This window comes from Colwellia sp. KS18-150, from assembly GCF_057551365.1.
In genome coordinates this window covers 1-57,671 of the sequence record NZ_BAAJMC010000022.1, presented here as the reverse complement: position 1 = coordinate 57,671, position 57,671 = coordinate 1, and the positions used below count along the sequence as shown (strand labels likewise).

The window sequence follows — 57,671 nt, the reverse complement described above, 5'->3', positions numbered from 1 at the left end:
TACCAAAAGAATCTAAAAATAATAATTCAATGTTTTAGGTATAATTTACAAAAAACATAGATAAGAGTCCGTTATCTCAGATTAAATAACCATTGTCTCTTGTCCTATCGTTGCTTATGCTAACTAACATATTATTACCTCTTATGAGACAATCACTGTTCAAAGGTCAACATGCATAAACCTATATCATTAGCTAAATATGTTAAAAAGCGAAATGGTTTGCCGTTAGGGGCGAAAGGCTCTTTACAAGCGATGCTTAAACGCGCGTTTGGAGCAGGATCTTTTTATGTATTCTGGCAATACTGGAACCCAATTTGGGGTTTCTATTTATCTCGCTATGTAATGAAGCCTTTAAATAAGATTTTCCCCGTTGGGCTCTCTATTGTATTAACGTTTGCCGTTAGTGGTGCACTTCATGATTTAGCAGTAACTGTCATTAAGTGGCAAGTAACTTTTTTCTTTACTCCATGGTTCGCTTTGATGGGGATTATAGTGATAATTTCAAAACGTTATAACATTTCATATCAAGGTGATTCATGGATCATCTGTATGATATTTAATTTGTTTTATATTGTATCTAGTTTTTATCTGGCAATATTTCTTAAAGGATTATAGATATAATTCTTCAAATAGGATCTATCATGAAAAAAAGAAGGCCAGTATTTACTGAAAGTGAGTTATTAGCAAAATACCCGATAAGAAGTAATATTGACGGTTGGTATTTTTCCATTGAACAAGTAGCCGTTCTCACCTGGTACATAAAAGCTAAGAGCGTTTATGGATTTGAAATAAGCACCTCTGGTACTGATGAGCCGGAAACATTAGTTGAGCAATGTGAGTCAGCAATAAGAAAAGAGTCACTAACAAATGGAATGTATTTCATTAGCTAAAATAGCGTGATTATAAGTCCCCATAAGTTATGTTTAGACTTCAAATATTATTAAATATACCTAAAGTGCTCTCATACTATGCGTAAAAAAATGGATTTAAACGTTCAACAAAAGTTTAGCACCTATCCAGCAAATATCGCTGTATTACAGAATAAGATGCGAGACCTTATTCTACGTGTTGCAGAGGATGACGGCATCTGCGATTTAATAGAAACCTTGAAATGGGGAGAGCCCAGTTATGTTTCTAACATTGGCAGCACGATTAGAATCGATTGGAAAGCAAAACACCCAGATCAATACTGTATCTATTTTAACTGCAATACTTCCCTTATTGAAACATTCAAAGAAATCTATGGTGATATTTTTATCTATGAAGGCAATCGTGCCATTGTATTTAAAGTACAGCAAACTATTCCTCGTAAGGAGCTAGCGCATTGTATTTCTCTGTCCTTGCGTTATAAAAAAATAAAACATCTACCATTACTTGGCGCATAAATAACCCAAATTTAAGTAGGGTCATAACAAAGGGAAATAATAATTTATTAGCAATAATGGGCTTGCATTTAAATATCATTTAAGTGAAAGTAAATCTAACAGGCTAATTAATAAGGATAAAAATAATTGTTTTTTCTTCATCTTATCGCATTAAGGAACATCTAATTGTTCGTTGAAAAGACATTGGTCAAGACAGTACATTTATTCATAAAATACAATCGGAGTGTAAAATGCAATATTGGGTTGATAAAGAATCAGAAAGTAATAATGTTATTGTTGCCAATGAGAGTTCTATATTTATAGGCTCTTGTGATAAAGAATCTTACGATGATGTTAGTAATCAACTAGAGGATAAGAAAAGCCCAATAGAAGTATTAGGCAGTGATGATTTAACGGTAATACCGTATAGCCAGATTCAAAATATCGTTAGTAGAAGTACTGATACCGATGTTGATATCAGTTATAAAGCCAAAAAGGATGTTGAAGAAAAAACGCTTTATTTTTTTAATCTTGATGAAAAAAATCAATTTGTATCTCACCTTGAAGATTTCATGCCAGATCACTTACAAAAAAGTGAATCTGAACAATCAGCTATAGGAGCTGCTATTAGTCCTTTCATTAGCTTAGTACTAGCTCTGTCGTCTGCTTACCTGTTTTTTGATAAATTCCGGTGGCTTTCTATTATTATCGGTGGTCTTTGGGTTGCGGCCAGCGTTTATACTCTTTTATCTCGAATTAAAGAGCCACCAACAATTACACGATGGTCTATTAATGGACGTTATTTTCGTAAAATGTGGTCGGGCATAAAGACTGGCTTTTCGTATGCTTTTCTTGCGTTAATTATTGCTAGCGTTTACGGGAAGTTTCCTGACAGCTATGGTGAAAAAAGCATTTATCAGCAAATTAATGATGAAAGTTTAACGGTATCTGACATTGAATTATTAATTGATAGGGGTGCCGATATAGATTATACCGACGAAGATGGCATGAATTCATTATCAATTGCGTTAAATTGGGGGCAAGACAACCTCGCTATTGCATTAATTGAAGCGGGTGCTAATCTCAATGCGAAGGATGGCGAAAGCTCACCACTTGAATATGCAATATATAATGAGTCTAATATCAACGTTATTCAGTCAATGCTGGATAAAGGTGCTTCTTTGGCGTTTGAAATTGATGGCGTAACGCCACTTGAATACTCTAAACAATATGAAAATATTGAATTGGTGAAGTTATTATCAATGTATCAAAGCAAAAGCTAACGGATTTTATAAAGACATTGCTCAACAAGAGTTTTGGCGTATATATAATTTAATGTTTTGTAATAAGTTGGAGGGGCGATGTTAATTTCAATTGTTCTGATTTCAATCTGGGCTTTGCTGATGCTACGTTCAGCTATCGCTGAATATCAATATTATCAAGCAGTAAAAATTCATGAACCTGAAATTTGGCAAAAACTTGGTGCGCCTAAATGCTTTAAAATTCCCATAGTGTTTGTATCATCCACAGCAGAAAAACTACTTTCTGGTAGTGCAAATGAAACAGTCTGTGAGCATGCAATTAAGCACAGGCAGGCTGGTATTCAATTTGTTATGTATATAGTTCTAGTGCTGGTGGTCAGTATTATTTACTTTAAAATAGCTTAATTAATGGCTTACTAATCATTATTCGCAAATGGAATTCACATGAAATATATCTACCTTTTTACTCTATTTCTTATTGCTAGTTGCTCTTCTAGAAATCTTGAAGAGCAACTAACGGATAGTGCTTTTAAAACAATAACAGGTAAGGAATATTCTCGAGACCCTTCCCATTGTCCAAGAATAGCCCGTCAATGTGGTAGAGGTGACTATCAAGAATGGACTCAAGAAGATGGCCAGTTAGCTTGTGCTTGTAATAAGTAATCTCCTTAGGTAAATAAGTACATTTAATCTAATCAAACATAACCGCTAGAGAGTATCTAGCTTTACTCATCCAATCATGACAAGCTACTGTATAAAAATCACACAAGTGGTTTAGGTCTGCATTAACATTAAAAAGGATTTAATCATGAAATCAAAAATGAAGGTGAAAGGGTTTAGTACTGTATTTTCTGGTTTGTGTATTATTGCAACCATTTCTTCTACGGCAATGGCTGCAGACGACAAAGGTTGTTGGGCCGGTGGTCATGCTACTGGCTCTTGTTTAGAGTACAACACTTATCAAAAAGATAATAAAACATATATTGAGCTAACCAATATTTGTAACGAGCGCCTATACATGCGTTGGTGTGCTGATAATAAGTGCGGTGCTGATGGCTTGCGTGGTGGGCAAACTAAAAAGAAATATGAATACGTTACCAATGCTAAAGTACAAGCTTGGGCTGTTGGCTCAAACAATCCTAGAAGTGATTGGGTTTGTAAGGACAGAATGGGAGGTTGGTGATAGCTATCAAAAGCAACTAGACATCTATTTATATCAACCGCAGCGCAATTTAGCAGTAACCGCTACTATTTTTAAGGATTAACTATGAAAATGTTCAAAACTACAGTACTGCTTTTAGTGCTTATGACCTCAACACTCACGTTAGCTAAAGGTACACATGAGGTTTTGTTGGGCATAAACATTCATGCAAACTCTATTGAGCTTCATGTTGCTTCAGGTGGTTGTACCGCCGCAGAAGATTTTAATATTGAAGTTAACAAGGGCGTTACTGGTAAACCACCATATATGGTTACCGTGTATAGGATTAAGCCTGATAATTGTAAAGCTGCACTATTAGATGGCGTGAAGGTAACATTTGATAGGAAAACTCTAGGACTAGATGGCTTAGTTGATTTTACTATCGCTAATAAAATTGGTAATACCTCTATTCATCAATAGTCATGCTATTAAAAGGGTAGTTAATGAAACTAGTTTGTGAAACCGAGCGATTAATTATTCGATTTTTTAATCTTGATGACGCCGAATTCATTCTGCAACAATTAAATGAGAAATCCTTTATTGACTATATTGGCGATAAAAATGTACGTTCTATAACTGATGCTAAAAACTATTTAATCAATGGACCTATTGCTAGCTATAAAGCTTTAGGTTTTGGACTCAGCCTAATTGTATTAAAAAGCACAGGAACTCCAATAGGTATGTGTGGATTGTTAAAAAGAGCTGAGCTTGACTCTCCTGATCTTGGTTATGCTTTTTTGCCTGAATTTTGTAAAAAGGGTTATGCACTTGAAGCGGCTAGCGCTATTTTGACAGATGGCATTAAAAATCACACTTTGAAAAAAATATTAGCGGTTACCTTGGCTAACAATAAAAACTCTATCTCGTTATTAAATAAACTTGGCTTTAATTACACTAAACAAATACAGTTATATGGCTCACAAAACAAAGTTTATGAATATGTAACATAAAATGATTAACCACATATAACTAAAGAGTGATTTTACATGAGACAAAATAAAGAAAACAAAGGTAAGTCTACATCGAATAAAATCGGAGCTGGTATAGCACTTGGCATTGGTGTTGGTATTGCTATTGGCACTTCTATTGGAAATGTTGGCGCAGGTCTAGCTGTTGGTATTGCCATCGGCATTGCTTGGGGAGTTAGTATGCAAAAGAAAGAAGATGCCATGAATGATACTAAGAAAGATGATAAACAATAGTAATACATTTTTTAAGGGCTACTCTGTGGATTTTAGTAAAGTACTTGTTTTAATGCTCAGTGCATTTTCTTTTAACCTTGTTGCTTCAACGCAAGATGAAATAAATCACCTGTTATCCCTTGTTGCAACTACCGATTGCAAATACATTAGAAACGGAACCAAGCATAATGGTGAAGCCGCATTCGAGCACATAAACAAAAAGTATCGTTATTACTCTGATAAAATCAAAACAGCAGAAGACTTTATTATGTATTCAGCCACTAAAAGCTCAATTTCAGGTAAATATTATAAAATTCAATGTGAGAATAAAGCCACTATCAATAGCCAAGATTGGCTGTTGCGTGAATTAACCTTATTTAGAGAAAGTAAATAAATAGAAACTCTTAGTAATTGTTAAAAATGAAGCACACAACATTATATAAAAAGGAAGTGAGATGGCTTATCAACGAATAATGGCCTTAGAAGTTTTTGATGATGAAATATATCAGCAATACCGTGACAACATGATGCCGATACTCCACAAATTTGGTGGGCAATTTGGTTTTGATTTCACAATTAATCAGGTATTAAAGTCTAAAACAGATAACCCCATCAATCGGGTTTTCACCATAGATTTCCCCAGCAAAGCAGTGATGGACAATTTTTTTAGTGATGCTAGCTATCTCGCTGTTAAAGCAAAATATTTTAATCGTTCGGTTAGCTCTGTAACAACAATTTCTATGCATGAGACACCATCAGAAAGTGTGTAAAATAAAGAAAATATTCGGTTCACTTTTGGCTATTGAAATGGCACTATCTTTATGGAAAACTTGAAGTATTTCTACTTCCAAGTTAGTTAAGCTTACCCACTCCTAAAGCTTATCTAGTATTAACCAGGAGTGATAATAATTAAAAAAGGATTTAACGTGAAAGATATATTTTTCTTTGATTCAATGCTGACCCCGAAAATAATCACCTTTGTTTACTGGTTAATGTTAATTGGCGCTTTGGTTTCAGGTATTGGTACTATGTTTAATGAATATGGTGGGGGCTTCTTAGCCGGTTTAGGTATAATTATTGTTGGCTCAATAGGTGCTCGAATTTGGTGTGAATTACTTATCGTCTTATTTAAGATCCATGAAAACTTACAAAACATCGCCAACAAATCTGAGTAAATTTCATTTTTATCAGCATGTATAAATACCAAGTTTGTTATATTAAACCTAGCTTGCTTGGTGTTTATAGAAAGACTATTCATGATTGAGGAGATCACAATGTCTGAGCATAACAAATTAAATTATGTAGAGTTTCCTGCGAGTAACATACCTGCCACCAAGTTGTTTTTTCAACAAGCTTTTAATTGGACATTTGTTGATTACGGGCCAGATTACACATCGTTTAGTAATCAAGGTCTTGATGGGGGATTTTTTAAGTCTGAGTTAACTGCTAAAACAGCTACAGGCTCAGCACTTTTAGTACTGCTAAGTGATGATCTCGAAGCATCTCAAAAGAATGTTGAATCAGCGGGTGGGGTTATTTCTCAACAAATATTTTCATTTCCGGGTGGTCGACGTTTTCATTTTGTTGAGCCTAGTGGAAATGAATTAGCCGTTTGGTCGTTAACCGATTAAGCCATGGTATTAATAAAAACATGAATCGTAGAAGTTTTATAAAAAGCTCACTCATAACTGTTGGCGGTCTCGCCGGTATTGGTAGTGGCGCTTACTTGCTTGTTAAAAAAACAGATGAGTCTAAGCTCACGGTAGCTGAAGCCTTAAAAAAATTAGACACGCTTTCAAAGCAACACCTTAAACATACAGGGCAATGGGATTTATACACCATATTTACTCATTGCGCTCAAAGTATCGAATATTCAATGTCAGGCTTTCCAAGCCATAACTCAGATTTATTCAAAGCAACTATCGGCAAAATAGCCTTTTCTCTTTTCTCCTCTAAAGGAAAAATGACGCACGGATTAAGTGAGGCCATTCCTGGCGCAGAAACGATTATTTCAAATGGCAATACTGTTTCGGCGATAAACCAACTTAAACAAACCTTTATTAAGTTTGATAATTATCAGGGGAAATTAGCTCCACACTTCGCCTACGGCGAATTAACCAAACGAGAGTATGAAATGGCTCATGTCATGCATTTATATAATCATTTTGATGAAGTCTTAATTGCAAGCTTGTAAACTTCTTCTAAATGCTATTAAAACGGTTGTAAGGAATTTTGATGATCGAGACACTATTTGTTTATGGCACTTTAGGGCCTGGCCGTCCTAATGAACATATTCTCTCAAAGGTGGGGGGGACATGGCAAAATGGTTCTGTTAAAGGCACATTACGTGAAGCAGGTTGGGGCGCTGAACTTGGTTATCCTGGTATCACACTAGCAGACGATGGTGATGAAATTAATGGTTTTGTTTTTAGCTCTGATAATTTAGTAGAACACTGGCATAACCTCGATGAATTTGAAGGAGAAGGCTATAAAAGGGTTATTTGTAACGTGACTTTAGAAAATGGTAATACCATTGAGGCTAATATTTACACATTAACTTAAAACTCACTGGTATAAATATAGTCTTTACCTTACATTGAATACTTCTCAGACTAGCTTTAGCCACTTCATACTTATTGACCTAAAAAGGGACGTCTAATGGATTACATGCAAATTTTTGCGTTTACTTTAATAGCACTGTTACTTGTTGTGTCTCCAGGACCAAATGGCTTACTTATAGCCAAAACAGTACCTAGTACCGGTAAAAAGTCTGGTTTTTTTAATGTGTTTGGTTTTGTCGCGGCATTTTACTTACATGGCATATTATCTATTTTAGGGATATCTGTTCTGCTGTCTAAATCAGCTGAAGCTTTCTATATTGTTAAGTTACTTGGTGCAATGTATTTATGTTGGCTTGGAGTAAAGTCACTCATTGGGGCTTATAAGTATAAACATCAGCAGCCAACAAATAATAATGCATCGAATAATCAAAAAATAAGCTTAACTAAATCATTTATTGAAGGGTTTATTACTAACGCATTAAACCCTAAAGTGTCAATGTTCTACTTGGCGGCTTTTCCTCAGTTTATCCCAGCAAATGAGCAAGCCGTATTATTTGCTTTTGTATTGATCAGCATACATTCACTCATTAATTTATTATGGTTTTCATCGATGATAATGTTAATTTCACGATTATCTTTGAAGGTAAAAAGTGAATCCTTTCAACGAATATTAAAATCGGTAACCGGTTTTATATTTATTGGTTTTGGCGTAAAACTCTTGTCTTTAGAAAATAAATAACGATGGATAAACATAAAAAATTAACCAAGGATGTTTACCTGTTTGATTGGGGGGATACCTTAATGGTGGATTTCCCTGATGTTAAAGGAAAAATGTGTGATTGGGATCACGTGGCAGCTGTTTGTGGTGCAAAAGAAACGTTAGCTAATTTATCTACACAAGCAAATGTATATATCGCTACCGGTGCGGCTGACTCGACAGAAGATGAGATAAAATTAGCCTTTAAACGCGTCGGTTTAAGTGATTATATTTCCGGTTACTTTTGTAAAGAAAATATTGGAATATCAAAAGGAAGCGTGCAGTTTCTTGAGAAGATAGTTGAGCAATTGGGTGCTTCAACAGATAAAGTTGCTGTGGTTGGTGATAATTTCGATAAAGATATTAAACCAGCAATTGCTTTGGGTATTGATGCTTACTGGTTTACAAATGATGAAAAAAAACTTCCCCATGAGCTTATACATGTGATTAATAAGTTAACCGCTATTTATGAGTAATAAATCACAGCTAACTATTCAGTAAAGGTGTAATCATTTATGGGTTTCTCCATTGCCAGCATAATTTTATGGTTATTTTCATTAGTCGGTGCAATTATGCTGGAGGCTGAGGATTTCCAAACAAACTCCCAGATGACAGCTTTTATATCCCTTTATATTTTTATTCCCATCTATGGCGCATTAGGGATCAGAGCTAAGAATAAGTTAGCACTATTGATATCAATCGCTTTTTTCGTGTCGCAAAGTATAAGGCATGTAAACCTTACCAGTTTGTTTCCTCACAAAGCACCAATTTCATTATCAGTTCCCGTAGGGGATTTTAATCTAGGTAATGGATATTTGGTTGATTTATTTGCTATTTTTATGGCAGTATTTTTAGTATGGTTATTGAAGGTTTTGCTTTCAGAAAAGAGAGAAACTTAAAACCACTTTTTATTGCGAGCTTTATTTACTATGGATGATAAATACAAATTTTCAGGATGGGCGATGACATTATTGGCTTCAGTCCAGATAATAACTTTCTTATTTATATTCATCTATTTTGATATTCCATTATCAACTTTTACTGAGCTTACTCTACTTGAAAGCAGTTACCTGCTATTTGCATTAATTATGCTGGTATTACTATTTTATTGTGGAATTGAACTGATTAAACAAAATGACAAAATTCATCACTTGGCATTGGTTGTATCGCTAATAATATTATTTGCCCCGCCTGTAGGTACTATAGTTGGTGGCTGTTACTTATTAGAGCGACGACAAAACTTAAAAATGTCTAAGTTAGTGAAATAGACAGCTATTTAATGACACATTATCTTCAACGTGTATAAGAAATTAATTTAAGGAAAAATTATGAAAAGAAATATTATGACAGCGCTATTTATTACCTCGATGTTAAGTGCTTGCGCTGGGCAACTATCAGAAGCTACTCATATATCAAATGAAGAGACCTTTCCACCAACAGAAGTGTCATCTGTTTCAGTGCTTTTCGAAGCACCAGAAAAACCATTCACTGTCATAGGGTTAGTTGAATCTCATGGTGTAGGTCTACTACTAAATAAAGAAGAAGAACGGTCTCTAGAAGCACTCAAAGCAGAAGCGGCAAGTATGGGGGCTAACGCTGTGATTGTCACTTCTTCTAAACATGAAGTTATTACCGGGATAGATGGTGATCCAGGGGGCAGAGAAAATATCATTTCCGCCAAAGCAATCCGTTATAAATAATATTGTTCAAATTGACTAGTGCTGAACCGAAAAGATGACAATGAAAAAATACTTATTATTGTTCAGGGGAATCAATGTAGGAGGTAATAATTTACTTCCGATGAAAGCGTTTGTGAGCTTACTGGCTAAAGCCGGATATCAAGGCGTCTCCTCGTATATTCAAAGCGGTAATATTGTGCTAGAAAGTACGGATTATCCTTTAAAGTCGATACAGTCTTTGGTGCTGGAGTATTATCAGTTTTCTCCAAATATATTTATTATGCAGCAACAAGAGTTTGATACTGCTTACCAAAATAATCCTTATCGTGAGTATGAAGGTAAATTTGTGCATATATATTTTTGCCAAGAGAATATCGAATTAAATAACGATAAAGTTAATCAATATAGAACACCATCAGAAGAGTTTACTGTTAAGGGTAATATTTTCTATTTACATGCACCAGATGGAATAGGGCGCTCAAAACTAGTAACTAATATAGAGCGGTGTTTGGGCCAATCCGCTACCGGACGTAATTTGAATACAGTTAATAAAATTTACGGTATGCTAAAAGGCAGCTAAATAAAAGTTATAGAGTAATTAAAGTATGGAAAATCAATTTACCGGCCAGTGTTTATGTGGAGCAGTAAAGTTTTCGCTAGCCGATAATTTTAAGGCTTTTTATCAATGTCACTGTAAACAATGCCAACAACTAACCGGGTCGGCATTCGCATCAAATATAATTAGTGAGCCTACTAATATTAATTGGTTTGATGGTCATGACAAAGTCAGTCATTATGAGCATCCAACGAGAGAATTTTCTAAGGCATTTTGCCAAGACTGTGGTTCAGCATTACCTTTTGTTAATAAAAGTAAAACCTCCCTTGTTATCCCCGCAGGATCACTCGATGATTTACCTAAAATTGAAGTGCAAGCGAATATATTTACCAAAGAGCAAGCCTGTTGGTTAACTAAAGGCTTCTCTGCTGAACATTTTGATGGCTTTGAGAGCTAGTAACTAGAATGTATTAAGGAGAGCGTTATTAAATTACATGAATTGTCATTTGCCAAAATAATTATTCTCAGTGACTCTATAGCCGAGGTAATTATCAATGAGGATGTTGAAATGAACTTATCTATGGTAAAACAATATCATGAATTTTTACTTTCACATCTTGTTAGTCCTTTTTCATTGCTCATAAATAAGGTAAATACCTACACTTATGATTTTGATGCCCAGTTAACTATTGCCAATTTAGCTGAAATTAATGCAATGGCGGTTGTGGCGTATTCACGTGCTTCAAAAATTAGTACTGAATATTTAAAAACAACCATTCCTCATGAAACGGATTGGAATTTAAAAATATTTTCTGACCGAAACGAAGCACTTAACTGGCTACAGCTACAATAATAATGATGTGAAATAAACATCAAAGCAATAAACGAAACTAGCGGTTAATATATTGTCAATTAACTAATTAAGGAAAAGTACAATATGGACTATCCAATTACAGGCTCCTGTCAGTGTGGCCAACTAAGCTATAAATTATATGAAAAACCTAAAATGGTTCTTGCTTGTCATTGTAAAGAGTGCCAAAAACTCTCCACTAGCCCATTTAGTGTGACGGCAATTATTGCTTCATCAGCGATTGAGTTTTTTGGCGAGCTGAAGCAATGGAGCAGAAACTCTGATAGTGGCAATAAAAATAATGCCGCTTTTTGTCCAAACTGTGGTAACAGAATTTATCATTATAACCCTGATGATACATCAACAATAAAGTTGAAATTAAAGCCAGTAAACATGCTTGAGCCTGAAATATTTAAACCAACAGCCCATGTTTGGGTAAGTGAAAAATTATCCTGGTTTCAAATTCCAAACGATGTAAAAACATTTGAAAAACAACCTCAGTAAACTGTATAGTAGGGCGCTTGTATCCATGGTTGTATTCGTGATTAATCCTCCAAATTAGGGGATTATTGCGGGTAAGAACATAAAAATCACATGACAAATAGTAGTAATAATAGAAAAAGCATACCGAGCCCCTGTATAGGTAAATGTTGTTTAGACAATAATGATACTTGCCTTGGCTGTTATCGTATGTTGCCAGAGATCACAGGCTGGCTTAATAAATCTCAAGCTGAAAAGCATGATATTATTTCTCGTTGCACACAGCGGAAATTAAATGCCGATAATAGTGTTTAACGCTTTATAAAATTGATTCACTACGTCAAAGGCATCCAGAACCCAAGTGTATATTGAAAGTAAAAATAAATTAAAAGCGCTTTATGCCGCTCCTAAATTAACGGCTATTGAAAAAGAAATCTCACTTCTTGATAAGGCCGCCATTGGTTTTATCAATGCTTCGCCATTTGTTGTCGTTTCAACATTTGATAGCGAAGGGAAAATAAATATTTCTCCACGTGGTGGTATAGATGGCTTCGTTAATGTTATTGATAAGAATACAATAATCATTCCAGACGCCAAGGGAAATAATAGACTAGATAGTCTTTATAATATTATCGATACTGGAAAAATAGGCTGCTTGTTTATCCGGCCTAATGTTAATGAAACTTTAAGAATTAACGGTATTGCTAAGATTTCAGTGAGTCCACAACATTTAAGCTTAAATTTTGGCTTGTCAAAACCACCTCAAACCTGTCTGGAAATTAAAATTACCGACGTGTTTTTACATTGCTCAAAGTCATTGGTTAGATCAAAACTCTGGTAAAAGGTAAGGGTGTACATCAAGCTTCAACTTATAAAAGGTATAGTGTTTTATGAAAAAAATGGTTTTATTTTGTGCTTTAATTTCGCTGTTTAGCATGGCTCATGAGCAAGATAAGTCACTTAAGATCAAGCGTTTAACTGATAATGTTTATCAACATATCTCACATAAATTTGTTGAGCCGTGGGGAAATGTTGCTGCTTCTGGATTAATCGTTATCGATGGCGAATTTGCACATATCATCGATACACCGTGGTCTATAGCAGAAACTGAGCAACTTATTACTTGGGCTGAATCGAAAGGTTTAACGGTAAAATCGGCTATAGTGTCGCATTTTCATGAAGATGCTAGCATCGGTTTATCACTAGTAAACGATCGAGAAATTAACACCTATGCGACAACACTAACCAATGACTTACTGGCAAAGAAAAACGCATCAATTGCAAATAATGAAATAACGAATGATAGTTTTAAAGTTGTTAATAACACTATTGAAGTTTTTTATCCCGGTGCTGGCCACAGCCCAGATAATATTGTTGTTTGGTTACCGAAAGATAAAATATTATTTGGTGGCTGTTTTGTTAAAAGCTTAAACAGTAAAACCTTAGGTAATTTATCTGATGCCTCGATAACTCAATGGCCAGATTCAATTGAGCGCGTGTTAAGTAAATACCCAAATATTGAAATGGTTGTTCCTGGACATGGGAAAATTGGCGATATCAGTTTACTCAAACATACCGCGCAACTTGCCATCAATAAAACTATCAATCTATAAACTCATCAGGTAACGCTACGTGAATTTTACCGGTAAATACTCACAAAAATTAATTTCACGCACGTAGCGTCACGTTAATAATCATCATATTTAACTTATCAAAGCAGAAACAGTTAAAACCAGCATGTTTAACTATGGTGCGAGTATTGAGCATGCTTTGCCATGCAGGCTTATCCAATACACAAGAATATACTTACGTAACCATTAGTGGACTTAAAGAAGAGCATCAGAAAACGCACCCGTTTGCTCAAAACGATTAAGGTGATTTAAACACATCAAGTTTATAAATCAAAATAACAAGCAATACGATTTATAAAATATAGACTCTTAAATCATAATACGTTATAAAGTGTTTTATAACGAGTAAGGATTTAAATCATATGTATCACTGGCAACTGAAAAACTGGCCTCAATTTGATTATGATGCGGCACGCTTTGAGTCGAATGTCAGCGTGTATTCGAAAAAGGCCTACAGCATTGAAGGGGCATTATCGCAAATTCCCACAAATGATCATAACGATGCCTTTGTTCATTTACTAGTAGAAGAAGCATTAAGCACTAGCGCTATTGAAGGTGAGAACCTTAACCGTGAAGAAGTACGCTCATCAGTTGCACGTTTTCTTGGATTAAAAGAACCGGAGCGAGGGGGCTACTTTCCTAAAGAAAAAGGCATTGCTGCCATGTTGGTTGATGTGCGTAAGAGCATTAAAAGCGCCATGTCTAAAACCTTATTGTGTCATTGGCACACGCTGCTACTGCACGGCAGTGAAGATTACTATGTAACCCCCATAACTAAAGGCGATTATCGTGACTCGTCCATAGATGTCATAAGAGAAGATTTATACGGTGACAGTGAAATCATATACAAAGCACCAGGTAATAATCGCATTGAGGTTGAACGGGAAATGGAGGCGTTTATACAATGGTATAACAGCGCCAATTGTTCAGGACCGATAAAAGCAGCAATTGCTCATTTATGGTTTGTTGCTATTCACCCATTTCAAGACGGTAATGGCCGTGTAGGTAGAGCGATTGCTGAACATGCTTTATTTCAAGATTTTTCGAAACCTCCGCTTTTTAGTATGTCGAGCATGATAAATGCTCATCGCATGGAGTATTACCAGCAACTTAGAAACACCAATTCCAGCTTGCAAATTAATGAGTGGATAGCCTGGTTTGTCGAGCTAGTGAAAACTTCGCAAGATAAGTCACTTGAGTCTGTGGAATTTGTATTGCAAAAATCAAAGTTTTGGGCGGAATATGGTGAGGTCAATCTCAACCAACGCCAAGATAAGGTGATGAAAAAAATCTTCACAGTAGGCGCTGACGGCTTTGTGCGTGATGGTTTAACCAACGAGAAATATCGAGCTATTACTGGTGCGCCACCAGCAACCGCTACAAGGGATTTAAAATCATTGGTTGATAATGGCTTACTTTATCCTTCAGGTGAAGGTAAGCGTGGCTTACGTTACTTTGTTAACTTCCCACAAGATAACAACCTGTTTGAAGGTAAAGAAGACGCTCCATTGGTTGATGATGTTAGCTTAAGCAAAATATTAAAGAAAATAGAGCGTAACCTTGAGTATTTTCGTGGTGAGAAAAACCCAGGATTAACAAAACTGATTGACGAATATAAAGCGTTGTCATTAGATGATGAGGCATCGAAGAAAAATCTTGAAAGCCTCTTAAGGAAAAACAGCTAAAAGCGGTTTACATTTACGAGTTTATGAATGTATTTTTTAAAATGGTTGGCACCTCACTAAAACCTAACTTTTGAGTGGGTTTCCAGTCATTAAATCCTTATCAAAAGTAAATCTATGCTCTTTAGGGTTGTTTAAGCATTTACCTATGATACGCCGGTTAAATAACGACTGGCTTTCAAGTTGAACAGAGTTTTTAAGATTGTATTTGTAGTTACAAATAGGACAAGTGCCATCAACAACGACTGATAAAATCTCTCGTTCAATATCTAAAAAACTATCTGAGTCATTTACGTTTTTTACCTTAGAGATACAAACAGCGCCAATGGGTTGAAAAACATGTTCTATTAATGCAATTTTCTGTGTTGCCAGCTTAATAACATTCCAGACAGGGTTGAATAGTAAAAAGTAACCTAATACCAGAAGCCCCCAATAAGTTAACGGGATCAACTGCATCAAAAAGCCAAGTGCAATTGGTGCAGCGATGAAATATATCAATACTGCTAATAAAAATGCTTGTCGCTGTCTTGTTTTTGCAAAGAACTTTGCTGCAAGTTTTAAATACCAAGGTGTACGCTTTAGTGTCTTCGTTCTGTAGATTATATCGTAACTGATGGTTTCAGTTTTTCGGACCCCAGCATTTTGATTAAATGAAGGAGGTGTTTCCCAGTCCTCAAAATCGATGTAGTAATAAGTTGGATTACCAGAGCCACCACCAATATGTGTTTTAATAATGGGTCTTTTGGCCAAAGCTAATTCAGCATTTCTACTTTGTATTTCTTCTTGAAATTTTTCGAGCAGATGAATTAACTTATCCATGTAATTTCCGTAAGTCTTTTCTGACTTCTCTTTACCTGAATAAAAGTTTCTTAACTGGGGCTTTTCTAGTCGTTCATTTTTACTTAAGTGTGTGATACAGGCACGATAAAACGCTTCAACATCCTGGTTATTTATCTCGTCCTCTAAAAACTCTACTGCATTACTTAAATAAGAAATCTTATTGTTTTCCATAACTTACTAGTTCCATTTTCCGGTATTTCTGGAATTTCACGATTAATTTGTTGATCTGGTTGATTATCCACTTCGAGCGGAGTAACCGCCACTATTATTTTAATTATTGGAGAAAAACTAATGAGCAATCAATCTGTTGAATTACAAAATGTAGAACTACTATTTGGATTAAAAGACGATAAAATCGTATCAGTTAATGATGTTGAACAAGGACTCGATTGTGGATGCTATTGTCCGCACTGTAATTCACGCCTAGTTGCTAAAAAAGGAAGTATACGTCAACATCACTTCGCACATTACGAAAGTGATGATTGTCAGTATGGTCCTGAAACAGCATTACACTTACTGGCAAAGCAAGTTATAAAAGAGCATGAGAAGGTATTAATGCCATCGCACTATGACAACTATGAACTAGAAGACTCACTAGGTATTAATCACCAACACTCTGCTTACATAAAACAAAGTATCACTCATTTAAACCAGGTTGAAATAGAGAAATCACTTGAAGGTTACCAACCTGATGTTTCTGCAATTAGCGAAAATGGAGAACCTTTAGATATTGAAATACTTGTGACTCACGCTGTTGATGAGGAAAAATCTGAATTACAGGCGCTATCTAACAGGAAAATGATAGAAATTGATTTATCAATGTTACCTCGCACAAGCAGTTACGATGAAATTGTCATAGCGACACTATATGAAGCGCCGCGAAAATTTATTAATGGTGATGAAAAGCATTTGAAAGCTGAGATAACTGACAAGGTGGATATCATCAACCAAAGTCACTCAAGTCATGCAAAAATAAAGACAATGCAATCACCGACTGAAGGAAAAGTACTTTTAATGGGGTATAAATTTGGAGAAGGATATTCACCGAGGTATAAATCTCAATTTGCGCTTGGCCACCTTTTCTTTATAAAGCCAGTTCAAAGCACAAGTACTAAGAATTTCACTCTTAAAGCGAGCGGTGGCAATGAATTGGCTACACGAGATGTTCACGAAAATGTATTAGAACAACTAGAACGTCTAGAGCTACCAGCGTTAGTCTCTTTAACCTTTGAAGCGAAACACTCAATAGGTCACAACACCAAATTTATTGTGACAGGCATTAAACCCGAAGATACGTAAAACTGATAAATAACATAGGTAAAAATCGAGAGTTTCAGAATATAGTGCCCCGAACTCTCGTTTAAATATATTGTTTCAACTGTACTTTTAGAGTGCAGCTGTATATATTTACAGTTACTGATTGGTTGTACGTAAATGTTTAGTTAAATATTTGGAGAGCGACATGAATGAGCAAAGTAAAGAAGGGATTGATGGTATACCTGATGATATCTATCAACATTTAATGAGAATGTTAAAACAGCATGAACGTATCGTTACTTGGGTACACATACAGCGCCCATTTCTATTTGGAAAGTCAGCTATCGAGTTACTTGAATCAGGTGACGATGGAGATAGAATTAGAGAATTGTTAACTCGTTCAGATACTGGCGATTTTAGTTAGGTTTTAAAAGCTGAAGTTTTTCATGTGTATCAAGTATTTTAACCAAGTCAGATTGCATGTATTGATAAACATCTTCGATTGTTAAATTCTCAACCTTGTCTAGATAATGCTTGCCGGCATATTCTTCAATCCTTTGTAAATGCATGGTCTCCATAGCAAATACCTTGTCAGCCCAATCTAATAACGCTGTAGTACAAACCGTTGTTCCGTGCTGCTTACAATATTTTTCACTAAGTCCCGCTGATTTATAACTGTGCTCTGGGTAATTTTCACGAAAGTGGTCCTCAGCTGTTCTAGAGCGTTGAATGTTAGCAGTACACAAAAATAGAATTTTCATTGGGTGATTTCGTATTAAGCATAAGGTTTATATCATTGATACTACCAACTTCAGCTAATAAAACCTATAACATCTGATAATCTCAGTACCGTATTTACAGCAATAAAATTTAGTCTTAAGATGACTCACGTATAAAGCCAATCAACTCAAATATGCAAACGAGAATCGCCAGTGGAAGAGCTCAGCAATAATAAAAACATCTCGTTTTATAGTGATAACTCAACAACACTATTTGACCAATACCAAACACTTTCATTTGATACCGTTCATCAATCCTGGCTAGGTACTGTTAACTTATCAAATTACAAAACAGCGCTGGATATAGGGGCAGGAAGTGGAAGAGACGCACTTGCTTTGAGTGAATTTAAGTTATGCGTTACCGCAGTCGAGCCAGCACAATCCCTTATGGATAAAGGTATAGAGCTGACCGGCTATAAAGTTAACTGGCAAAGTGATATTTTGCCCGAGTTATCATCTTTAAATGAAAATACCTATGATGTAATTCTAATAAGCGCAGTTTGGATGCACCTAACCGTAGAGCAGCAAAGCCAAAGTTTAAGTCGATTAAATGCATTATTGAATGACAACGGCATACTTGTTATTACATTAAGACACGGTGAGTTTAATGATGGAAGAAAAGCATTTGATGTAAATGGCTCACGCTTAATCGAAGACGCTAAAGCGTTCAATTTGACTGTACTACACACAGATAACGACACAGACCAACTTAATCGCCCTGATGTTTATTGGGAAACTGTAGTTTTTACACGTAAGTCTTAGATTTTATTATTGTTCCTTGGTACTATTTCATCATTAAAGATGAAACAAGGATTGTGATGTACCGAGGTCAGTTAACGAAATGGGATAATGCCAAAGGTTTTGGCTTTATAAAAACTTCCGAATTAAACCAAGATACCTTCATTCATATCTCTGCGCTCAAGCATATGAGCCGAAAGCCTAAACAAGGCGACTTCATTCACTTTGATGTTGAGCAGCACAAAGGAAAAAGCCGAGCGACTAATGCTCGTATTGAAGGCGTTAAAGCAAATTCATCCTTTAAGGTTTCCAAAAGTTATAAACCTCGCTCAGGCAATAAATTTATCTATGCTGCCGTAATTGTCGCTATCGCTGCATTCACGTTTCAGCGCCTTGATTTAGGCCAAAGTAACCAAACACCGCAAACGCAATTTACCCCAACATCAATACCAACAAAGATTACTCCAACACAGCACTTTACCTGTGACGGACGCCAGCATTGCAGTCAAATGACATCTCGTGCAGAAGCAGAGTTTTTTACCAAACATTGTCCAAACACAAAAATGGATGGAGACAATGATGGTATACCTTGTGAAAACGATTCAAGGTTTTAAGTAATGACTCTGGCATTTTATAACGACAAACTTCAAAGCATAAGACCGGATAAGTCTTCTGGCCGAGCCAAGCCACATAAGGTTTGTATGATGTTTGCTGTCATGGACTTAATTGAGCAAGGTCATATTCAAGATAACCGCATTTACTATGATGAAACACTAAAGAAGCGCTTTAGCTGGCACTTTATGCGATTGAAACAAGGTAATGATGCAGATAGTCCATTTTTACCGTTTTATCATTTAAAGTCCTCAGGGCTTTGGCACCTTGATGTATCAAATGAGAATAAAGCCGACTTCGAAGCAATAAAAAAGAAATCAGCAACAGATGCCAATATGCGTAAGCTTGTTAACTTTGCATACCTTGATGATGCATTATTTGATTTCCTTAAAAGCCCAAACACTGCGCCGATACTTAGAAATGCATTAACAGCAAACCTAGATACACTCGAAGACCAATATGGTCGCTGGGCTAAATCTATTGGTAAGTCAGATAAAACCATTAAGAATTATGTCGGAGCGCTCAAAAACTCTATCCCTAATTGGTTAAACGATGCTGGAGTAACTAAACAAAGCTTACTGAGTGTTGGCTCGTTTGTGGAATACGAGAATATCGTTAGTAAAACCTATGAAGTACGAGAGTTTGTTGAAAAAGATAAACGTGGCAATGGCATGTATAGCGCAGCTATTAACAGCTATAAAGCCTTTCTATCAGACATCACACAAGCCGAAGTACAACATGATATTGATGAAATCATCTTAGATAAAACCATACCTGATACGCAGAAAGCCGTCATGGTAAATACCCGTGTTGGGCAAGGACGATTTAGAGAAGATTTAATTAACCATTGGCAGGGCTGTGCAGTAACTAAGTTTCAAAACTACTCGTTTCTCATCGCATCTCATATAAAACCATGGTCTAAATCAGACAACCAAGAACGTCTAGATCCATTCAATGGATTATTGCTCCTGGCCAACATCGATAAAGCCTTTGATTTAGGTTATATCAGTTTCGATGATCGGGGGCGTATATTGATATCTGATCACCTAGAAGAATACCAAGCACTAGGGATACATGCAGGCATGAATGTGTTACTCGCTAAGCAACATCAAGATTACTTGGCGTATCACCGTGAAAATCAATATAGGCAGTAAAAAATTAATGAGCGTAGCAGAAACTAAAGAGCTAAAACTAACTCCATCACAAAAATTGGAATACCCAACTGATGAGCTAAGAACACCAATAAATATGGCGACAAGTGACAAACGGAATCATTATTTTAATGTTACTTCACCAGAGATTCTTTATGACGCCGTAGCCCAATACTCACTTAATTCAAATGTTCCCGAACATGTAGTTGCGCAATATGAGACTGCTAGGAATTTATACCTGTACGCTTTCAATGTGTATAGGTTTTATAACGTTGCTCAACAGCAGCTTTATTCAGTGTTAGAACTCGCTATTAAAGATGGTGTTGGCGTAGAAAATTTAAAAGAGTTCATTGCCTCTAAAACTACTAAAAAAAGACGTCCTCAACCTGGGCTACGTATATACATGCGCTACATAAAAGAGCATGAAGTTATTGTGAATTCTGATTTTCCGAGATGGCATCAAAGAAATAGAATGGCAGCAGAAAATGCATATCGTGAAAAAATCATCACGCTCATGGATGAACAAGGGCTAGAAGAGTATACCTGGGATGATAGTGAAATTGACGAATCACAGTTTGATGAAGATTGGGATTACACTGAAATGCTTTGTAATGTGATACCAAAACTGAGAAACAGTTTTGCTCATGGTTCTCAAGAGCTATATATGGATGTTTTGGGGTTTTTTGAAGACATTTCAATTATCGTTAATAAGATCTATTTGAAATAGAAAGGTAGGTAACAGTGGCTAGATGCAAAGCAACAACAAAGTCCGGAAGCCAATGCGCTAACCAAGCTATCAATGGCACTGAGTATTGCCATGTAGGTTCACATTCGCCAGAGGGTAGTAACAAAATTAAAAGAGCTTTAAATTCTATATTTGCCAAAGTTTTTGGGGTGATATTTGTGATCGCTGCTGTGGCTCAATTTAGTGGGTACTCATTCAAAGATATAATTAAGCCTGAATATAATTTGACTGTAAAAGTAGGTAATATTGAGACCAGCAATAATGACGAAATTAATTTATTGTATAACCTTAAGGGTAATAATTACGCTTCTTACGTAACAATCCCAATGGTAGTTGAGAATAATACGGATCGAACTGCATTTAACGTAGAAGTTAATTATAAGTATTTAGGTAGTATTGATTCTTTAAAGCCTCTACCACAAGACAAATCTAACAAAAAAATAGGGGTTGGAGGATTTAGGAGTATAGTTAAATCACGAGAAACAAATTCAACGTCAAATGTTAGTTCATCAACAGTTATTCTAAGCAAAGTAAATCCCGAAGTCGCTTATAGTTATCAAGAACCTATTATCTTTACTAAGAATTACTTTAGTAGCTATACGGATGAATACAATGCTCCTAACATTCCTGTTTTAGTTACAATTTCAGCAGATGACTTTAAACCCATAAGGATAAAATTATGGTTAAAGGGATATGCCAATAAGCAGCCTTTCTTTGTTTTAGATGATAATTATGAAAAGAGGCGAACATTATTAATAACTCATAAAGGTACTTTGCATATAATTAACAACCAAAAAGCCTTTTTCTCAAATAAGTTAGATGGGATTAATTACAAAGAAATTACCTTTAAATCAAAAATTTAATTAAATGTCGACTTAACACGATGGGGCTAAACTCTGAATCTATTTCTCAAACCTTTCTTATATTGAATATTTTGGCATCAAAATAACCTTGAATCGCCTTCGCAACGATACGTTGAGTTAACTCATCTTCAGTTTTCGGTACTTTAGAAAGCTCAACGGCTTTAGCTACTGGGTCTTCCAATGTGAGGATATGTTCAGCCCATAGCAGCCACTCTTGTTGAACTTTAGTTATCTCACCAGAATCATTAATGCGCTGTTTTATTGCTGCAACAAATTGTCTAGCTCTCTCCGCTTTTTGCCAGTTTTCAAATTGCTCAAAGAGAAAGGCTATATTGTCTTTTTCTTTATGAACTTCCTTATTAAAGAAATCATTTAGCTCTTGTTGTTTATGGCGTTCTTGCTCCTCTTTAGCACGTTCAATTTCCCGTAGTTCTATGTATTCTGATGCGGCAACAAGTGAACCAATAAATTCATCTAATTTATCTTCTATAGGCTCACCAGGTTTATCAATAAATGCTGTCTTACAGTTACCATCAACATACTCTTCAATCGTTAAATGGAACATGCCAGTTGGCATAAGAACCTTTTCATAATAAACGTAACGACCAGCAGCTTTATCTTGTTGCTCCTTTGCATTTAACGCTCTTGGCGTTTGTTTAGTTTTCTCTCTTAGTTTGAACGTTACAGTTTTCTCATTAATAACAACGGCGTTTATCTTGCTGCGGCGGTTAAAGTTATCTGTGATTTTGAAAGCCCAGCCTTGTTTATCGAAGTACTTAACGAGGGAATCAAAAAGCTTTAAAGCTCTATCAAATTGTTCTGGTGATACCGCAAATTGATACGTTTCAATTTGCCAAGGGGAGACCATCAGCTTGTCATGTTCAAATGTTGGTTTTTTATAATGCTGTTTAGCCAGCTGAGATAAAGGGTGAAATTTACCAATTCGCTTAGGTATGGTTATTTTTCTTTTAGCTGATTTAGCCTTGATAGGAGGTAAGTCTATTGTTGGTTTATTTGTCCGAGTTTTTTTGCGTTTTCTAAAAGTAATAACCATTGAACCGTCAATATCATCATGCAATGGGACAGTATCTGGTGCTTTACCCAGTGACACTAACGTCCAGTGTCCAGAAAGAGGTCTAGGAATATTATACTTATCACACGCTTTAGTGATAGCTTGTGAATTAATACCCCAATCCTTGGCGATAGTTGATAAAGGCTTTTGCCAAATGAGTTGGTGCAGTGTTTCGATGCTTATCTTTATAATGGGCTTTGAGTCATCATGACTGTTATCTGTTAGGTTTGATGCTTCAGTATTGTCCATCTGCAATTCCTCATGTATTAGAGCCTAGCGCTTGTTGCTTATAACGTGCTAACAAAGGATAGAAGTCTTGGATCTTTGAAAGAGGCATATCCACTAAAAACTCTGGAAAGCCTGTTTCATCGTAGCCAAGAATTTGGATTTCTAAAAATTCATCACCAATGAGTCTGGCTCTTAATGTATTAATGAGGGCATTGATAATAAAGATATATCTATCCTCAACCGTAATAGCATCGAGTAACCGTACATTTAAGTAATTATCGTGAATTCTTCGTGTAAGCACCTCATGTTGTACGTTAGGTTTCATCAAGATTGTTTCGTTTGATATAACTAAGAAAGCTGTCACCTTCGATAAACTCGCCACGGCGCTGATGTTTTCCCCAGCGCAGCTCTCCATCATAGACGAGTGACTTAATGGACGCTTCGTTAGTTTGCAGTGCAGAGGCAGCACTCGCAATAGTGATTGCATAACGACATTGCTCTTCTCTAAACTCTATTAACCAAGAAGAGAGCATGGCTTTATCAATATATACTTCACTTAAATTAAACACATCGTTGAAATAACCGTGAACCTGCTTTGATAAAACGGCATTAACCACATCACCGTATTGACACAAATGTCTTATAAGCAATACTGAATTTTCAGTGATGGATGTGTAACTTGTATCAACCTTAGGGCCTTTAGCGAAACGCTTTACCTTTTTGATAATGTCTTTGATATTAAATACCTTGGACTTCATCATTTTGTGATTACCCACGAAGGATTTATTCACCATAGGAAAGGTTTTAGCTTCAAACAAAATAGTACTATCACTAACACTTAAGTTAAGGGCTTTTGCTAATAAAAAGATATCAACATGGTAGATTGGCTGGTCTTTTTCTTTATCCTTAACATACTGTACTCGTGCTTTTTGAATGAATTCAGTGCGCTCGTTAAAACCAAAAGATTGGCAACTTATTCCAGTATCAACTACTTCAACATTTTCTAAAAACAAATGAACGGGATTAATATAACCAGGATAGCTTTTCCAATAGCGTTGACAGGCCTTAGCCCATTTATTCCGATAATCCTCACTAGTGACTAGATTTAAGCCATTAAGTACAAGCTGATAATGATTTTTACTAAAAGGAATACGGCCATAACGCTGTATCATCACATCAAAGGGGCGAGCCGCCATATACATCGCGTAGGTTAGCTCTTGCAGTTGTTTTTCAGTCACATTAATAGTCCCATCAATAGCTGGCCATAAATCCTTTTCTAATGGTGACAGAGGCTCAACTACTTTAGTGGTAGTAATATCCCAAGGCTTTTTACACTTAGGGCAAAACTCTAAAATATTGGCATCCCAGCTAAGAGGTTTATCGCAATGAGGACAGCTATCAATTAAAGGCGTTAAATGTTTTGGGCATCGTGCAATAGTGCCAATCGCCCAACGCCAATCCATGGCTTTTTCCTCGCTAACGCAATGCACGCAAATTCTTGGAAAATCGACAATCAGCTCAGCTAACGTTCTGTCATAACCAAACAACCAACTATCAGTATCATTACGACTATGAAGCGAAATAACATCATCACAAGGTCTGCCAAGGGCCTTAACTAACACTTCGTTAAGGGCTTCGAGATGATGCGGAGCCCATCTTCCCATTTGGCCTTGCTTTACAGGGTGCATACCTAAAACGCCTAAAATCTCAGATATCTTAAAAAAGCCATTTATGTAACACAGGCGAATCAGATATTCGTTAAGGCGCTCCGAAGGCTTTGGGTAAGGTCGCAACGTAAGCATATTTATAAACCTAAACGAGAACCAAGTTTGTGCTTAGTCTTTTCGTTCAACGACACTTCTCTTTGCATTTTGAGTAAATTTCTATAATCTTTTCTTACTAAAGCTTCTTTTTCTGTAAATAGTCCAAAACCGTTCGTTTTGTTAAAAGGCATTTGACTAAAGACTTGCTGAAATTCCTCAGCGGTTATCTGTTTTTTATCATGGTATCTCAGCATCACCCGGTTAAATAACTGCCCAATACGTCTGGGATTACCCAATGTAGCTAAGTAGAGCCGTAACAGCATATCCTTATTTGACATTTTAAATATAGTGACGCCTAATTCGTTAAAATTCACTTCGATGCTTTTAATATAGGCAACAAATTGTTTTTTATTACATGGTCCATTTTTTCGAAGAGAAAACTCATGCAGTTCTACTTTTGCAAAACTCATTCGTTGTGATAATTCAGGATGTTCTTCCAGTAATGATTGAGCTTCAGGCAAGCCTGCAAAAACTACACTTAGACCATGCTCATCCATCAGTACTTTAATGAATGCAACAACATCGGCAGTGCGTATTGTTGCGTGTTTTCTTAACAAATGTTGAAATTCATCAAATATGATCATTTCTACATTTAAATATTGCAGCACACGAGTAACTCTCAGCATTATTGAGTCACCAGCCCTAGAAGGGGGTGTATAATGTTTTTGTGTGCATTTTAATATTTGCTCACAAATTCTAGAGATAGTTGGTTTTCCTGGTACTCTAATTGAGATGATTGGAATTGGCGTAACGCTTTTCGTTGGCTTGTATTCAGGTTTTGAATAAACTTCTGTAACGAAATATCGAATCAGGCGACTTTTTCCAACACCTGGGGGACCAAATAGGGTACAACCAGTTGATTCAAACCCTGACATAGCAAATGTGTCACGAAGCCCCTCTAATGCATTAAAAAATGCACTATGTAAATAGGTCCTAAACCTCAACTCTTTTACATTATTAGGGAGATTTTCTAACGCAATACGTCCAGAAATATCACTATTCAGATCAATGGGAAGTACTGTTGAAACGTTTACCATTAGTATCTCCTTAAGATTGTGGAAGTGGTTCAATATCATCCCAATCCAACTCATCATCGTAGGGATCAATGTCAGTGGGCTTGTAATTCTTAATAGCCAAGGTGTCGATGTTATTTTGAATATTCTCAATAGAGGTTCTTTTCAATTTAGTTGTTTTCTTTTTACCAACTATTTTATTAACAGCCTCATGACCTTTAACTATCTCAGGGTTATCCTCCATCGTTCTATAATGGCTAAATCCTTTATTTTTGTATGCTGAAGGTTTTAGTGCTTGGAATTCTATTAATGACATACCTGGCTTGATATTTTCATCAATAGCAGGGACCTTAAATTCTTGAAGTGTTCTTGGGCAAAAAACAGTAATTGCAGAAAGATCACAATCGGAATAATAACAAGTGACTTTCCTAGGCTGGTTAGTCTGTGCCAGCCAGTTTCCAATCTCTTTAAGTCTTCCGTCATCATCATTGTACCTAAGGCGGTTAATGGTTACGCCTAGATGAAAAGCGTCACCAGAGATAGTCGCTTCACGTTTTTTACCTTTGGGTAAACGAATTTTATATTCATCTTTTACGTCAACAGGTAAAAGGCATTCTTTTCTAGCTTTTTCCCATGCTTGGTAGGGTGTTAAGCCATTTATGCCGGAATGAGGCTTATGATGATATTCATCAACAATCCAGGACTCGATAGCTCTTCGTAGCTCATCAACCGTAAGGTAAGCTCTTTCTTTGATTTTATGTTCAAGCTTAGATTGGTCTTTCTGTTTGCCTACATAACCAGGGAGCCTTGCCTCACAATTCGTTCTAAATGTATAAATAAATCGTTCAATGAACGGTTTTAACCACGGGCTATAAGATGGCAGTGTTTCAACAAGAGTACCTACGGTGCGGCTCATATACGATTGCGTTTCATTTGAAATAAAACCTGCACCACCATCAACAGCTGCTTTGTCAGGAGGGCCGCTACAATACCAATAGTTGTTTCGTAAGGAGTGGTAAGTTCCAGGCTCTTTTTTACAGACTGCATGCCTAAATGCGCTAACAACAGAAGATGAAGGCTCACCTGCGCCTATATGCAACTCATATCCACCGACACTTCTTGTATGCACATCAAGAAAAAAAATAACGGTGGCTTGACCGAGATAATTGCCTTCATCATCCTTAACACCAACACGCATGCTACAAGCGTCACCCTCTAAACGTTCATAAGGTCTTGTTGTTTTGAACTTCTTAATTGCATTTCGAAGCTCTCTGCGACGTTCTGCTCTACTTAGTCCTTTCAGTTTCTTTTTAGGGCAAATAATATTTTCTAGCCATTTCCTAACAGTTTCGCGAGACGGTAGAACTTTGAATATTTTCTCTGCTCTTGTTACAAAAATATCGTAAAAATACTGAAAGGAAGTGAATTTTCCAAATATGAATTCATCTGCGACCTCGATAGCAAAAGCTTGTATTTCTTCAAACTTCGACATTCGTTTATTTTTTACGACAGTAGAAATCTTTGCTGAAACTCCGCCAACATAATCTCTTTGCTCTTGCGCCCAAATAGCAAGTTGTGCCGGTGAAGGAGGCGAGTCATCATTTAATCGTTTGGATGCGATTTTGATAACTTTTTCACGTAGCTTGATCCCCCCAATGATGCCTTTTTGACCGCCCACCTCATATAGCGTATCTAAATAAACCTCTATCTTAAATAATTTGGTTTTTTGTTTAGGCGTAAGTGTAACAGCATGATTAGGTAATGTTTTTTTATCATGAACAAGGTTTAACTCACGCCCATAAGCCTCTTCCAGCTCAACGTCTGAGAGCACTACAGGTGGAACTTCATCATTTTCAAAGTTAAGCGCAACATAGTTAGGGCCTACAGGGTGGCTTCGTGCTAATAAATGGTTAAATCGAACTAATGTACCAACTGTACGCAATGTATTAATGATGGGGTTAATCATGTTTAATCTCCTTAAAAGCTTAAACGAATATCAGACCAAGCTAACGTGGTATCCCATTGAAATAGCATGTGAGCCATCGAGATCTTTACGATTGATTCGCTCATACCTTTGCTAAAAGCTATTTCAACCATCTCTTTGATGGAATACTGTTGAGGTGGAAGGTCATTCACTAACAAATGAAATGCATCAACAGGCTTGTCGTGGTGCAGCGCAGCAAGCAAGTGAGAAAAGTTTTCTGCTTGATGGCCTTTACGTATTTCTCTTTCTGTCATTACATCAAATTGGATACCCATTGATGCATATTTCCACTTCGCTTTAATGAGTTTTTGTCTAGTACGAGGCACGTGAATATCTTTCTCGTGCTTAATTTCATGTTTGAGAATGCGTCCATCTGGCATCGTAATCTTCGCATCAGGTGTGTAGCGAATTCTCTTGCCATCAATCACTAGCTCTATGTGCTCTGGCTGCATCTCAAGTGTGGCACCCTCGGGCAAGGTAAGTTCCATCATTCGGTAGTAATCTACTTCAAGGGTGCTTTCAAGTAGTACAGCTGTTTTAAGGTTGTTGTTGTAGCCAGTTACTGTGCTTCTTACTGCGCTTTGTTTACCTAATACTCTTCGTTTCATACTCATATTTTATTGCTTATTAATCATTCAAATTTGGGCGAATTATAGGAACAAAAAAATGAGAGTCAAATCGTAACCCCTTGAAAATAAGCGGATAATTAATTATTGATATAATATGTCTAAGCTTTTACAACTAATTGATTTAGATACAGATGATTTTTTGAAATTAGATAAAAGGTACAAAACCGGCTTAAAAGTGAAATAACGAATGATGTAGAAAAATTCACCGTTTATTCATTGGTTTAGCAGCTGACTAGTAAAATTATTAAAAAAAGTTGAAAAAAAAATGTCAATAGAATTTGGAAAGCTTAATAAAAATATAGGCTTACAGTATTTTTCTTTATGCCATTTTACTTACTTATTGGCATAGTAAGTTTAACTAAAACAAAGCAGGGCAGTCATAACCTGATATAAATCAAACAAGTGTGTTTAATTATCAGACAAATAACCAATATTGACATTTTATCTATTGAGGTGTGTTTCATTATGAGACATACTGACTTTGACTATTTGAATAATAAAAAGAATTTTCTACGATATGGACAATCAATTGGAAAAGTTAAGCTACGCTCAACAGCAGCGTCTCGCCTATATTGACTTTAAGTTGTTTTTTACAGGAAGCGTTACACGCTCCGAAATTGTCCAGCACTTCAAGCTTGGAGTTTCTGCCGCAACACGCGATATAAATCTTTATAAAGAACATGCGCCAAAAAACATGGCGTATGACAATACACAAAAGAAGTATTTTCTAACTAACAGCTTCAAGCCACTCTTTAAACATGATGCAAAACGCACACTGGTTAAGCTTGCACATCAAATCTCTGACGGTTTTGATGCAATTGGTGATGTGGAATTCCCCGTAGAGCAACCAAGCCAGCTTAACGTACCTGATATCAATGTTATCGCCAAACTTACGCAAGCCATTATTAACGGTAAAGCGGTAAGTGTTATCTACACCTCACTTTCAAGTGGCTCTGCCGCTCGTGAATTAGTACCACATACCATTGTTGATAATGGCCTTCGTTGGCATGTACGTGCTTATGACAGAAAGAGTAATGCGTTTAGAGACTTTGTATTAACACGCCTTGCCAAAGTAACTGTTATCAATAACGAGCCTGAAGTAAACGAAATTAAGGTTCAAGATGAGCAGTGGAATACCATCATGCCACTAGAAATCGTGCCGCATCCAAAGAACGTTGAATACCCAACCGCCATTAAAATGGATTATGGTATGGAAAATGGCATGCTCAAGCTAGATGTTAGGGCTGCTATGGCTGGATACTTATTGAGACGTTGGAACGTCGATTGTTCTGAAAGAGCTTCACTTTCAGGCCCTGAATATCAGCTGTATTTACAGAATAATCAAACACTACATGGATCAGAAAACTATCATATTGCTCCTAGCGATAAAATATAATTAAGGAATTGCCCAATGGCGATCAAAAAGACCGAACTTTACTCAAGCCTATGGGCAAGTTGTGATGAATTACGTGGTGGTATGGATGCCTCACAATATAAAGATTATGTATTAACCTTCCTCTTCCTAAAGTACGTTTCTGATAAATCTACAGGCTCTCAATATGATCCTATTGAAGTGCCTGAAGGTGCGCACTTTGATGATATCGTTGATTTAAAAAGTGATAAAGAAATTGGCGATAAGCTTAATAAAATTATCGGTAAATTAGCAGAAGCAAATAACCTTAAAAATGTTATTGATGTTGCCGACTTTAACGATGAGGAAAAGCTCGGTAAAGGTAAGGAGATGGTAGATCGACTTACTAAACTTGTCGGGATTTTCCAAGATTTAGAGTTAGGTGATAACCGTGCTGAGCATGATGATTTATTAGGTGATGCCTACGAATACCTTATGCGCCACTTCGCTACTGATTCAGGTAAAAGTAAAGGGCAATTTTATACGCCTTCAGAAGTCTCTCGTATTTTGGCAAAAGTGGTGGGGATTGCCAAAGATACCCCGCAAGATGCGACAGTATATGATCCTACGTGTGGTTCGGGTTCGTTATTGTTAAAAGCATCTGATGAAGCAGAACGAGGTTTATCAATTTTTGGTCAAGAAATGGATAATGCCACTGCCGCATTATCTCGTATGAACATGATCTTGCATGACAATACTTCTGCCAAAATCACTCAAGGTAATACTTTATCAACTCCTGAATATAAAAATGACGATGGTCAATTAAAAACCTTCGATTTTTCAGTCGCTAACCCACCATTTTCAGTTAAAAGCTGGGACAATGGTATTAATGTTACTGATGATACTTTTAAACGTTTTGAGTACGGTACCCCACCAGACAAAAATGGTGATTACGCCTTTTTACTTCATATTCTAAAATCATTAAAAAGCACAGGTAAAGGCGCTATTATCTTACCGCATGGCGTATTGTTTCGTGGTAATGCGGAAGCGCGTATTCGTGAAAACATAATAAAACAAGGGTATATCAAAGGTATTATTGGCTTACCTGCCAACTTGTTTTACGGCACAGGTATTCCTGCCTGTATTATCGTCATTGATAAAGAACATGCGAGAAGTCGCAAAGGTATCTTTATGGTCGATGCCAGCAAAGGCTTTATTAAAGATGGCAATAAAAACCGACTACGAGAGCAAGATATTCATAAAGTGGTTGATGTGTTCACCAATCAGTTAGAGCTTACTGGTTACAGTCGTATGGTGAAGTTAAGTGAAGTAGTTAGTAATGAATATAACTTAAATATTCCACGTTATATCGACTCATCTGAAGCTGAAGATTTACATGACTTAAGTGCCCATCTTTCAGGTGGTATTCCAAATAGTGATATTAATGCTTTATTAACGTACTGGCAGGTTTTCCCCACATTAAAACAAAGCTTATTTTCACCCGCTCGTGAAGGTTATGAAAATCCATTGGTTAAAGCCAGTGAAGTTAAAAATACTATATTGGCGCATAGCGAATTTAAAACGTTTGCCGCTAATAGCATTGAGTTATTTAGCCAGTGGAAAAACCAAGCAAAGTTAACCGAGATTAAAGTTGGCGATCACCCAAAAGATATCATTTATAACATCAGTGAATTGTTATTAAACCAATACCAAGATGCCAAATTGCTTGATAGGTACGACATCTACCAGTTGCTCATGGATTACTGGCAAGAAACTTTACAAGATGATAGTTATGTTATTACTCAAGACGATTGGCTTGCAGGGCAAACCATTCGTCCATTAGCCGTTAAAAAGGGTGAAAAGCTAAAGGAAACTCCAGATTTAATTGTCGGTAAAACTAAATACAAAGCAGAACTTATTCCTCCAGCGTTAATTGTTGCTCGTTACTTTAGTGATGAGCAAGCGCATATCGATACACTTCAAGCCTCACTTGATACTGATACTCAAGCATTAGAAAGCTACATAGAAAAACATACAGCAGAAGACGGCTTACTCGTTGAAGCACTTACCGATAGCGGTAAAGTCAGTAAAGCAAGCGTTGCTGCAAGATTAAAACTAGCGACTAAAGCGCTTAAAGTTGATAGAGAAGAAATAGCTTCACTTGAAAAAGTGCAAAAACTGATTGAGCAAGAAGCCAAAGCGAAAAAAGTGGTAAAAGTTGCACAAGAAGCGCTCGACCAACAAGTACTCGACCAATACCCAAACTTGGCTGTTAGTGATATTAAAACCTTAGTGGTTGAAGATAAGTGGCATGCAACTTTGCATTGCAATATCACCGCTGAAATTGAGCGTGTCACTCAACAATTAGCTAATAGAGTGAAAACATTGGAAGAGCGTTATGCTGAGCCATTACCTGAGCTGACCGAAAACGTTAGTGAACTTGCTAGTAAAGTCGATGACCATCTAAAAGCGATGGGTTTATCTTGGTCAACCGACTCGGCAAGCGTTTAGGGGAGCATAATGGAACAGAAAGTTATCCCTGATGGGTATCAACAAACTGAAATAGGTGTTATTCCGGAGGATTGGGATGTAGCACCTTATGCTGAACATTTTAATATAATTTCAGGAATGGGCTTCAATAAATCTGAATATGTACAGGGAGGAATTAAACTATTAAGAATAGATAATGTTTCATATGGAAATGTAACATGGAATTCAATAGCATTTCTTCCTGAAAAGTATTTAAAAAAGCATGAAAATTTAGTTCTTTCAGAAAGTGATATATTACTAGCACTAAATCGACCGATTACCAATAATAAGCTTAAAATGGCAATTATTTCAAAGGATGATTGCCCTGCAATTTTATATCAGAGAGTAGGTAAAATTATATTTCTTGATGAAAGTATGGATAGGAAATATGCCTTTTATATATTATCTAAATTTATTAAGAAATTTGTAGAAGAAAGCGCGGTGGGTACTGATCAACCTTTTATAAGTACAACTAAATTAAAGAAATGTTTATTACCTATACCGCCATCACTTAAAGAACAAACTGCCATTGCCAATGCCTTATCTGATGTGGATGCCTTAATTGCTTCAATTGAAAAATTGATAGCTAAAAAACAAGAAATTAAAACCGCCACCATGCAGCAATTGCTGACAGGTAAAAAGCGTTTGCCAACTTTTGACCGATACCAAAATGATGATCAAAGTGGCGCACGCAAAGGCCAACTCAAAGGCACCCAACAAACTGAACTTGGGGAAATCCCTGAGGATTGGGCTGTAGAAACAATTTCATCAATATCCGCTGTACCCATGCAAAATGGGTTGTTCTATGAACCTTCAAGAAAAGGGAAAGGTATAAGTTTAATAAACGTTGGTGATATGTATAAATCAGCGCCAATTGATGTTGAGCAACTTGAGTTGTTTAATGCTAATAAAGCTGAAATAAAAAGCTTTAGGGTAAATTCTGGTGATTTATTTTTTACACGGTCATCAATCGTTCCAAGCGGAATAGCTTTTTGTAATATTTATGAAGCTGAAAATATTGAAAGAGATGTTGTCTTTGATAGTCATTTAATTAGGGTTAGGGTCAATCCTAAAATTGCAGATGCAAAATATGTTTACCTTGCTTGTTTATCAAACATAGCTAGGAAATTCCTCATTAGCTCGGCTAAAACTGCAACCATGACAACGATAGACCAAGGGGCTATAACAAACTGCCCTGTATTGTTACCGTCTTTGGAAGAGCAAATATTAATTACCCATATTTTGTCTGACATGGATAAGGAATTAGAGTCTATAAAGCAACAATTAGCCAAAACCCAGCAAATCAAACAAGGCATGATGCAAGAGTTGTTAACGGGTAAAACACGGTTGTCGATTGATGCTATAGAAGGAGTTAAGTAATGACGCCAACCAAAAGCTATTATCGGATTATGCCAGGTCGCCAAAGTATTTATGCCAAAGAATGTTTTGAGCAAGGTTTTATCGGTGTTGACTGGAATGTAAACTCAGATTTAGCCGATTTATTATCGGGTTCAACTGATATATTTGATGAGTCATATCTGTATTTTTATCATCAAGCTAACCCAGAAAGTAATAAAATTGCCGCAGGCTTGGCTCGCAGTGCAACATTTAATGTAAGTAAAAACCTCTTAACTGGGGATATTGTGTTGTGCCCAAATGGCAACGGTATTTATTATGTTGGTGAAGTGGAATCTGATTATTACTTTGTAGAGGGAAGCGTACTTCCTCATCGTAGAAAAATAAAGTGGTATGAAAAAGGCGTTAAACGTAGTGATATGAGTGTAGCGCTTAAAAATTCTGCTGGCTCGGTAGGCACTTTAAGTGATTTAACTAAATATGCAAATGAATTAGAAAACCTGCTTGAAGGTAAAGCACCACCAGCATTAACTCATAATGATGAAACTGTAGAAGATCCGAGTGTGTTTGCTTTAGAAAAACACTTAGAAGATTTTTTGGTCGCCAATTGGCATTATACAGAACTCGGTAATGATTATGATATATACACTGAAGACGGTGATATTGTCGGCCAACAATACCCATCTGATACTGGCCCTTTAGATATTCTAGCTATTAGTAAAGATAAGAAAACGTTACTTGTAGTTGAATTGAAAAAAGGCAGAGCAAGTGACTCTGTGGTAGGGCAAATTCAGCGCTATATGGGCTATGTACAAGATGAGCTTTGTGAAGAGCATCAAAATGTTAAAGGTGTAATTATTGCGCTTGAAAATGACTTACGCCTAAAGCGAGCACTGAGTGTTACCAATAATATTGAGTTTTACCGTTACCAAGTGAGCTTTAAGCTTTGTAAAAATAATTACTAATTCAGGGATTGAACAATGAGACAAGAGCTTAGAGAAGCATATGTAGCTCGAATTGCTACTGAAATGACACAAGTATTGACTGGCAATAATTTCGAAAGGTTTGGTTATTTAATCTCAGACCAAGTCTATAGTGATTATGAATTGAGGCACAGGGGAACAACTCTTGCTGGTGCTCCTGTAGGACATGTCGTTGATAGCTTCTCTGTTTGTGGTGAAGCTGTCGCTGAATATAGTACTGAAGAAAGTTATTTCAGCAAAATAGATAAGATTGATAAAGATACTCAACATGCTGTTGAGCATTATCGAGACTCATTAAAGAAATTGTTATTACTTAGTAATAGACAATGTAACCCCAGCCAACAAAAAGAAGTGACCAAGTATATTTTAGAAATAAAGGATGCTATTGGTCTTGAAATAATTGTTTGGGATGCCAGAAAAATAGCTGAATACATTGTTGATGACTTGCTATTTGATGATGTTTTGGCTGAGAGAATATCTTATTTCTTACCTTCTGTTAAAACGATAAGGTTTGAATCTGCACTTAATTTTACGCTACCTAAAATTGATAAGAACTATCAACATCGAGCTGGAATTGAAGGGGAGATATCAAGCAAGCTACTTGAGGGGAATTCATGTGTTATTGCCGGATTTGGCGGTATGGGGAAGTCTAGCATTTCCTCTGCGATTGCTAACTCAATAAAATCAGAGTTTGATATTACAGTATGGTTAGATGCTTCGGAACTGCAAGATATTAAACAGTTGGGGAGCTTTGATGTTTGTAGGAATGGACACCAAATTAACCTTAATGGTTTATTGAAGTCCAAAAAAACACTTTTAGTATTGGATAACCTAGCGGCACCGCTCTCTCAAAGTCAACTTGAAGAGCTTTGCTCGAACGATTCTGTAATCCTTGCTTCTCGTCGAAATGTTGCCGATGTAAATGATTTGAAGCTGCCGCTTTTAGATGAAACAACAGCTAAGTGTATATTAGAATTTGAGACAGAAGATCTCTGCCCAGATTCAGTTTTTCAAAAAGTATTTTCTACCGTAGGTGGTTATCCTCTTATTTATGCACTAATGAATGCAAATATAAGAGAAAGCGACTATGAATGGGCTGATATAGAAAGTGATTGTGAAGCAATCAGCGAGTATGAAGATGAGATGCATCAAAAACTCACAGAGCGACTAATTGGTCACTTACTAAGTAGTTTAAGCACTCAGCTTTCATTTCTAAAGGCATGCGAAGCTAAAGTAATAGACTATAACTTTGCCAAAGCTACTCTTAAACCAATTGGTATAAAGAAGCTAGTTAGCTCTACTATCTTATCGAACAGTAATCTTGGTTTTTTAAGAGTACATGATGTGATTTTTGAGGCAATATCAAATATGAATATTGAATCCTTAAAAATTGAAGCGCCATTAAAAGAATATTTAGAAAAATCTGAAAATAACAATTGGGCAGCTTTTTTGCGTGTGTCTCACTGGCATAATGAACTAATTTATAACAGCTATAAAAATACAAAGGAGAGTATATATTTATATTCTCATTTAATCGCCAGTGTTCCAGCCACTTTGATTAAAGCAGAAATATCTTCTCCCAGTGAAATTTACGATGATATTAATAAGAAATTACCTTCCGTAGATAGAATTAAAGTTTCTGCATTAATTGAGTTAATTGAAAGCGTATATTTACTGAATAAAGAGTCTTCAATAGACAATGCGCGGATTGAATTAGAAAAAGTAAGTTCAATATTCTCAGATCTCATTGGCATTGTTGGAAAAGATACTGAATTAACTAAAATGGTTAGGCATCATTATGCTAAATGCCTGCTGAGATTAAAGAAAGAACCTGAAGCCGAAGCTGAATTTAATAAGCTGATTGATGAAGATCCTTCAATGTATGAAGTAAAACTCCAATTAGCTAGAATTTACGCTAGAACTGATAGAGCGTCTAGAACTAAGCAGATTATTGAAGAAATACTTAATGCATGGCAAAGTGAATCAGGGCCTTCTATTTCTGTCGCACTTGCTGCATTTGAACTTGTATCACGCAACTCATTGAAAGAATACAAACAAGATTTAAATACTCAATACTCTGACCTTATTGCTTCAATCATTAAAGAAGCTATGGCATTTGGTTATGATCATTCCTATCGCGCATTTTCAATCTTTGCTGGTGACTGGGCTTATAATCACCCAGAAAAATTTATTGCAACTTTTGATTTCTTACCTTTGCCTCATGTCTCAAGTATTAAAGATGATGGTACTAAAAACTCTATAGCAGATTTATATAGAGAGGCTGGAAAAGTACATTTAAGGCAGTGTAGTGACAAAGCTCACTACCTCTTTGATATGGCGATAGTTTTTTATAGTGCGGTTGAAAATAAAAAGCCATTTTACCAACGCAGGCTTGCTGAAGCGTTGTATTTAGGAAAAAGATATGATGATTCCATCTCAATTTGTAACTCTATAATTGAGCAAAGCGATCGAGACCCTTATGTGTTTTTTTGGTTGGCTAAAGCACAGTTATCTTTAGATATTCTCCCTGAAGCTAAAGAAAATATAGGTATTGCACTGACCAAACTGCCAGACAACCAAAAAGGCTTTAGTTCATCATTTCTTGAAGTTAAAAGCGATATTTTAAGGGCTATGGGGGAGGGAGATTTTGTTGACGTTCTCCAAGAAGCAATTGAATGTTGCAACTCTAAGAAGTATCGAACTCAACTTGAAGAAAAGTTAAAGGATTTGACTAATAAAGGTGTAAATGAGAAATGAGTAATGTAGGCCAACGAGAACGAGTTACCCAAGCAAGAGTGGTTGAGTTTTTTCAAAACGAACTTAACTATGAATATTTAGGTGATTGGCATGAACGGAAAAATAACCGTAACGTTGAATCTGAGTTATTAACTAAATGGTTAAAACGGCAAGGTGTTAGCGATGGTTTAATTGGCCGAGCATTGCGTAAGTTTGATATGGCGGCTGGCTTGGGTGAAGGCAAGAAGCTCTTTGATGCGAATAAAGAAGTGTACCGTATGTTGCGCTATGGCATTAAAGATAAAGAAGGCGCTGGTCAGCAAAATGAGACTATTTGGCTAATTGACTGGGGAAATCCAGAAAATAATGATTTTGCCATTGCTGAAGAAGTATCAATTGAAGGTGAAAATAAGAAACGCCCCGACATTGTTCTTTATGTAAATGGTATTGCGGTAGGCGTTATTGAACTGAAACGTTCAAGTGTATCCATTGGCGAAGGTATACGCCAAAATCTCGATAATCAGAAGAAAGACTTTATTCGAAACTTCTTTACTACAATGCAGTTGGTTATGGCGGGGAATGATACCCAAGGTCTGCGTTATGGAACAATTGGTACACCTGAGAAATATTACCTTGAGTGGAAAGAAGAGAACCCTTCATATAACCCTGCAACAGATCCTGTTTCTGAAAAATTCATTTTATTAGATGAATCTGAAAAAGCAGATAACCTTTTAGATTTTCATCTACTTAATTTTTGTAATAAAAAACGACTTTTAGACACCATTCATAATTTTATTGTGTTTGATGCTGGCGTTAAAAAGACTTGTCGGCAAAATCAGTATTTTGGTATTCAGGCAGCCAAAAAGCATATTGCTAAACGTGAAGGTGGAATTATTTGGCACACACAAGGCTCAGGTAAAAGCTTAACTATGGTTTGGCTTGCGAAGTGGATACGTGAAAATGTAAAGGATGCCCGTGTACTGATAGTTACTGATAGAACTGAGCTTGATGAGCAAATAGAAAAAGTATTTAAAGGCGTTGATGAAGACATTTATCGAGCTGATTCTGGAGCTGATTTAATTGCCACACTTAACGAGGCCAACCCTTGGTTAGTGTGTTCTTTAGTTCATAAGTTTGGCCGACGAAGCGATAAAGAAGATGATGTAGCTACTGAAGAATATATTAAAGAGCTTAAAAATAGTTTGCCCGATGATTTTAATGCAAAAGGTGATTTATTTGTTTTTGTTGATGAGTGTCACCGAACTCAATCAGGCAAGTTACATGATGCAATGCAGGCTATTCTGCCTGAGGCCATGTTCGTTGGTTTTACAGGGACACCACTACTTAAAAAAGATAAAAGAAAATCGATAGAAGTTTTTGGCTCATATATTCATACCTATAAATTTAACGAAGCAGTCAGTGATGGCGTAGTACTTGATTTACGTTATGAAGCGCGTGATATAGATCAGCATTTAACTTCGCAGAAGAAAGTCGATGAATGGTTTGAAGCAAAAACAAGTGGCCTCACAACCCCTGCGAAAATGCAACTTAAGAAAAAATGGGGCACGTTACAAAAAGTATTATCGAGTCGTTCACGTCTTGAGAAAATTGTTAACGATATTCTAATGGATATGGAAATTAAAGCACCTCTTAAAAATGGTCGTGGTAATGCCATGTTGGTTTGCTCAAGCGTTCACCAAGCTTGTATTGTTTATGAATACTTTTCTAAAACAGAATTTAAAGACAAATGCGCTATTGTAACTAGTTATAAGCCTTCAGCGAGTGACATTAAAGGTGAAGAAACTGGCGAAGGCTTAACTGAAAAACTCGAAAAGTATGAAATATACCGCAAGATGCTGGCTGACTACTTTGATAAATCGCAGGATGAAGCGAGTAAGCTTGTTGAAACTTTTGAAAAAGAAGTAAAACAACGCTTTATTGATGAACCAGGTCAGATGCGATTGCTAATAGTGGTAGATAAACTATTAACAGGCTTTGATGCACCATCAGCAACTTATCTTTATATTGACAAAACAATGGCTGATCACAACTTATTCCAAGCGATTTGTCGGGTAAATAGGTTAGATGGTGATGATAAACAATATGGCTATATTATCGATTATAAAGATTTGTTTACCTCACTTGATAAAACCGTTGGGGATTACACTGCTGGGGCATTAGACGGCTATGATGAAGATGATATAGCTGGCTTGTTAACAGATCGCTTGGTATTAGCGAAAGAGAATTTAGATACTTCGCTAGAAGCTGTAAAGGCGCTTTGTGAACCAGTAATGAAGCCAAAAGATACACAAGACTATATTAAGTATTTTTGTGGTGACACCACTAAAGCTGATGATTTAACTGAACGTGAATCACTTCGAGTCACTTTGTATAAATCCGTTAGTAAATTAATTAGAGATTATGCTGACATTGCCAATGAAATGATTGATGCAGGTTATGACTCCGCACAAGTTGTGCAAATAAAGAAAGATGTAGCCCATTTTGAAAAAATGCGTGATGAAGTAAAACTCGCCAGTGGTGATTACGTCGATATGAAACGTTATGAGCCAGCAATGCGCCAATTGCTTGACATGTACATTAAGGCTGATGAAAGCGAAATATTGATTGATTTTGATGATAAAGGATTGATTGAGCTGATTGTAGAAAAAGGTGAAGGCGCTCTTGATGGTTTGCCAGAAGATATTAAGAAAAATGAAGCATCTATGGCAGAAACTATAGAGAACAATATGCGTAAAACGATTGTTGATGAAAATCCCGTTAACCCTAAATATTATGATCAAATGTCGACATTGTTGGAAGCTCTCATTGAAGAGCGAAGAAAACAAGCAATCACTTATCAAGAGTACTTAGAAAAGATAAAAGCCTTAGCTGGCAAAGTTGTTAACCCTAATGGTAAAGAACCTGATGTACCTGATTCAATTGATACACAAGCTAAGAAAGCACTTTATGACAACTTGAATAAGAATGAAGTGCTAGCGAATAAACTTGATACTGCTATTCGCTATACCAAGAAAGCTGATTGGGTTGGTGACCGAATGAAGGAAAAAGAAGTGGCTCGTGCTATTCATCAAGAATCTGCTGGTTATGATATTTGTGTCGAAACCGTTTTAGAAATAGCTAAACGCCAAAAAGAGTATCAATAGTTAATGAGTGAAAAGAATGAAAATGATGAGATTCACTCAATTTTAATTATTGGTGGCTTGAATGTTGATGTTATTCGAAAAGACATTAAAAACCTCCATATAAGTGTTATGCCACCTAATGGCAGAGTCAGGGTGGCAATACCTAAGCATGTTAATGATGACAGAGTGAGAAGCGCTGTTGTAACTAAACTTGCTTGGATTAAAAAGCAACAAAGTGATTTTGAAAAACAGCCGCGCCAAAGTGAACGTGAAATGGTGTCAGGTGAAAGCCATTATTTTTTTGGTAGACGTTATCGGTTAGAAATAGTTGAAGGTAAGGCTAATATTTCAATTAAAGGAAATAGCACACTAAAGCTAACAGCGCCTAAAAATCTAACTAAAGAAAAACGCTTAAAACTGCTAGATGCGTGGTATCGTGAGCAACTTAAAGAAAGACTTCCAGAGCTATTAAACAAATGGCAAGCAGTAGTTGGAGCTGAAGCTTTGCATTGTGGTATTCGTAAAATGAAAACCAAATGGGGAAGCTGTAACACTAGTGATAAACGAATTTGGTTAAATCTAGAACTCGCTAAAAAACCTCCTGAATGCTTAGAGTATATTTTGGTACATGAGTTAGTTCATTTACTTGAAAGACATCATAATCGTCGTTTTAAAGATTTTATGGATGAGTTTATGCCAAGTTGGAGTTTGCATCGTGATACGTTGAATTCATCGCCGTTGGCAAATGAAAATTGGGTTTATTAGAAATATGAAATAAACAAGATCCAAATAGGGTGCTTGAGTAAAAGTTTCATGAAATTAAGAAGTTAACGGTTTTTAATATATGATAAAACAGACTATATAATACTAGTTAAATAGCATGACTCGAAAACTATAAAGCCTGCTTTTAGTGAAACATGTTTGTTTGGTAATCAAAACTCAGCATGTAAACCAACAACACCTAAGTGGTCTCATACAATTGAGAGATTAAAGACAGAATTTAATACTTATAATTAAATTAATGTCGTGACGCTACGTGAAATTTACTAGGGAATAGTCACAAAAATAAATTTCATGCACGTAGCGTTACGCAACATAGGATCTAGTTGTTAACTTGCAAACGTTAAAATTTCAGTAAGCTAAAACATCATATACTTTAACTAATTCAATAAGATAATTTCCCAGTGAAAGTTGGATCCGATCTAGTTCTTAATTTGGATTAACACTATGAGTTTGATTTAGACAATAAAAGTAAGATTTATTACTTATTAAAATGCACATTTTAAAAGATTATCTGTATTAAGTGTTTTCCTTTGGCTACATGTATAGTTAAGGCCTCTTTTGCCTGCCTAATTGCCACACCACCCATAGAGCCAGATGTGTCAATAATATATGTAACTTGCTTTGTAATTGATGTTGTTTGTTGAGTGTTAGGGGGCATTACCATCAAAAGCCCATAATGATAGTCATTATCTGTTGTTTGAAAAAAAGCACCTTTAGGAGCGTTACCTTGGCTCACTTGCCACCTTAGAACAAAATCTCTATCTAATAGAACACTTTTGTTCGCTAGTGAAATAGCTGTACTGTTAGTATGCGTTCGTTTAGAAATTTTATGGTATTGACTAGTGATATTAGTGATCTCAATTCCTGTACTTAAATTAACATCAATATTAACTTTCTGCCCTGCACTCACTCTAGTTTGAGGCGGTGATATCTCAGCCCAACCGCTCTCATTTATATGAGTTCGGTTTTCAATTTCATTTTCATCATTAACTAATGGACTTGAAGTATTGTGTGAAGGTAAATACCGCGGAGTTATAGTTAATGGGATGCGTATTGAAAACTCTTCGTCAGTGTAATTTACCGATTGTAAATAACTAATGGTTATTTTGATTGTTTCACCTGGGGCAATGTTACTTATCTTTGTGGTAAACATATTTGGGCGCTGCTGCGAGACTAAGCTTGCTTTTTTACCTTGTTTTTTAGCTTGTTGGTACAGCTTCTTAGCTTGCTTTCGCTCTTTGATTTGACCAACTATTCGCCGCTCTCCTATTTCCATCACCATGGCATCAACTGCAGCATCATCAATGAGGGGGAAAACATAAGTAGCTTCGACGTAATCATCACTGTCATTTACAAAGACTTGACTAAACTCAACTCTTGCGAGTAAACCATTGACTTGAACTTGATAGTCACTATTTTGCTTTAATGCAGTGTAATAACCCTGCACTCCTTTAAAATATAAACTGCCGCTTTTGACTTGATGAAAAGGGATTTTTGAATATTCAGCTAATGGTTGTGCATATACGTATGAGCACAGCGCTAGACTCACCATGATGCCTGAAAAACGCATAATTCTATTAATTAGAGTAACTATGGCTGTTTTTGTAAATTTTTCTTGATGTAATTTAGTGAGTAATTTCATTATTAAACTCTTCATGGATGAAAGTTTAATAATGAAATAATAGTGTGACTTTACCGTGTTAGATAATGGCTATTCTATGACAAATAATGATGAAATATGGCAGCGATAGTTATTTTAATAAAGTATGCCCTTCAGGAAGTTGCTTTGCTATCCATAATGCAAGTTTATGTTTCATGTTAGGTTGATCTTCACTACTTATTGCCAAAGGTTGAATTAATTTGTCGTTAACTAATAAACGATAAAGGCTTTCAACTTTATCTTTAGCAGAATTGGTCGCAGAAAAACTTTTATAGCCACGATTAATGGCATACTTTTCACCAATGACTAAAGCTTTCTTTAGAAGCTCTGCTTCATGTTTTAATTTTTTCATTATTTATAAATCTTAAGAACTAAGGTATAGTTAAGATGCGTTAAAACTTGAAGTAAGTCAATCACCTGTTGATCTTGTTTACTGGTTATATTGATTTGCATCATCTATCGTACATTACTATTTTGCTGCATTTATAGAGCAACTAGTTATTTATTAGCAACTCCAAAATCAGGATGGCGTATGTCAATCTCACGTACAAGAAAAGTTCAACATAAAGTATATATCCCCTCTTCCGCTCGTGAAAACCAATACTTGATGGTCAAGTTTCCATTAACTGATGAACTACTGGCAAAATATACGGATTTAATCGACGAAAAATCTTCTCAGCCTTATGAAAAACTATACCAAACATTAGCATCGTTGTTTTTTAGCATTAATGATGAGTCCGCTATCGAAAGTAGTCACTTCATCGCGAACGATAAATTTACACGTGTTCGATTTAGCCCAGAAAAACTTACCTCAGAAACCAAACAACAATTATTGTTTCTATACAATCCTGCCTTTCATACTAGTCAAAACAGTTATTTTGATGGCAGTCAAAGAGCTAAAAAAATCACCTTAGTATTTTTGGCCAATGGTGAAGAGCTACGTATTAATTCAGCAAAATTTCATAAACAAGTAACACAAGCAGTTGAGAAATTTACACAACAGCTCAATGTTGATAAATCTACTGTTCGTCTTTGTGACCATCAACATTTAACCTATGATTTATTTGCTAAAAATAAAGGCATAGAAGGCTCTCAAGTACACAAGTTTCGTTCAATAACTAATCGCTATTTAGCTGACGAACAAACCTTAGCTGAAGACATTGATTCGTTGACTTATGCTGTAGTCGATCTCCCGATTAATAAAAGAATTCGTGACTTAGTGGCTGTAGATGAAAATGCCAGTGACAAATACAATGAGCTGTATAATTTAATTGCTGATGCGTTTATCACTTCTGCAAAAAACCAAAACTTTAATAATGGTGCAGTTATCGCCAATGGTTTAGTGCCGATTGTCAGAAGCGCTGAAGATGAAAATGTTATTGCTAGCGGTGAATTACTTATGCTCGGTTATAACCCATCTCACACAAGCTGTGGTTATACGTGTAAATGGGACAGCGCTAAATTAGTCGACACTGTACAGTTGATCTTTGTAGCAAGTGTTCATAATAAAACGTCACACGGTTACGGTAAATTTGTTAATCAAATTGAGCAAGCTCTTCGTGGTTTTGCTGAACGTTTAGATTTTATTAATGATAAAGAAGAAATGCTAGTGAGATTACACCAACATATTGGTTTTTATCTAGATTAATCATTTTCTTAGTTAGTAATAAAGGTAGCTATTAATTTATTAACAGCTGCCTTTTTTATTGCCTACACTACTCGCTTACTCTAATAATTCTTCTATATCCTGCTCATACTCGGGAATTCTCTTTGGGAAGAAACCCGTATGTCGTTTTTTAATTTGACCTTCTCTGTCAATAAGTATGCTTGTTGGCATACCCCGTATCGCAAAGCGTTTTGCGACTTTACCTTTGGGATCATAAATAACAAACATTGAACTAGAATGTTCACTTAAAAACTGCCTAGCCAAGGCTTGGTTGGCATCTAAATTTACACTGATAATGGTGAAACCTTGAGACTGGTATTTTTTTTCAATAGTATTCATCCATGGAAATGATTGACGACAAGGAACACACCATGAAGCCCAAAAATCGAGATATATCACCTCGCCTTTATGTTTATTTAGTACAGTTTCTAATGTCTTAATGCTGTCTTCTTGATTAGCTAATGCAGTATTACTGGTTAGAATACTCACAAGAGTCAAGTAAAGAGCGAATAGAGTAAAACATTTAAAATTTGTCATTCACTATATCTCTAGGTTGATAATTGAACATATGGTAATTTTAATTAGAACATAATCTACTAGGGTTTTCTCGGTAAATTTCTTTAAAATTTAGCTACTTCCATAGATTTCATACAAGCTATATAACAAATAGTTTTAATAATCATTAATTTTATAATTGCTTTTTCTGTCAAAACTGGCAAAGTGTCAATTCGCTAGTACTTATCTCTCATAATTAACTAGCACTCACAATTTGAATTCAAACAATATTAATTAAAGGAGTAGCGCTTCAATGTGTTCGATCTTTGGTATATTAGATATAAAAACAGGTGCGCAAGCACTTCGTCCCATAGCGTTAGAATGTTCTCGTCTTTTACGTCACCGCGGACCTGATTGGTCTGGCATTTACAACAACGATAATGCAATTTTAGTTCATGAGCGTTTATCGATAGTTGATACTGAGCATGGCGCTCAACCGCTATACAATGAAAACAAAACTCACGTACTTGCTGTTAATGGTGAAATTTATAACCATAAAACATTAGCAAGTGAATTGTCTGTTGATTATACATTTCAGACAGCTTCTGACTGTGAAGTAATACTACCTTTATACAAAGAGCACGGAGTAGATTTTGTAGATAAACTGCAAGGCATGTTCGCTTTCATTTTATATGATGAAACAACTAACTCTTATTTAATTGCCCGTGACCATATTGGTATTATTCCTCTTTATACTGGCTATGATGCAGACGGTAACTTTTATGTCGCTTCAGAAATGAAAGCGTTAATGCCAATTTGTAAAACGGTTGAAGAATTTCCTCCAGGACATATTTTAGATAGTCGCGTTGGTAAATTACAAAAATATTATAAGCGTAACTGGCATCAGTACGCTGCGATTAAAGATAATACGACTAGCACTGTTAAAATACGTGAAGCCTTAGAAGAGTCAGTGAAAAGCCATTTAATGACCGACGTTCCTTACGGTGTATTATTATCAGGTGGCTTAGATTCATCTTTAATATCTGCAATTACTCAAAAGTTTGCTTCACGCAGAATAGAAGAAAACGATTTAAGTGAAGCTTGGTGGCCTAAAGTACATTCTTTTGCATGTGGATTAGAAGGTTCTCCAGATCTAGTTGCCGCTCAAACCGTTGCAGATAGCATTGGAACCATACATCACAGCGTTGTATTCACGGAGCAGGAAGGGATTGATGCTCTTAAAGAAGTTATCTATCACTTAGAAACTTATGATGTGACCACTATTCGTGCTTCAACTCCAATGTATTTAATGGCAAGAAAGATCAAAGCCATGGGTATTAAAATGGTACTTTCTGGTGAAGGAGCTGATGAAATATTTGGTGGTTACTTATATTTCCATAAAGCGCCAAATGCTCAAGAGTTCCATGAAGAGCTGAACAGAAAGCTTGACCGTTTGCACAAATTTGATTGTTTACGTGCCAACAAATCAATGTCTGCTTGGGGCATTGAAGCTCGTGTACCATTTTTAGATAAGAACTTTATGGATGTTGCAATGCGCATTAATCCTGAAGATAAAATGTGTGGCAACGGTAAAATGGAAAAAGCCATTTTACGTGAATCTTTTGAAGGTTATTTACCTAAAGAAATTTTATGGCGTCAAAAAGAACAATTTTCTGATGGCGTAGGCTACTCTTGGATAGACGGTTTAAAAGCGCATGTTGAAGCACAAGTAACTGATCAACAACTTGAAAGCGCGAGCTTTAGATTTCCAGTTAACACTCCTGATAGTAAAGAAGCTTATTTCTATCGCTGTGTTTTCGAAGAAAAATATCCACTAGCGACTGCTGCTGATTGTGTTATCGGCGGCAAGTCAGTCGCTTGTAGCACACAAGAAGCATTGGCTTGGGATGAAAGTTTTCAAAATAATGCCGATCCATCCGGTCGCGCTGTATTAAGTGTACATAACGAAAGTTATTAATCTTTAATATAAATATAAGATCAAAAAAGCGAGTAATAACTTAAGGTTATTACTCGCTTTTCTTTTAAATCATAGTTGTATTTAAATCACTTTAGACCATTCACAACTTGTTTAACAAGATCTGGCCCTTGGTAGATAAATCCAGTATATACTTGCACTAAACTAGCTCCTGCTGCTAATTTTTCATTGGCATCTTCACTAGAGGCTATGCCACCAACACCTATAATAGGAAGCTTGTTATCAAGGGCTTTACTTAATAACTTGATGACAGTAGTACTTTTGTCTTTAACTGGAGCACCACTTAATCCACCCTGCTCTGTGCCATGCTCTAATCCTTCAACGCCTTCTCTTGATAAAGTCGTATTAGTTGCAATAACACCATCAATTTCATTATCAATAAGACATTGAGCGATAGATAATACTTCTTCTTCATTTAGGTCCGGTGCAATTTTTACAGTCAAAGGAACATACTTATTATATTGCTCTGCTAAAACCTTTTGTTCGGCTTTTAACGCGGATAATAGCTCATTTAACGCATCACCGTATTGTAACGAGCGTAAGCCAGGAGTATTTGGAGAAGAAATATTCACAGTGATATAAGTAGAGAAATCATAAACTTTACGCATACAATGAATATAATCGTCTTTAGCATTTTCTTCTGGCGTATCTTTATTCTTACCGATATTAATTCCTAATACACCTTTAAATTTAGCCGCACGTACTTGCGACACTAAAAAGTCTACACCTTTGTTGTTAAAACCCATGCGATTAATAATGGCATTAGCTTCAGGTAACCGGAATATTCTTGGTTTATCATTACCAGGTTGTGGGCGTGGTGTAACAGTACCAACTTCAACGAAACCAAAACCCATGGCGGCAAATGCATCTACACATTCACCATTTTTATCTAAACCAGCAGCCAAACCGACTGGATTAGGAAAATCTATCCCCATAACCTGTACCGGTTTATTAGCAACTTTTTGTTTATAAATATTATTCAGAGCCGTCGAGCCGGTTTTTTTTAACCCTTTAATGGTTATCTCATGAATAGTCTCAGCATCAAATTGAAAGAACACTTTACGAATGGCAGAATAAAACATATTACCTCTGGCGTTGATATAAATAAAAAATCCCTGCTTAGCGACTAAGCTAGGCAGGGATTTTATCAGTTTAGCTTTGGTAATTCATTGTTTTGTGCGTAGTAAAAACAAAACAATGATTAATCTGCTATTTAACTGTCCTTTATTAACCTTTGACAGTTTAAGCTAAGTAACATTAATTCTCTTAATGCCACAGAGAACTTAGCAAATTCATGTGTTTGCCCCACTTTAAAGTCAGATAAAATATGTTTCCATCGCTCTAAAGGTTGAGCATTAGTTTCCACCCAAGCATCAAGCATTTTATCTAGATCTTTTGCGGTAGCGGTACAATCACATCGTAAAACCACTGACGTTAATGAACGCTGTTGCCAATCAAGCTCTTCTCTAAATGATGCTCTTGCAAGTGCTTGCCAATGGTTACCTACTGCTTGGCGTGTAATTTGATCTAAGAACCAATGTAATTCAAGGCGCACACCTAATTTAAAATAAAGACTAGCAATAAGCTCAACATCTCGACCATCTTCTTCCGCAATTTCAGCAATATCAAGTGCAGAAAAGATAGTACTTAATTGTGCAATTCTAACAGCAACAACTTTTGGAACACCAGCTGAGCTCAAGTCACCTTCAACTCTTTGTAATTGCGTTGCTTCGCCTTCAATAATTAAGCTATTCAACTTTTTAGCCATTACTTTAAAAGTCGGCTGATACAATGCAATTGATTGCTCTATAGATAACGATTTATTACGATGACGTAAGAACCAACGTGTTGCTCTTCTTACCGTTCGACGATATTGAAATAACATCTCTGTTTGAATCGCAGTTGATATCTTATTGTTTAAGACTTCGATTTTTTGCCAAAACTCTTCTAATTCAAAAATCGCACATGCCATGGTATAACTATTGGCAATCTCAACAACAGTAGCTCCTGTTTCTTCTTGCATTCGATTAACAAAATTAAAGCCCATATCGTTACCAATTTTATTGGCTAACTTAGTTGCTATAATTTCAGCTCGTAGAGGATGCTGTTGCATTTGATCTTGATAAAGTTCACGTAACTGTTTTGGAAACGAGTTTATCAATAATCTATCGTGATACGGGTTATCGGTAATTTCTTTATGAACTAAATCTTCTTTTAGTACCATCTTACTGTAAGCAAGTAATACAGATAACTCTGGTCTAGTCAAACCCGTATTGTTTGATAATCGGTCGGCTATTTCTTCATCATCTGGGATAAACTCAAGAGCTCGGTCTAATTTACCCGTTCTCTCTAATTCATGAATAAAGCGAACTTGCTCTTTTAGTTGTGACACACCGCGCATTGCCGTGATTGACAATGAATGCGTTTGACGATAACAGTCCTCGATAACAATATCACCAACTTCATCGGTCATATCATAAAGTAGCTTATTACGTTGTTTTACTGTTAAATCGCCATTCTGAACTAACCCATTAAGTAGGATTTTGATGTTTACTTCATTATCAGAACAATCAACACCACCAGCATTATCAACGGCATCAGTATTAATACGACCGCCATTGGCAGCAAACTCAATACGGCCTAACTGAGTTAAACCTAAGTTACCACCTTCACCAACAATTTTAGCTTGTAAATCAGCACCATTGATACGTAGAGAATCGTTAGCCCTATCACCAACTTCTAAATGAGTTTCTTTGCTACTTTTAACATAAGTACCAATACCACCGTTCCAAAGTAAGTCTACTTTCATGGTTAAAATGGCTTGAATTAGCTCATTTGGCGACATGCTCTGTTTTTGAGTGCCAAGCATTTTCTTTATTTGAGAGGTAAGCTTAATTGATTTGACATGACGACTGAATATACCACCACCTTCAGAGATCAATTTTTGATTATAATCTTCCCAACTACAGCCAGGGAGGTTAAATAGACGCTTTCTTTCTGGGTATGTTTTCGCTGAATCAGGTGTTGGATCAATAAAGATATGCATATGGTTAAATGCGGCTTGTAGACAAATATGCTTTGATAACAACATGCCATTACCAAATACATCACCAGCCATATCACCAACAGCAATACAGGTGAAATCTGTACTTTGACAATCAATGTCCATCTCTCTGAAATGGCGTTTTACTGATTCCCAAGCACCTTTAGCCGTTATACCCATAGCTTTATGGTCGTAACCAACGCTACCACCTGAGGCAAAAGCATCTCCTAACCAAAAGTTATACTCATCCGAAATACCATTGGCAATATCTGAGAAGGTTGCCGTTCCTTTATCGGCAGCAACAACTAAATAGGCATCATCTTCATCAAGGCGAACAACATCAACAGGCGGAACTATTTCACCGTTAACGATATTGTCGGTAATATCGAGTAAAGCACGAATAAAGGTTCTATAACATTCTTTACCTGCTTCAAATATTTCTTGGCGAGAGCCACTAGGTAATTGTTTACAAACAAAACCACCTTTTGCGCCAACTGGAACAATCACAGTATTTTTAACTTGTTGTGCTTTCACTAGGCCAAGGACTTCTGTTCTAAAGTCTTCACGTCTATCTGACCAACGTAAGCCACCACGAGCAACCTTACCACCGCGTAAATGAACACCTTCGACTTGTGGTGAGTAAACAAATATCTCAAACTTAGGTACTGGTTGAGGCATTTCGCTGATTTTTTCAGGAACGATTTTAAATGAAATATACGGCTTATCTTTTTTATCACTGTCTACTTGGAAGTAGTTGGTGCGAATGGTCGCTAAAATCATTTCAATGAATCGTCGAATAATACGATCATCATCAAGATTAGCTACATCATCCAAAGAGTTTTCAATTTCAGAAAGTAATTTTGTTTGTGCCTTCTCTTTCGCACTTTCACTTGATTTGTTATTTGGATCAAAACGAGAAGTGAATAATTTAATTAACGATTCTGCTATCGCTGGGTATGAAGCGAAAGTACCTTCAATGTAACTTTGGCTAAATCGTCCACCGATTTGTCGCTCATACTTAGCAAAAGCACGAAGAATTGAAACGCTACGCCCTTCTAGTCCTGCACCTAGCACTAAGCGGTTAAAACCATCATCTTCAAGATCGCCATGCCAAACTTTGGCAAAAGCATCTTGGAATAAGGTGCGAACTTTATAAACGTCAAAATCGTTATCACCGGTGATCAGCATTGAGAAATCTAAAATCCAGAACATTTCTCCATCACTACTTTTGATGGCATAAGGGCTTTCACCGATAACACGCAAACCAAAGTTTTCTAACATAGGTAATACGTCAGATAAGTGAATAGGCTCACCTTTATGGAAAAGTTTTAATTTTACAAAACGGCTGCCAGATTTTTCTTCAACAGGTTGATAAAATAACATTTCGATATCGTCAGAAACATTAACACGTTCTAACTTTTCTATATCGACGATAGCAGAGCCTGGTAATACGGCATCTTTATATGCTTGAGGAAAGCTTGCATATTTTCGACTTAATGTTTTAGCTGCAGATTCACCTTTATTGGCTGATAATGCGCTGACGAGTTTATCATCCCAATTACGGGCCGCTTCATTTAAATTCTTTTCAATTTCTTTCACGTTTATATCTGCTTTTGTTGAGTTAACCCGAACAATATAATGTGTTCTCGCTTGTACTGATTCAGAAAAATAAGTAGTGAATTCGACATCTTCATCACTACCGAACGCTTCTTGAAGTAATTTTTGAGTTTCAACACGTAGCTTAGTGTTATAACGTTCACGCGGAACATATACCATACAAGAGTAAAAACGGTCAAAGGCATCTCGTCTTACAAATAAGCCGCAATAATCACGCTCTTGCATTTGTAATATACCCATCACGTTATGCAATAATTCGTCAACATTCGACTGTAAAATTTCATCTCTTGGATACGTTTCTAGGATATTAATTAAGGTTTTGTATGCATGACTGCCTTTTGCAAAACCCGATGCGGAACAAACATCCATCACTTTTGTTGAGATTAACGGTAAATCTAATGCACTGTTAGTGTAATAAGCAGAGCCGAATAAGCCAATAAAACGCTCTTCACCAATCACATTGCCTTTACTATCAAAGCGTTTTACACCAATGTAGTCAAGCTGTGCTGGTCTATGTACCCGAGAGCGAGAATTTGTTTTAGTTAAAATCAGGTGGTTTTTACCTAGGGCAATGTCACGTCCTGATTCATTTAAACTAGATATTAATCTACTTTTTGTACCATTAGAGTTTTTCATTAAACCTAAGCTAGAATCTATATTCGCTTCTAGCTTAATATCACCCTGCACTGCTTTTACATCATATGAGCGATAGCCCATCAAGGTAAAATTATTAGCCGCTAACCAAGATAAGAATTTAACCGTGTCATCTTTGGATTTTTTTGTACCGGGTAATTTAGCGTTAGTTACATCATCAATAACACCGTTAAAGCGATCAAGCATTGGCTGCCAATCGTTAACCGTTAAAGTGATATCTTCAACAACACTTAATAATTCATTTTTTATATTTGCTAATTCTTGGTTTGTTGATTGACGATCAATCTCAATGAAGAAAATAGTTTCTTGTGATGTTGCTTTGATTTTACTTTCAACTGCTGAAGCGAGCTTAGTTATTTGCTGGTTGCTATCACGGACAATTTTTAATGGTGAATTAAGCATTAAATGTGGTGAAAGGCCAAGTCTATTTAGCGCAATTCGAATTGAGTCCACTAAAAATGGCATATCTTTAACAATTACTTCAATAACTGTATGGCTCGATTTCCAACCATTTTTGCTTACTGAAGGATTAAATACGTGAATAACAGGCGCTTCGTCTGTGTGCTCGTTAAATGAGCTCCATAAACTTAAAGTAGCTCCGTACATATCACTATCATTTCTATTGGCTAAATCGAGTGATGATATATTGCTATATAATAAATCAGCAAATTGCTCGACTAATTGAGCGGACTCTTGCGGAACTTTTTTCTTAATTAATTGTGCTACGTTTTTTAGTATCACTGAGGGTGAACCGTTGACTAACGCCATGTTTTTTCCTTTTGCTCATTTTTAAAATCAAGAGTTAAATTAAAGTTTAAAACTAAAGTTAAAAAGAAATTTTGTAATAATTGAGTATGTTTTATTGTTATTTATATCTATAAAAAGCTGTATTGTGAGCTTATTTCTAAAACTCAAACTAAAACCTTTTATAGTATAGTACAGATTTTATGAATAAATTTAAGCGATTGCGAGAGTTTTTTTAGATTTAATACGAAAGATTCGGTAGTAATATGACGCAAATATTGACTAGTATTTTTGTTTATGCAAATAACCTTAATAACTACAGCCTATATTCACTACTTTTTGCTTAACTATACAGTTTAGCTCATTAATATTAATTTTAATGAATAACTAATTATTAAAAAATAATTTAAAATTTTCTGTCTAAAAATAGACTTAAGATAGAAATCATCGTCGATTATAGATTCTCAACAGTTATTCTTGAACACTGGGCAAAAAAATCCCTGCTAATAAGCAGGGATTTTAATTATTACAAAAGTAAAATACGGTTACTTTTTATTTGACCATAAAAAGGCTGATAAAGCAGGTAAAACAATTATTGCGGCAAGCATGTTAACTAAGAACATGAAAGTTAATAAAACTCCCATATCCACTTGGAATTTCAAATCAGAAAAGAACCAAGTAGAAACGCCAATGGCTAAAGTAATACCAGTAATGAGCACCGCACTCCCTCTTTCTTTTAAGGCCGCAAGATAAGCATCATGAACATTTGCACCTTCTTTTAGTTTAGTGCTCATGGTTGATAAGATATAAATACCGTAATCGACACCAATACCAACACCAAGCGCAATAACGGGTAAAGTTGATACGGTTAAACCAATATCTAATACCGTCATTAGCCATTGTGCCAGTGTTGACACGACATATAGCGGTAGTACAACGACAATAGTAGCTCGAACGCTTCTAAAGCTAAGTAAACATAATATTATTACAGCGCCATAAACGTAAAGCATCATAGGTAATTGTGCTTTTTCAACGGCTTCATTAGTTGCCGCCATAACACCCACAGGACCTGAAGCTAATTTGAATTGAAGATCAGGGCCACCTAGTTCTTCTGCAGCAATTTTAACTTCTTTAATGATACGGTTAATAGTCTCTGCTTTATGATCTTGCATAAACAATATAACAGGCATAACACTACAGTCACTGTTTAGTAGACCGCTTGACGAAGGTACACGCGCAATCGATTGTACTAAGGTTTGTTGATTACGTGGTAGAACACGCCAATTTGGATTACCTTCGTTATAACCTGCATTTACAATTTTTGAAATCGAGGCTAAGCTCACTGCAGATTGGACCCCAGGAACATTTTCCATTCGCCACTGAAATCTATCAATAGTGTTCATGGTATCGTAAAAAGTACAAGAGTCTGGTGTGGTTTCAATAATAACCGACATATAATCAACGCTAATCGCATACTTATTAGTAATTAAAAAGGTATCTTGATTATAACGAGAAGACTCATGAAGAGCTGGAGCACCGGCGTGTAATTCACCAATCTTCAATTGTTGCGAGTTAAATAACCCTAATGCATATAACACTACCGTTATCACTAAAATAACAATCGCTGGGCCTTTAGTCGCAAAACTTGCCATAAATCGCCAAATAGAGCTTTCTTCACCAATGTTACCTGCTGTATTCCCTCTATCTTTAGGGGTAATAGTTAAATATGACACTAGCAAAGGTAATAATATTAAGTTTGTTAGGATAATCATTGCGACACCGAGTGAAGCAGTTATCGCTAATTCACGAATAATACCGATATCAATCGACAATAACGTCATAAAACCAATGGTATCAGAAAGTAAAGCTATTCCACCTGGGATTAATAATGCTCTAAAACTTGCCTGTGCAGCAGCTTGTGAACTTAAGCCTTGGTGAACCTGTTTCACCACTGAGTTGATCATTTGAACGCCGTGACTTACACCGATAGCAAAGACTAAAAATGGTATTAAAATAGACATAGGGTCTAGTCCAAAACCGAGCGTTGATAACATGCCCATTTGCCAAATAACAGCAACTAGAGAACAAACAATTGGCAGAAGCGTTAAACTAATTGAATGGCAGAAGAAATAAACCATAATAGCGGTAATGGCTATCGCTATCGCAAAGAAAACTACAACACCTTTAGCACCTTCAGCAACATCGCCAACCATTTTTGCAAAACCAATGATGTGTACTGATATGTTACCTTGTTCAAATTCAGCGCGTACTTCTTGTTCTAATTGTGCAGCTATTTCTAGTGTATCAAGTTTCTCACCTGTATCAGGGTTAAAATCAAGTAATGAGGCTTTAACCATTGCACAGCTGTAATCATCAGCAACGATACTACCAACAATGCCTGCCTTTTCAATATTCGCTTTTACAACAGCTAGGCCTTTTTCATCAGCTTGAAAATCAGCGGGAATTACTGGGCCACCGGCAAAGCCATCTTCCACAACTTCAACAAAACGAGTGCTTGGTGAAAAAAGAGACTTAACTTGTATTCGGTTTACACCAGGGATAAAGAATAACTTATCATGAACCCCTTTAAGCGCGTTGAAAAAATCAGCGTTAAAAATGTCGTCGTCGGTATTACAGACTGAGATCAAAATATTATTTGCACCACCAAAGTTTTCTCGATGTTTCAAATAGGTTTTCATGTAACTGTGGTTCAAAGGAATATTCTTGGTAAAAGAAGCATCCAGTTTTATATGAGTCGCTTGGAAAAGCAAAAAACAGCTAGCGACAACAAACAGCATAAATACAAAGAATTTATGACGAAAAAGAGCAATTTCTAAACGGTTTGCGAGGGAGATTTTCATAGAATTATATAATCCAACTTTATTCTTTTATTATGGTACTGCTGACTACAAAGCAATAGTTTTAACACCGACATCTGATACAACAATCAACTGATTATTAAACCAAACACCTGCTATAAGGGCTTTGCCATCTTTTTGCATGCGTTTACGGTAATTCAAACCATCATCGTCACTTTCTAATAATGTGCCACTGTTAGCTAAAATAAAGATTCTATTATTATCTGCTAACACGATATCATTGATTAAAGCGGTAGTATCAGTATCTCGTTGCTGCCAAGGTGTACCATTTTGTAGACTTCTAAACACATGACCACGTAAACCTGCTACTAACAAATTACCCTTTTGTGTACGTGCGACATCGAAAAATGATCCCTGATATATTTCATCAAATGGTTGCCAATTCAAACCAAAATCATTACTTTTGGCTATCAAACCAATCTCACCAACCATATAGAGTGTTCTGCCATCAATTGATAGACGGTTGAAGTGAGGTAAAATTGAAGAGGCTTCGTCTAAATAGGCTTCTTCATCTTCTTGCTTTAATTCAGCTAAATAATCAGCATCATCAGGTAATAAAAATTCATCATGAAATTCACTTACCCAAGTATTACCACCATCAAGGGTTCTGAAAAATAAACCATAGGCACCAATAGCGATACCTTCAAGAGGTGATTTAAAAACAATATCAAGTAAAGGCTTCTCTAGCTCTGGCTTGTATTGCTGTATATGCCAGTTAGCTCCTGCATCTTTAGTGTGTAAAATGATGGCATCATGCCCTACAGCCCAGCCTAATTTTGAGTCTAAGAAAAAAACACTGGTTAACGTTGTTTGTACGGGTACATTAGCTTGATGCCATGTTTGTCCATTGGTGGAAGTTAAAATATGTCCATGTTCACCAACAACAACCAACTTTTCTTGGGCTATGTTAGTGATATCTAATAATAAAGATTTACTGGCTAATGGCGCCTTTATGGATGGAGATAAAGAAGATACATCTGCAGCAATACTAGATTGAGTAAACAATCCTAATAAGAATAAACTACACAATGTGAACGATATGAAACGCATGGTAAAGGCTCTTATAAACAATTTAAAATAACAACTATATAAATGAAC

The 57,671-nt window shown here is 36.2% G+C and carries 61 protein-coding genes (1 of these 61 running past the window's edge); 46 read left to right on the top strand and 15 right to left on the bottom strand.

Translation table 11 applies throughout. The features are described from left to right. From AC27IF_RS17755 to AC27IF_RS17610, 30 genes are all read left to right on the top strand, one after another. A protein-coding gene (locus tag AC27IF_RS17755) for a nuclear transport factor 2 family protein (protein ID WP_487055685.1) crosses the window boundary here: on the top strand, positions 1–38 show its 3' end. It extends 457 nt beyond the left edge of the window; only the last 38 of its 495 coding nucleotides appear in the window; its start codon lies off the left edge, out of view; its stop codon occupies positions 36–38. Positions 39–171: 133 nt separating this feature from the next. After that, complete coding sequence (locus AC27IF_RS17750) at positions 172–615, top strand: acyltransferase (protein WP_487055684.1); 444 nt, start codon at positions 172–174, stop codon at positions 613–615. 26 nt (positions 616–641) lie between these two features. Continuing rightward, a complete protein-coding gene (locus tag AC27IF_RS17745) occupies positions 642–890 on the top strand; it encodes a hypothetical protein (RefSeq protein ID WP_487055683.1) in 249 nt (82 codons plus the stop codon). Positions 891–980: 90 nt separating this feature from the next. Further along, positions 981–1,385 carry a DUF1801 domain-containing protein gene (locus tag AC27IF_RS17740; protein WP_487055682.1) on the top strand — a complete coding sequence of 135 codons (405 nt, stop codon included), beginning with the start codon at positions 981–983 and terminating at the stop codon, positions 1,383–1,385. Positions 1,386–1,615: 230 nt separating this feature from the next. Beyond that, complete coding sequence (locus AC27IF_RS17735) at positions 1,616–2,647, top strand: ankyrin repeat domain-containing protein (protein WP_487055681.1); 1,032 nt, start codon at positions 1,616–1,618, stop codon at positions 2,645–2,647. A 78-nt stretch (positions 2,648–2,725) separates the two neighbouring features. Continuing rightward, positions 2,726–3,031, top strand: a complete 306-nt coding sequence (locus AC27IF_RS17730) for a hypothetical protein (RefSeq protein WP_487055680.1) — start codon at positions 2,726–2,728, stop codon at positions 3,029–3,031. 39 nt (positions 3,032–3,070) lie between these two features. After that, complete coding sequence (locus AC27IF_RS17725; protein WP_487055679.1) at positions 3,071–3,289, top strand: hypothetical protein; 219 nt, start codon at positions 3,071–3,073, stop codon at positions 3,287–3,289. Between the two features lie 145 nt (positions 3,290–3,434). Next, complete coding sequence (locus AC27IF_RS17720; protein WP_487055678.1) at positions 3,435–3,809, top strand: hypothetical protein; 375 nt, start codon at positions 3,435–3,437, stop codon at positions 3,807–3,809. Between the two features lie 84 nt (positions 3,810–3,893). Further along, entirely contained in the window at positions 3,894–4,247 is a 354-nt protein-coding gene (locus tag AC27IF_RS17715; RefSeq protein WP_487055677.1) for a hypothetical protein, read from the top strand. A 23-nt stretch (positions 4,248–4,270) separates the two neighbouring features. Continuing rightward, entirely contained in the window at positions 4,271–4,777 is a 507-nt protein-coding gene (locus tag AC27IF_RS17710) for a GNAT family N-acetyltransferase (RefSeq protein WP_487055676.1), read from the top strand. 36 nt (positions 4,778–4,813) lie between these two features. After that, positions 4,814–5,029, top strand: a complete 216-nt coding sequence (locus AC27IF_RS17705; RefSeq protein ID WP_487055675.1) for a glycine zipper domain-containing protein — start codon at positions 4,814–4,816, stop codon at positions 5,027–5,029. Positions 5,030–5,054: 25 nt separating this feature from the next. Then, positions 5,055–5,402 carry a DUF5329 family protein gene (locus AC27IF_RS17700; RefSeq protein ID WP_487055674.1) on the top strand — a complete coding sequence of 116 codons (348 nt, stop codon included), beginning with the start codon at positions 5,055–5,057 and terminating at the stop codon, positions 5,400–5,402. Between the two features lie 61 nt (positions 5,403–5,463). Next, positions 5,464–5,778, top strand: coding sequence for a DUF1330 domain-containing protein (locus AC27IF_RS17695; RefSeq protein ID WP_487055673.1), 315 nt, complete (start codon positions 5,464–5,466; stop codon positions 5,776–5,778). Between the two features lie 156 nt (positions 5,779–5,934). Then, positions 5,935–6,183 carry a DUF4282 domain-containing protein gene (locus AC27IF_RS17690; protein ID WP_487055672.1) on the top strand — a complete coding sequence of 83 codons (249 nt, stop codon included), beginning with the start codon at positions 5,935–5,937 and terminating at the stop codon, positions 6,181–6,183. Positions 6,184–6,282: 99 nt separating this feature from the next. Further along, positions 6,283–6,639 (top strand): VOC family protein, encoded by a 357-nt coding sequence (locus tag AC27IF_RS17685; RefSeq protein WP_487055671.1) that lies wholly within the window; start codon positions 6,283–6,285, stop codon positions 6,637–6,639. Positions 6,640–6,659: 20 nt separating this feature from the next. Beyond that, positions 6,660–7,202: a DUF1569 domain-containing protein gene (locus AC27IF_RS17680; RefSeq protein ID WP_487055670.1), complete on the top strand. Its 543-nt coding sequence runs from the start codon at positions 6,660–6,662 to the stop codon at positions 7,200–7,202. Between the two features lie 41 nt (positions 7,203–7,243). Continuing rightward, the gene (locus AC27IF_RS17675) at positions 7,244–7,570 is read left to right on the top strand and encodes a gamma-glutamylcyclotransferase family protein (RefSeq protein WP_487055669.1); all 327 of its coding nucleotides are present in this window, start codon (positions 7,244–7,246) and stop codon (positions 7,568–7,570) included. 96 nt (positions 7,571–7,666) lie between these two features. After that, complete coding sequence (locus AC27IF_RS17670; protein WP_487055668.1) at positions 7,667–8,308, top strand: LysE family translocator; 642 nt, start codon at positions 7,667–7,669, stop codon at positions 8,306–8,308. Positions 8,309–8,310: 2 nt separating this feature from the next. Beyond that, on the top strand, positions 8,311–8,802 hold the full coding sequence (locus tag AC27IF_RS17665; RefSeq protein WP_487055667.1) for an HAD family hydrolase: 492 nt from the start codon (positions 8,311–8,313) through the stop codon (positions 8,800–8,802). Positions 8,803–8,841: 39 nt separating this feature from the next. Then, positions 8,842–9,225: a hypothetical protein gene (locus tag AC27IF_RS17660; protein ID WP_487055666.1), complete on the top strand. Its 384-nt coding sequence runs from the start codon at positions 8,842–8,844 to the stop codon at positions 9,223–9,225. Positions 9,226–9,255: 30 nt separating this feature from the next. Continuing rightward, positions 9,256–9,594 carry a hypothetical protein gene (locus AC27IF_RS17655; protein WP_487055665.1) on the top strand — a complete coding sequence of 113 codons (339 nt, stop codon included), beginning with the start codon at positions 9,256–9,258 and terminating at the stop codon, positions 9,592–9,594. 60 nt (positions 9,595–9,654) lie between these two features. Next, positions 9,655–10,026, top strand: coding sequence for a hypothetical protein (locus AC27IF_RS17650; protein WP_487055664.1), 372 nt, complete (start codon positions 9,655–9,657; stop codon positions 10,024–10,026). 40 nt (positions 10,027–10,066) lie between these two features. Then, positions 10,067–10,585: a DUF1697 domain-containing protein gene (locus AC27IF_RS17645; protein ID WP_487055663.1), complete on the top strand. Its 519-nt coding sequence runs from the start codon at positions 10,067–10,069 to the stop codon at positions 10,583–10,585. 25 nt (positions 10,586–10,610) lie between these two features. Continuing rightward, positions 10,611–11,018: a GFA family protein gene (locus AC27IF_RS17640; protein ID WP_487055662.1), complete on the top strand. Its 408-nt coding sequence runs from the start codon at positions 10,611–10,613 to the stop codon at positions 11,016–11,018. Positions 11,019–11,129: 111 nt separating this feature from the next. After that, entirely contained in the window at positions 11,130–11,414 is a 285-nt protein-coding gene (locus tag AC27IF_RS17635; RefSeq protein WP_487055661.1) for a hypothetical protein, read from the top strand. Positions 11,415–11,498: 84 nt separating this feature from the next. Continuing rightward, positions 11,499–11,915 carry a GFA family protein gene (locus tag AC27IF_RS17630; protein WP_487055660.1) on the top strand — a complete coding sequence of 139 codons (417 nt, stop codon included), beginning with the start codon at positions 11,499–11,501 and terminating at the stop codon, positions 11,913–11,915. Positions 11,916–12,005: 90 nt separating this feature from the next. Continuing rightward, on the top strand, positions 12,006–12,206 hold the full coding sequence (locus AC27IF_RS17625) for a DUF1289 domain-containing protein (protein ID WP_487055659.1): 201 nt from the start codon (positions 12,006–12,008) through the stop codon (positions 12,204–12,206). Between the two features lie 46 nt (positions 12,207–12,252). Beyond that, positions 12,253–12,732: an MSMEG_1061 family FMN-dependent PPOX-type flavoprotein gene (locus tag AC27IF_RS17620; protein WP_487055658.1), complete on the top strand. Its 480-nt coding sequence runs from the start codon at positions 12,253–12,255 to the stop codon at positions 12,730–12,732. A 49-nt stretch (positions 12,733–12,781) separates the two neighbouring features. Then, positions 12,782–13,504: a subclass B1 metallo-beta-lactamase gene (gene bla / locus AC27IF_RS17615; RefSeq protein ID WP_487055657.1), complete on the top strand. Its 723-nt coding sequence runs from the start codon at positions 12,782–12,784 to the stop codon at positions 13,502–13,504. Positions 13,505–13,884: 380 nt separating this feature from the next. Beyond that, entirely contained in the window at positions 13,885–15,207 is a 1,323-nt protein-coding gene (locus AC27IF_RS17610) for a Fic family protein (RefSeq protein WP_487055656.1), read from the top strand. 63 nt (positions 15,208–15,270) lie between these two features. Here the strand turns inward: AC27IF_RS17610 and AC27IF_RS17605 are convergent, their stop codons facing one another. Next, positions 15,271–16,215 carry a hypothetical protein gene (locus tag AC27IF_RS17605; RefSeq protein ID WP_487055655.1) on the bottom strand — a complete coding sequence of 315 codons (945 nt, stop codon included), beginning with the start codon at positions 16,213–16,215 and terminating at the stop codon, positions 15,271–15,273. 120 nt (positions 16,216–16,335) lie between these two features. Here AC27IF_RS17605 and AC27IF_RS17600 point away from each other — a divergent pair, with 120 nt between their 5' ends. Continuing rightward, positions 16,336–17,343, top strand: a complete 1,008-nt coding sequence (locus tag AC27IF_RS17600; protein ID WP_487055654.1) for a competence protein CoiA family protein — start codon at positions 16,336–16,338, stop codon at positions 17,341–17,343. 163 nt (positions 17,344–17,506) lie between these two features. Beyond that, positions 17,507–17,725 (top strand): hypothetical protein, encoded by a 219-nt coding sequence (locus AC27IF_RS17595; RefSeq protein ID WP_284208954.1) that lies wholly within the window; start codon positions 17,507–17,509, stop codon positions 17,723–17,725. On the opposite strand, the gene AC27IF_RS17590 is transcribed toward AC27IF_RS17595, so the two are convergent. Continuing rightward, positions 17,718–18,062, bottom strand: coding sequence for an arsenate reductase/protein-tyrosine-phosphatase family protein (locus AC27IF_RS17590; RefSeq protein WP_487055653.1), 345 nt, complete (start codon positions 18,060–18,062; stop codon positions 17,718–17,720). The genes AC27IF_RS17595 and AC27IF_RS17590 overlap by 8 nt on opposite strands. Positions 18,063–18,233: 171 nt before the next feature. Between AC27IF_RS17590 and AC27IF_RS17585 the strand changes: the two genes are divergently transcribed. Genes AC27IF_RS17585 through AC27IF_RS17565 form a run of 5 tightly spaced genes read left to right on the top strand, consistent with a single transcriptional unit; the run spans position 18,234 to position 22,189 of the window. Then, a complete protein-coding gene (locus tag AC27IF_RS17585) occupies positions 18,234–18,842 on the top strand; it encodes a class I SAM-dependent methyltransferase (protein WP_487055652.1) in 609 nt (202 codons plus the stop codon). Positions 18,843–18,898: 56 nt separating this feature from the next. After that, entirely contained in the window at positions 18,899–19,432 is a 534-nt protein-coding gene (locus AC27IF_RS17580) for a cold shock domain-containing protein (protein ID WP_487055651.1), read from the top strand. A gap of 3 nt (positions 19,433–19,435) precedes the next feature. Further along, positions 19,436–20,584 carry an HNH endonuclease gene (locus AC27IF_RS17575; RefSeq protein WP_487055650.1) on the top strand — a complete coding sequence of 383 codons (1,149 nt, stop codon included), beginning with the start codon at positions 19,436–19,438 and terminating at the stop codon, positions 20,582–20,584. Between the two features lie 7 nt (positions 20,585–20,591). Next, positions 20,592–21,308: a hypothetical protein gene (locus AC27IF_RS17570; protein ID WP_487055649.1), complete on the top strand. Its 717-nt coding sequence runs from the start codon at positions 20,592–20,594 to the stop codon at positions 21,306–21,308. Between the two features lie 14 nt (positions 21,309–21,322). After that, complete coding sequence (locus AC27IF_RS17565) at positions 21,323–22,189, top strand: hypothetical protein (protein WP_487055648.1); 867 nt, start codon at positions 21,323–21,325, stop codon at positions 22,187–22,189. A 46-nt stretch (positions 22,190–22,235) separates the two neighbouring features. On the opposite strand, the gene AC27IF_RS17560 is transcribed toward AC27IF_RS17565, so the two are convergent. The 6 genes from AC27IF_RS17560 to AC27IF_RS17535 are packed head-to-tail and all read right to left on the bottom strand — an operon-like array spanning position 22,236 to position 28,923. Continuing rightward, positions 22,236–23,510 carry a hypothetical protein gene (locus AC27IF_RS17560; RefSeq protein ID WP_487055647.1) on the bottom strand — a complete coding sequence of 425 codons (1,275 nt, stop codon included), beginning with the start codon at positions 23,508–23,510 and terminating at the stop codon, positions 22,236–22,238. A 10-nt stretch (positions 23,511–23,520) separates the two neighbouring features. Then, complete coding sequence (locus tag AC27IF_RS17555) at positions 23,521–23,814, bottom strand: hypothetical protein (protein ID WP_487055646.1); 294 nt, start codon at positions 23,812–23,814, stop codon at positions 23,521–23,523. After that, positions 23,804–25,291, bottom strand: a complete 1,488-nt coding sequence (locus AC27IF_RS17550) for a TniQ family protein (protein ID WP_487055645.1) — start codon at positions 25,289–25,291, stop codon at positions 23,804–23,806. Before AC27IF_RS17550 ends, AC27IF_RS17555 begins: the two co-directional genes overlap by 11 nt. Before the next feature lie 2 nt (positions 25,292–25,293). Beyond that, the gene (locus AC27IF_RS17545) at positions 25,294–26,349 is read right to left on the bottom strand and encodes a TniB family NTP-binding protein (RefSeq protein WP_487055644.1); all 1,056 of its coding nucleotides are present in this window, start codon (positions 26,347–26,349) and stop codon (positions 25,294–25,296) included. Positions 26,350–26,359: 10 nt separating this feature from the next. Further along, positions 26,360–28,291, bottom strand: a complete 1,932-nt coding sequence (locus tag AC27IF_RS17540) for a hypothetical protein (protein WP_487055643.1) — start codon at positions 28,289–28,291, stop codon at positions 26,360–26,362. Between the two features lie 11 nt (positions 28,292–28,302). Then, complete coding sequence (locus tag AC27IF_RS17535) at positions 28,303–28,923, bottom strand: hypothetical protein (protein ID WP_487055642.1); 621 nt, start codon at positions 28,921–28,923, stop codon at positions 28,303–28,305. Positions 28,924–29,455: 532 nt separating this feature from the next. Between AC27IF_RS17535 and AC27IF_RS17530 the strand changes: the two genes are divergently transcribed. From AC27IF_RS17530 to AC27IF_RS17500, 7 genes are read left to right on the top strand one after another with little or no spacing between them, the layout of a single operon-like run. After that, positions 29,456–30,334, top strand: a complete 879-nt coding sequence (locus tag AC27IF_RS17530; RefSeq protein ID WP_487055641.1) for a WYL domain-containing transcriptional regulator — start codon at positions 29,456–29,458, stop codon at positions 30,332–30,334. 15 nt (positions 30,335–30,349) lie between these two features. Further along, positions 30,350–32,800, top strand: coding sequence for a type I restriction-modification system subunit M (locus AC27IF_RS17525; protein ID WP_487055640.1), 2,451 nt, complete (start codon positions 30,350–30,352; stop codon positions 32,798–32,800). Positions 32,801–32,809: 9 nt separating this feature from the next. Further along, positions 32,810–34,198: a restriction endonuclease subunit S gene (locus AC27IF_RS17520; protein WP_487055639.1), complete on the top strand. Its 1,389-nt coding sequence runs from the start codon at positions 32,810–32,812 to the stop codon at positions 34,196–34,198. Then, a complete protein-coding gene (locus AC27IF_RS17515) occupies positions 34,198–35,139 on the top strand; it encodes an endonuclease NucS domain-containing protein (RefSeq protein ID WP_487055638.1) in 942 nt (313 codons plus the stop codon). The genes AC27IF_RS17520 and AC27IF_RS17515 overlap by 1 nt, the downstream gene beginning before the upstream one ends. 15 nt (positions 35,140–35,154) lie before the next feature. Then, the gene (locus AC27IF_RS17510) at positions 35,155–37,914 is read left to right on the top strand and encodes a tetratricopeptide repeat protein (protein WP_487055637.1); all 2,760 of its coding nucleotides are present in this window, start codon (positions 35,155–35,157) and stop codon (positions 37,912–37,914) included. Next, the gene (locus tag AC27IF_RS17505; protein WP_487055636.1) at positions 37,911–41,057 is read left to right on the top strand and encodes a type I restriction endonuclease subunit R; all 3,147 of its coding nucleotides are present in this window, start codon (positions 37,911–37,913) and stop codon (positions 41,055–41,057) included. The genes AC27IF_RS17510 and AC27IF_RS17505 overlap by 4 nt, the downstream gene beginning before the upstream one ends. Before the next feature lie 3 nt (positions 41,058–41,060). Then, the gene (locus AC27IF_RS17500) at positions 41,061–41,801 is read left to right on the top strand and encodes a M48 family metallopeptidase (protein ID WP_487055635.1); all 741 of its coding nucleotides are present in this window, start codon (positions 41,061–41,063) and stop codon (positions 41,799–41,801) included. Between the two features lie 517 nt (positions 41,802–42,318). Here the strand turns inward: AC27IF_RS17500 and AC27IF_RS17495 are convergent. Then, a complete protein-coding gene (locus AC27IF_RS17495) occupies positions 42,319–43,461 on the bottom strand; it encodes a VIT domain-containing protein (RefSeq protein ID WP_487055634.1) in 1,143 nt (380 codons plus the stop codon). Between the two features lie 109 nt (positions 43,462–43,570). Beyond that, positions 43,571–43,831: a DUF5062 family protein gene (locus tag AC27IF_RS17490; RefSeq protein ID WP_487055633.1), complete on the bottom strand. Its 261-nt coding sequence runs from the start codon at positions 43,829–43,831 to the stop codon at positions 43,571–43,573. A gap of 180 nt (positions 43,832–44,011) precedes the next feature. Here AC27IF_RS17490 and AC27IF_RS17485 point away from each other — a divergent pair, with 180 nt between their 5' ends. Beyond that, entirely contained in the window at positions 44,012–45,127 is a 1,116-nt protein-coding gene (locus tag AC27IF_RS17485) for a DUF3083 family protein (protein ID WP_487055632.1), read from the top strand. A gap of 75 nt (positions 45,128–45,202) precedes the next feature. On the opposite strand, the gene AC27IF_RS17480 is transcribed toward AC27IF_RS17485, so the two are convergent. Continuing rightward, complete coding sequence (locus tag AC27IF_RS17480; protein WP_487055631.1) at positions 45,203–45,682, bottom strand: TlpA family protein disulfide reductase; 480 nt, start codon at positions 45,680–45,682, stop codon at positions 45,203–45,205. A 271-nt stretch (positions 45,683–45,953) separates the two neighbouring features. Here AC27IF_RS17480 and asnB point away from each other — a divergent pair, with 271 nt between their 5' ends. After that, positions 45,954–47,618, top strand: a complete 1,665-nt coding sequence (gene asnB / locus AC27IF_RS17475; RefSeq protein WP_487055630.1) for an asparagine synthase B — start codon at positions 45,954–45,956, stop codon at positions 47,616–47,618. Between the two features lie 86 nt (positions 47,619–47,704). On the opposite strand, the gene pyrD is transcribed toward asnB, so the two are convergent. From pyrD to AC27IF_RS17455, 4 genes are all read right to left on the bottom strand, one after another. After that, positions 47,705–48,718: a quinone-dependent dihydroorotate dehydrogenase gene (gene pyrD / locus AC27IF_RS17470; RefSeq protein WP_487055629.1), complete on the bottom strand. Its 1,014-nt coding sequence runs from the start codon at positions 48,716–48,718 to the stop codon at positions 47,705–47,707. A gap of 131 nt (positions 48,719–48,849) precedes the next feature. Next, positions 48,850–53,718, bottom strand: a complete 4,869-nt coding sequence (locus tag AC27IF_RS17465; protein WP_487055628.1) for an NAD-glutamate dehydrogenase — start codon at positions 53,716–53,718, stop codon at positions 48,850–48,852. 521 nt (positions 53,719–54,239) lie between these two features. Then, on the bottom strand, positions 54,240–56,555 hold the full coding sequence (locus tag AC27IF_RS17460) for an efflux RND transporter permease subunit (RefSeq protein WP_487055627.1): 2,316 nt from the start codon (positions 56,553–56,555) through the stop codon (positions 54,240–54,242). Positions 56,556–56,600: 45 nt separating this feature from the next. After that, on the bottom strand, positions 56,601–57,623 hold the full coding sequence (locus AC27IF_RS17455) for a WD40/YVTN/BNR-like repeat-containing protein (protein WP_487055626.1): 1,023 nt from the start codon (positions 57,621–57,623) through the stop codon (positions 56,601–56,603). Positions 57,624–57,671: the final 48 nt, after the last annotated feature.

Coding starts and splice junctions, on each gene's coding strand:
- AC27IF_RS17660 (WP_487055666.1), top strand. CDS start 8,842: ATGGGTTTCTCCATTGCCAGCATAATTTTATGGTTATTTTCATTAGTC.
- AC27IF_RS17575 (WP_487055650.1), top strand. CDS start 19,436: ATGACTCTGGCATTTTATAACGACAAACTTCAAAGCATAAGACCGGAT.
- asnB (WP_487055630.1), top strand. CDS start 45,954: ATGTGTTCGATCTTTGGTATATTAGATATAAAAACAGGTGCGCAAGCA.
- AC27IF_RS17500 (WP_487055635.1), top strand. CDS start 41,061: ATGAGTGAAAAGAATGAAAATGATGAGATTCACTCAATTTTAATTATT.
- AC27IF_RS17525 (WP_487055640.1), top strand. CDS start 30,350: ATGGCGATCAAAAAGACCGAACTTTACTCAAGCCTATGGGCAAGTTGT.
- AC27IF_RS17675 (WP_487055669.1), top strand. CDS start 7,244: ATGATCGAGACACTATTTGTTTATGGCACTTTAGGGCCTGGCCGTCCT.
- AC27IF_RS17735 (WP_487055681.1), top strand. CDS start 1,616: ATGCAATATTGGGTTGATAAAGAATCAGAAAGTAATAATGTTATTGTT.
- AC27IF_RS17545 (WP_487055644.1), bottom strand. CDS start 26,349: ATGGTAAACGTTTCAACAGTACTTCCCATTGATCTGAATAGTGATATT.
- AC27IF_RS17625 (WP_487055659.1), top strand. CDS start 12,006: ATGACAAATAGTAGTAATAATAGAAAAAGCATACCGAGCCCCTGTATA.
- AC27IF_RS17540 (WP_487055643.1), bottom strand. CDS start 28,291: ATGATTAACCCCATCATTAATACATTGCGTACAGTTGGTACATTAGTT.
- AC27IF_RS17750 (WP_487055684.1), top strand. CDS start 172: ATGCATAAACCTATATCATTAGCTAAATATGTTAAAAAGCGAAATGGT.
- AC27IF_RS17655 (WP_487055665.1), top strand. CDS start 9,256: ATGGATGATAAATACAAATTTTCAGGATGGGCGATGACATTATTGGCT.
- AC27IF_RS17650 (WP_487055664.1), top strand. CDS start 9,655: ATGAAAAGAAATATTATGACAGCGCTATTTATTACCTCGATGTTAAGT.
- AC27IF_RS17600 (WP_487055654.1), top strand. CDS start 16,336: ATGAGCAATCAATCTGTTGAATTACAAAATGTAGAACTACTATTTGGA.
- AC27IF_RS17680 (WP_487055670.1), top strand. CDS start 6,660: ATGAATCGTAGAAGTTTTATAAAAAGCTCACTCATAACTGTTGGCGGT.
- AC27IF_RS17480 (WP_487055631.1), bottom strand. CDS start 45,682: ATGACAAATTTTAAATGTTTTACTCTATTCGCTCTTTACTTGACTCTT.
- AC27IF_RS17530 (WP_487055641.1), top strand. CDS start 29,456: ATGGACAATCAATTGGAAAAGTTAAGCTACGCTCAACAGCAGCGTCTC.
- AC27IF_RS17630 (WP_487055660.1), top strand. CDS start 11,499: ATGGACTATCCAATTACAGGCTCCTGTCAGTGTGGCCAACTAAGCTAT.
- AC27IF_RS17485 (WP_487055632.1), top strand. CDS start 44,012: ATGTCAATCTCACGTACAAGAAAAGTTCAACATAAAGTATATATCCCC.
- AC27IF_RS17635 (WP_487055661.1), top strand. CDS start 11,130: ATGAACTTATCTATGGTAAAACAATATCATGAATTTTTACTTTCACAT.
- AC27IF_RS17605 (WP_487055655.1), bottom strand. CDS start 16,215: ATGGAAAACAATAAGATTTCTTATTTAAGTAATGCAGTAGAGTTTTTA.
- AC27IF_RS17730 (WP_487055680.1), top strand. CDS start 2,726: ATGTTAATTTCAATTGTTCTGATTTCAATCTGGGCTTTGCTGATGCTA.
- AC27IF_RS17745 (WP_487055683.1), top strand. CDS start 642: ATGAAAAAAAGAAGGCCAGTATTTACTGAAAGTGAGTTATTAGCAAAA.
- AC27IF_RS17550 (WP_487055645.1), bottom strand. CDS start 25,291: ATGCTTACGTTGCGACCTTACCCAAAGCCTTCGGAGCGCCTTAACGAA.
- AC27IF_RS17705 (WP_487055675.1), top strand. CDS start 4,814: ATGAGACAAAATAAAGAAAACAAAGGTAAGTCTACATCGAATAAAATC.
- AC27IF_RS17685 (WP_487055671.1), top strand. CDS start 6,283: ATGTCTGAGCATAACAAATTAAATTATGTAGAGTTTCCTGCGAGTAAC.
- AC27IF_RS17595 (WP_284208954.1), top strand. CDS start 17,507: ATGAATGAGCAAAGTAAAGAAGGGATTGATGGTATACCTGATGATATC.
- AC27IF_RS17560 (WP_487055647.1), bottom strand. CDS start 23,510: ATGGACAATACTGAAGCATCAAACCTAACAGATAACAGTCATGATGAC.
- AC27IF_RS17465 (WP_487055628.1), bottom strand. CDS start 53,718: ATGGCGTTAGTCAACGGTTCACCCTCAGTGATACTAAAAAACGTAGCA.
- AC27IF_RS17710 (WP_487055676.1), top strand. CDS start 4,271: ATGAAACTAGTTTGTGAAACCGAGCGATTAATTATTCGATTTTTTAAT.
- AC27IF_RS17640 (WP_487055662.1), top strand. CDS start 10,611: ATGGAAAATCAATTTACCGGCCAGTGTTTATGTGGAGCAGTAAAGTTT.
- bla (WP_487055657.1), top strand. CDS start 12,782: ATGAAAAAAATGGTTTTATTTTGTGCTTTAATTTCGCTGTTTAGCATG.
- AC27IF_RS17740 (WP_487055682.1), top strand. CDS start 981: ATGGATTTAAACGTTCAACAAAAGTTTAGCACCTATCCAGCAAATATC.
- AC27IF_RS17455 (WP_487055626.1), bottom strand. CDS start 57,623: ATGCGTTTCATATCGTTCACATTGTGTAGTTTATTCTTATTAGGATTG.
- AC27IF_RS17520 (WP_487055639.1), top strand. CDS start 32,810: ATGGAACAGAAAGTTATCCCTGATGGGTATCAACAAACTGAAATAGGT.
- AC27IF_RS17580 (WP_487055651.1), top strand. CDS start 18,899: ATGTACCGAGGTCAGTTAACGAAATGGGATAATGCCAAAGGTTTTGGC.
- AC27IF_RS17725 (WP_487055679.1), top strand. CDS start 3,071: ATGAAATATATCTACCTTTTTACTCTATTTCTTATTGCTAGTTGCTCT.
- AC27IF_RS17555 (WP_487055646.1), bottom strand. CDS start 23,814: ATGAAACCTAACGTACAACATGAGGTGCTTACACGAAGAATTCACGAT.
- AC27IF_RS17645 (WP_487055663.1), top strand. CDS start 10,067: ATGAAAAAATACTTATTATTGTTCAGGGGAATCAATGTAGGAGGTAAT.
- AC27IF_RS17590 (WP_487055653.1), bottom strand. CDS start 18,062: ATGAAAATTCTATTTTTGTGTACTGCTAACATTCAACGCTCTAGAACA.
- AC27IF_RS17695 (WP_487055673.1), top strand. CDS start 5,464: ATGGCTTATCAACGAATAATGGCCTTAGAAGTTTTTGATGATGAAATA.
- AC27IF_RS17460 (WP_487055627.1), bottom strand. CDS start 56,555: ATGAAAATCTCCCTCGCAAACCGTTTAGAAATTGCTCTTTTTCGTCAT.
- AC27IF_RS17720 (WP_487055678.1), top strand. CDS start 3,435: ATGAAATCAAAAATGAAGGTGAAAGGGTTTAGTACTGTATTTTCTGGT.
- AC27IF_RS17715 (WP_487055677.1), top strand. CDS start 3,894: ATGAAAATGTTCAAAACTACAGTACTGCTTTTAGTGCTTATGACCTCA.
- AC27IF_RS17495 (WP_487055634.1), bottom strand. CDS start 43,461: ATGAAATTACTCACTAAATTACATCAAGAAAAATTTACAAAAACAGCC.
- AC27IF_RS17610 (WP_487055656.1), top strand. CDS start 13,885: ATGTATCACTGGCAACTGAAAAACTGGCCTCAATTTGATTATGATGCG.
- AC27IF_RS17515 (WP_487055638.1), top strand. CDS start 34,198: ATGACGCCAACCAAAAGCTATTATCGGATTATGCCAGGTCGCCAAAGT.
- AC27IF_RS17570 (WP_487055649.1), top strand. CDS start 20,592: ATGAGCGTAGCAGAAACTAAAGAGCTAAAACTAACTCCATCACAAAAA.
- pyrD (WP_487055629.1), bottom strand. CDS start 48,718: ATGTTTTATTCTGCCATTCGTAAAGTGTTCTTTCAATTTGATGCTGAG.
- AC27IF_RS17510 (WP_487055637.1), top strand. CDS start 35,155: ATGAGACAAGAGCTTAGAGAAGCATATGTAGCTCGAATTGCTACTGAA.
- AC27IF_RS17670 (WP_487055668.1), top strand. CDS start 7,667: ATGGATTACATGCAAATTTTTGCGTTTACTTTAATAGCACTGTTACTT.
- AC27IF_RS17665 (WP_487055667.1), top strand. CDS start 8,311: ATGGATAAACATAAAAAATTAACCAAGGATGTTTACCTGTTTGATTGG.
- AC27IF_RS17535 (WP_487055642.1), bottom strand. CDS start 28,923: ATGAGTATGAAACGAAGAGTATTAGGTAAACAAAGCGCAGTAAGAAGC.
- AC27IF_RS17505 (WP_487055636.1), top strand. CDS start 37,911: ATGAGTAATGTAGGCCAACGAGAACGAGTTACCCAAGCAAGAGTGGTT.
- AC27IF_RS17490 (WP_487055633.1), bottom strand. CDS start 43,831: ATGAAAAAATTAAAACATGAAGCAGAGCTTCTAAAGAAAGCTTTAGTC.